The following is a 54,638-nucleotide window of genomic DNA, read 5'->3' on the forward strand; positions in this document are numbered from 1 at the left end:
GGGGCCTCCTGGTCCGAGGCGCGCGCGTCGCGGAGTTCGGATCCGGCCCGGTGCTTGCCCTCGTCGCGTGGGGCGGACCTGGCCTTGTGCTCGCCCGCGTCACGAGGGGTGGACCCGGCCGCGTGCTCGCTCCCGGGGTGGCGGCCGAGCCCGGCCTCACCCTTGTCCTCGTCGTGGTGTGTGTCCCCGGCTTCCCGCTTGCCCTCGTCGCGGTCGGCGATCCCGGCCTCGTGCTCGACCTCGTGGCGGCGGGCGAGCCCGGCCTCACCCTTGTCCTCGTCATGGCGGGCAAGCCCGGCCCCGCGCTTGTCCGTGGCACGTCGGGTCGGCCGGACCTCGTGTTCGCCCCCGGGGTGCCGGGCGGTGCTCACGCCGTCCTCCCCCCTCCGTCGCGCCGGGCGCGGGCCGCCGCCGGTTCGTGCCGGTGGTCCACGGCGTCCGGACGGTCGGCCTCCAGCAGTCCGTGCACGGAGTTCATGAGGGTCGTCCGTGAGCGGTTGCCGACGGCGGCTGCTCAGGTACTCCCAGAAGCTCAACGGTGCTCCAGGTCGGCTAGGTCCCTTCCCGACTGTCCTCGGCGGCCTGCTCCACCAGCGGGATGATCCGCAGCGGAACGGGGTTCTCCATGACGATCGCCGTGGAGGCCCGGACGATGCCATCAAAACCGATGACCCGGTCGATCACCCGCTGAAGATCGGCGTTCGAGCGGGCCACCAAGCGGCACAGCATGTCCCCGCTGCCGGTGGTGGTGAGCAGCTCCAGCACCTCCGGCACGGTTGCCAAGTGCGCACGGACATCTGGCCCTTGACCCTGCCGGATCTGCAGCGTGGCGAACGCGGTGACCGGGTAGCCGAGGGCCGCCGGGTCCACCTGGGGCCCGAACCCGCGGATCACTCCATTCGACTGAAGCCGGTCCAGCCGCGCCTGCACCGTCCCCCGGGCGACCCCGAGCCGCCGGGACATCTCCAGCACGCCGATGCGCGGCTCCCGGGCCAGCAGCACGATGATCCGGCCGTCCAGATGATCGATCGCCACGGCGCCTCCCGGGGTGGTCATCCTGTACAGAAGGACCGCAGAAACGGTCACACCGCTGGGCAGATTGCCCAGTGAACAAAGAAACTATTGCGCACCTTGCAGGTCGGGGCCACCCTTCCGGCATGACGCAGACCACACACCACACTCCCGACACCGCCCGGCAGGCCGACCCCTTCCCGGTCAAGGGAATGGACGCGGTCGTCTTCGCCGTGGGCAACGCCAAGCAGGCGGCGCACTACTACTCCACCGCCTTCGGCATGAAGCTGGTCGCCTACTCCGGACCGGAGAACGGCAGCCGCGAGACCGCGAGTTACGTGCTCGAGAACGGCTCCGCCCGCTTCGTGTTCACCTCGGTGATCAAGGCGAGCACCGCCTGGGGCGAGTTCCTCGCCCGGCACGTGGCCGAGCACGGCGACGGCGTCATCGACCTGGCCATCGAGGTCCCGGACGCCCGCCGTGCCTACGCCTACGCGATCGAGCACGGCGCCCGCTCGGTCGCCGAGCCGTACGAGCTGAAGGACGAGCACGGCACCGTCGTCCTCGCCGCGATCGCCACCTACGGCGAGACCCGCCACACCCTCGTCGACCGCTCCGGCTACGACGGCCCGTACCTGCCCGGGTTCGCGGCCGCCGCGCCGATCGTCCAGCCGCCCGCCCAGCGCACCTTCCAGGCCATCGACCACTGCGTCGGCAACGTCGAACTCGGCCGCATGAACGAGTGGGTCGGCTTCTACAACAAGGTCATGGGCTTCACGAACATGAAGGAGTTCGTGGGCGACGACATCGCCACCGAGTACAGCGCGCTGATGTCGAAGGTCGTCGCGGACGGCACCCTCAAGGTGAAGTTCCCGATCAACGAGCCCGCGATCGCCAAGAAGAAGTCCCAGATCGACGAGTACCTGGAGTTCTACGGCGGCGCCGGCGTCCAGCACATCGCGCTGAACACCAACGACATCGTCGCGACCGTCCGCACCATGCGCGCGGCCGGAGTCCAGTTCCTCGACACCCCGGACTCGTACTACGACACGCTCGGCGAGTGGGTGGGCGACACCCGCGTGCCGATCGAGACCCTGCGCGAACTGAAGATCCTCGCCGACCGCGACGAGGACGGCTACCTGCTGCAGATCTTCACCAAGCCGGTCCAGGACAAGCCGACCGTCTTCTTCGAGCTCATCGAACGGCACGGCTCGATGGGCTTCGGCAAGGGCAACTTCAAGGCCCTGTTCGAGGCGATCGAGCGCGAGCAGGCGAAGCGCGGCAACCTGTGACGCGGCATCCCTAGGACAGATCGGCCGGCAGGGGCTCCTCCGGCAGCTCATCGAGCCCCTGCAACGCCGCCTGTGCCACAGGGACCCGCAGCGGCGAGAAGTACGGGTTGATCCGCAGCGCCTCCTCGAGGTGCCGCCGGGCCGGCCCGTACTGCTCCAGCTCGAGCTCGATCATGCCCCGGTGGTACGTGTACAGCGCGCTGCGCACCCCGCCGCCCTTCGTCTTGTCCGTCGCCGTCGTGGCGTAGTCCAGCGCCTCCTCGTCGTCGCCGGCCCGGTGCAGCGCCCAGCCGAGGGCGTCGGCCACCTCGATCCCGGGCTGGCGCTGCCACTCCTCCTCCAGGCGCACCGCCGCGTCCTCCGGGTCCCCGTGGTCGGACTCGAACTGCCCGATCAGCAGTTCCTCGTCGACCCCGCCCGCGACCGCCTGCCCTACCCACTGGTGCAGCAGCCCGTACTGCTCCTCGGCCTGTCCGGACCGCCCCAGCGACTCGTACAACTCGCCGAGTTCCAGCGCGACCTGCGGGTCCGCCCGCTTGGCCAGGGCCGTCCGGTACGCGGTGAGCGCCTCGTCGGTGCGGCCCAGCGCGGCCAGCGCCCGCCCCTGTCCGGCGAGCGCCGCCCGCTGGTCCGGGTCCAGGCGCACGGCCGCCCGGAAGTGCCGCAGCGCGTCCTCACGGTCGCCCCGCTCCCAGGCCAGCTGCCCGACCCCGGTCAGATAGGCGGCCTGCTCGGCGGGGGTACGGGCGGCCGACGCGGCGTCCGTCAGCTGGGCCACGGCGTCCTCGCGCCAGCCCCGGTCCCGGTAGACCGCCGAGGCCCGCGCCATCACGGCGGGCCGCTCGGCCGCGCCGGTGCGCAGCCCCATCAGCTTGTCCAGGGCGCTGCGGGCCGCCTTGTAGTCGCCGAGCCCGTTGTAGGCCTCGATCAGCGGTGCGTACGACGTCCACCGCTTCGGCGCGAGCTTCAGCGCCTGCTCGCCGTACCGTTTGGCCGCCGGGAAGTCCCGGCGCGCGTTCGCCAGTGCGGCCAGCCCGCCCAGCGCCTGGGCGTTGCCCGTGCCCTGCACCTCCATCGAGGTCTGCAGCGCCCGCTCGGCCTTCGGATAGTTCGCCGCGTCGGCGCTGTGCCGCCCCTGCTCCAGGTACGCGCTCCCCAGCACCGCCCACGCCCGGGCGTCCCGCGGCTGGGCCCGCACCCGGCTCTCCTGCTGTCCGATCAGCGCCGCCAGCTCCGGAAGCGCGGCCGGCATCCCGGAGGTGACCGCGGCCAGCGTCTGCGCCTGCACCCGGGCCTGGGCCCGCGGGCCCGGCGCGGCCGGTGCGGCCCGGTGGTGCGGCTCGGCCGGCAGCAGGATCAGGGCCGCGCCCGCGGCGACCCCGCAGACACACGCGGTGACCAGCATGCGCCGCAGCCACCTTCGGGGGCGGCGCGGGGGAGGCGGCTCGGGCACCTGGGACGTACCGGGGACGGAGTGGCCATACTGTCGGATCTCCATGCCGCTCACTGTGCGGCAGTACGCCGGACACGTCCGGGTGGCCCAAGGGGGGCACGGACGGGGTTCACACCGATGGCCCCGGGTGCGACGCTGTGATCATGAGCCGAATCGAAGCGCGTCGCGACGAGGACGCAGCACACACCGGTAACCTCACCGACCGGCTCCTGGCCGGCCTGCCCGCCGAGGCCGTCCTCACCGACCCCGACGTCACCGCCTCCTACGCCAACGACATGGCGAGCTTCTGCCCGGCCGGCGCCCCGGCCGTGGTCGTCCTGCCGCGCACTGTCGAGCAGGTCCAGCACGTCATGCGCACCGCCACCGAGCTGCGCGTCCCGGTCGTCCCGCAGGGCGCCCGCTCCGGTCTGTCCGGCGGCGCCAACGCCACGGACGGCTGCATCGTGCTGTCCCTCACCCGGATGGACCGCATCCTGGAGATCAGCCCCGTCGACCGGATCGCCGTCGTCGAACCGGGCGTCATCAACGCCACCCTCTCCCGCGCCGTCGAGGAACACGGCCTGTACTACCCGCCCGACCCCTCCAGCTGGGAGATGTGCACCATCGGCGGCAACATCGGCACGGGCTCGGGCGGCCTGTGCTGTGTGAAGTACGGCGTGACCGCCGAGTACGTCCTCGGCCTGGAGGTCGTCCTCGCCGACGGCCGCCTGATGTCCACCGGCCGGCGCACCGCGAAGGGCGTGGCGGGCTACGACCTCACCCGGCTCTTCGTCGGCTCCGAGGGCTCGCTCGGCATCGTCGTCCGCGCGGTCCTCGGGCTGCGGCCCAAGCCGCCCCAGCAGCTCGTGCTGGCCGCGGAGTTCGGCTCGGCGGCCGCCGCCTGCGAAGCCGTGTGCCGGATCATGGAGGGCGGGCACGTGCCCTCCCTCCTCGAACTGATGGACCGTACGACCGTCAAGGCGGTCAACGACCTCGCCCACATGGGTCTCCCGGAGACCACCGAGGCGCTGCTGCTGGCCGCCTTCGACACCCCGGACCCCACCGCCGACCTCGCCGCCGTCGGGGCGCTGTGCGAGGCCGCGGGCGCCGCCCAGGTCGTCCCGGCCGAGGACGCCGCCGAGTCCGAACTCCTCCTCCAGGCGCGGCGGCTCTCGCTGACCGCGCTGGAGGCGGTGAAGGGCACGACGATGATCGACGACGTGTGCGTGCCCCGCTCGAAGCTCGGCGCGATGCTCGCCGGCGTCGAACAGATCGCCGCCAAGTACGGGCTCACCATCGGGGTCTGCGCGCACGCAGGCGACGGCAACACGCACCCCACCGTCTGCTTCGACGCCCAGGACCCCGACGAGTCCCGGCGGGCCCGCGAGTCCTTCGACGAGATCATGGCCCTCGGCCTGGAACTCGGCGGCACCATCACCGGCGAACACGGGGTGGGCGTCCTGAAGAAGGAGTGGCTGGCGCGGGAGATCGGCCCGGTCGGCGTGGAGATGCAGCGGGCGGTGAAGCACGTCTTCGACCCGCTCGGCATCCTCAACCCCGGCAAGCTGTTCTGACCCTGCCTTCTCGGACCGTGCCCTCACCGGGCGAGCAGTTGGTCGAGCGCGTCGTCGATGCCCAGCTGCCCGCCCTCGGTCCCGGGGGGCACCACGCGCAGCGTCCGCTCCAGCCAGGCCGACACCTGGGCGGAGGGCGCCTCCAGCAGGGCGTCCCCGTCCGGCGAACTCAGCGCCATCAGCACGACGCTGCGCCCGTCGACCTTGGTCGGCCACACCCGCACGTCCCCGTGCCCGCACGGCCGGAACACCCCCTCCACGAGGAGTTCCCGGGCGAACGTCCAGCTGACGGGGTGCTCGGAGTTGATGTGGAAGGTGATGTGGATCGCGTAGGGGTCGTCGGGGCGGTAGCTGAGCCGGGCCGGGACCGGGATGCTCCGCTCGGGCGACAGGATGAGCCGCAACTCCAGCTCCCGCTCCACCGCGGTGTGATGCATGACCTGCTTCTCCTCTGTGCCGGGGCCCTTCGGACCGGGCCCTTACCAGGGAGAGGGGGCAGGGGCACGGGCATTACGCGGGTTCGGGAAACTTTTTCGGCCCAGGTGTGGGACCCGGGCACGGCGTTGCCCGGAAAGGGGTGGGTACGGCGGGAGTGGCGGTGTGGCGTGCCCCGGTCTGATAGATGTGGGGGACCCCATCCCACCTCCGAGCAGATACGGGACGACGGACATGAGCGCCCCAACCCCGGCCCCCGGTGAAGACAGGCCCCGCGAGGGCTACTACCCGGACCCGTCCATCCCCGGCTACGTCCGGTACTGGAACGGCGCCTCCTGGGTGCCGGGCACCAGCCGGCCGGCGCCGAAGGACGGCGAACCGCTCACCCCGCCGCCCGGTGCCCGCCCGGCGGCGCCGTCCGTCGAGGAGACGGGCCCGCACTTCTTCGACGAGGACCCGCAGCCGGACCCCTCCCGGCAGGACCGGCCGTCCGCCTGGGGCACCGACCCCCGCGTCCCCGCGGACAACCCCTCCCAGCCGTCCGGCCACGCCGCCCGCACCGACGGCACGGCGTCGATCCCGCCCGCGGACGACGGCGCTCCCGACCCAGGCGGCACCTTCATCTTCCGCCGCCCGGTCCCGGGCCCCGCGGCGGTCACGGACGACGGCACCATGACGTTCGGACCGGGCCAGGGCCGGCAGCCCGGCAGGCCCGACTCCTCCGGCACGCCCGGCTTCGGGGCACCGGCCTCCGGTCCGGCGGCTGCGGACGGTCCCGGTGCGGGCGGCTTCGGCGCGGGTCCGGCAGGGCCCGGTGCGGGCGGCTTCGGCGCGCCGGCCTCCGGTGCGGGGGCGGCGTCCGGTGGGCCCGGTACCGCGGGCCCTGCCGCGCAGGCGTCCGGCTCGGCGGCTGCCGGTGGCTTCGCGGCCCAGGGGCCGGTCGGGGCACCGCACGCGGGGCCCGGTGGCCCAAGTGGTGCTGCCGCGGGCGGACTCGGCGGACCCGCTGCGCAGGGTCCGATCGGGGCGCCCGGCGCACGGTCGGCGGCGCCCACCGGTCCCGGGTTCGGTGCCGGGAAGGCCGCCGCCGCTCGTGCCGCGGCCGCACAGACTCCTCAGGCGCCCCAGGCCTCCGCCCCCGTGGCCCCCTCGGTGCCGCAACAGGCCGGTTCCGGTACCCCGATGACCTCGGGGCAGGGCGGTGGGCAGGCTTCCTGGGCCCAGCAGGTGCACCAGCTGGCCGGGGGCGCGGACGAGCAGGTCGCTCCGTGGAAGCCGCCGGTGGAGGACATCTTCCAGGCGGCCGCCCGCCGGCAGGCCGCGGCCCGTCCGGCCGGCCTCGGCAGGCGGTTCGCCGCCCGCCTGCTCGACAGCCTGGTCGTCGGCGCCGTCACCGCCGCCGCTGCGGTCCCGTTCGCCGCACAGACGGTCGACCACGTCCAGCAGAAGATCGACGAGGCCAAGCTGTCCGGCCGTACCGTCACGGTCTGGCTGCTCGACGGCACCACCGGCACCGCCCTCGGTGTCGTCCTCGCCGTCCTCCTCCTCTTCGGTGTTCTGTACGAGGTGCTGCCCACCGCCAAGTGGGGCCGCACCCTCGGCAAGAAGCTGTGCGGCCTGGAGGTCCGGGACATCGAGGCGCACGAGCCCCCGACGTTCGGCGCGGCCCTGCGCCGCTGGCTGGTGTACAGCATTCCGGGCCTGCTCGGCATCGGGATCGTCGGCGTGCTGTGGTGCGTGTTCGACCGGCCCTGGCACCAGTGCTGGCACGACAAGGCGGCCCACACCTTCGTCGCGAGCTGACCCGACGGGCGGCTCCGTACCCCGTACGGCCGCCCGCCGGATGCGGAGCCGGGGCGTTCGCGGTCAACTCGGGCCATGAGCAGCGAACCGCCCCCCGGCTCCGGAGAGCAGCCCCCCGAGGACGACCCGTTCAGGAAGCGGCCCCCCGCGGACCAGGCGTCGGGCTCGCCGTACGACACCCCGTCCGGAGCCCAGCAGCCCCCACCGCCCGGCGGCCAGCCCCCGCCCACGGGCGGCGAGCAACCGCCGCCCGGAGGGCAGCAACCCCCGCCCTGGGGAGGCCAGCAACCCCCGCCCTACGGCGGCCAGCAGCCACCCTCCTACGGCGGTAGCGAGCCCTACGGTGGCGGCCCGTACGGCGGTCCCGGTGGTCCCGGCGGTCCGGGCTACCCGGCCGACCCGCTCGCCGGCATGCCGCCGCTCGCCGACAGCGCCAAGCGCACCATCGCGCGCATCATCGACATGATCCTGGTGGGCATCGTCGTCTGGCTGGTCACCTGGCCGCTCGGCGTCCACCAGTACTCCATGAACGGAGAGCGGGTCGAGGTCAGCCGGTCCCTGTGGCAGTCCTTCGTCGCCGCCGTCCTCTATGTCGCCTACGACACGATCATGATCGCCAGGACGGGGCAGACCCTCGGCAAGAAGTGGTTCAAGATGCGGGTGGCCAACCTGAACGACGGTGCCACGCCCTCGATGCAGACCTCGCTGATCCGCGCCCTGGTGCTGTGGCTGCCGTTCGCCTTCTGCTGCGCCTGCATCTGGACGGTGATCTGCGGTGGCTGGAGCTACTTCGACAAGCCCTACAAGCAGGGCCTGCACGACAAGGCCGCCAAGACCGTGGAGGTCAGCACCGAGTGAGCGCCGCCGTGTGAGCAGTGCGGTGTGAGCAGTGCGGTGTGAGCAGTGCGGTGTGAGACGCACGGCGCACACGAGAGCGGCGGGTCCGAGCTCCCACGGACCCGCCGCTCTCGTGTGCGCCGTGCGTGCGCGTCGTTCACAACGTGGTCGGGACCCGTTCGCTCTCGGGCGCGGTCTCGGCCGGCGGCGCGATCGTGCGCGGCCTGGGCAGTGGCACCGTCATCGCGACGAGCAGCCCCAGCGCGAGCGCGGCCAGGGCGATGACGGTGACCCCGAGGCCCGAACTCGTCTGGGACAGCAGCAGCATGGCGAGCGTCGAGAAGATCACGGTGCACGAACCGTAAGCGAGCTGTGCGGCGGTCGGACGAGGCATGGCAATCGTGTCCTCGGAAGAAAGGTGGGGGCGCCATTCGACTCTCATCGCGTGCATGCCCGAGCCGGACGCGTGGTAAGCGTGACCTAACCCACGGTACCGGTGCACGGGGGGCGCACGGAGTCATGGGGTCCGGGAAGTGGACGGGCGCACGCGCCCGTTGACCGACAGGTAAGCGTGTTCGTAAAGCGAACGCCCGCTCCGCATAGTGCACTTGTCCTGCTCAAGTCAAGGTCTGTCTTTTCTTCTAAACCTCTAGTCAAATGTCGTCACTTGATTACACGCGTTGATCATGCGCGCACGGACCCTTCCCATGACCGAGGACCCCCCTGTCCGTGTGTGCGGCGCGGGGGAGGAACTCAAGTGACCAGCAGACCCTGGACGTTCAGAGCTGCCGCCATCGGCGTGGCGCTCGCCGCGGCCTCCGCCACCTTCGCGACGTTCGCCGTCGCCGAGGCGAGCACCACGGCCGGCTCGGCTGCCGCGAACCGGCACGACCCGGCCCCGGTGAAGCAGCAGTCGCACGACCTCGACGGCCCCATGAGCAAGACGCAGAAGGCCCAGCGTCAGGAGGCCCTGAACCAGCTCATATCGGGCAAGGTCAAGGCCGAGGACCGCAACGGCTCGAAGGTCGTCCAGCTCAAGAGCAAGAAGGGCGACAGCAAGTACGTCGAGCTGAGCCGGGAGAAGACCGACAAGATCTTCACCATCCTGGTGGAGTTCGGGGACCAGAAGGACCCCAAGTTCGGCGGTACCCCCGGCCCGCTGCACAACACGATCGCCGCGCCGGACCGTAAGAAGGACAACTCGACGGCCTGGCAGAAGGACTACAACCAGAAGCACTACCAGGACCTCTACTTCGGCACCGGCAAGAAGACCGAGTCGCTGAAGAAGTACTACGAGAAGCAGTCCTCGGGCCGCTACTCGGTCGACGGTGAGGTCTCCGACTGGGTCAAGGTCCCCTACAACGAGGCCCGCTACGGCAACAACGCCTGCGGCTCCAAGAACTGCCCGAGCGTGTGGAACGTCGTCAGCGACGGCCTGAACTCCTGGGTGGCCCAGCAGAAGGCGGCCGGCAAGTCCGACGCCGACATCAAGACGGACCTGGCCAAGTACGACCAGTGGGACCGCTACGACTACGACGGCGACGGCAACTTCAACGAGCCCGACGGCTACGTCGACCACTTCCAGATCGTGCACGCGGGTGAGGACGAGTCCGCGGGCGGCGGCGCCCAGGGCGAGGACGCGATCTGGGCCCACCGCTGGTACGCCTTCGGCACCGACGCCGGCGCCACCGGCCCGGCGAACAACAAGCTCGGCGGCGCGCAGGTCGGCGACACCGGTGTCTGGGTCGGCGACTACACCATCCAGCCGGAGAACGGCGGCCTCGGTGTCTTCGCCCACGAGTACGGCCACGACCTCGGCCTGCCGGACGAGTACGACACCAGCGGTGGCGACAACTCCACCGGCTTCTGGACGCTGATGTCCTCCGGCTCCTGGCTGGGCACCGGCAAGGAGTCCATCGGCAACCTGCCCGGCGACATGAACGCCTGGGACAAGCTGCAGCTGGGCTGGCTGAACTACGACACCGCCAAGGCCGGCATCTCCTCCTGGCACAAGCTGGGCGTCGCCGAGTACAACACCAAGTACCGCCAGGCGCTGGTCGTCACGCTGCCCACCAAGGCGGTCAAGACCGAGATCGTCACCCCGGCGCAGGGCGCGACCCAGTGGTGGAGCGGCAGCGGTGACAACCTCAAGAACACGCTGACCCGTTCGGTGGACCTCACCGGTAAGACGTCGGCCGCGCTCACCCTCGACGGCTGGTACGACATCGAGAACGGCTACGACTACCTCTACACCGAGGTGTCGACCGACGGTGGCGCCAACTGGACCGCGCTGGACGGCACGGTGGACGGCCAGGCCATCCCGCGCGACGCCTCCGGCAAGCCCGCCCTGACCGGCACGGTCGACGGCTACAAGAAGCTGTCGTACTCGCTGGACGCCTACGCGGGCAAGAAGATCGACGTCCGCTTCCGCTACCTGACGGACGGCGGTGTGTCGCAGAAGGGCTTCACGGCCGACGAGATCGCGGTGACCGCGGACGGCACGGCGCTGTTCTCCGACAACGCCGAGACGGCGGACGCCGGTTGGACCGCGGCCGGGTTCTCCCGCATCGGCGCGTCCTTCACCAAGGACTACAAGCAGTACTACCTCGCCGAGAACCGCCAGTACGTGTCGTACGACAAGACCCTGAAGGTCGGCCCGTACAACTTCGGCTTCACGTCGCGTCCGGACTGGGTGGAGCACTACCCGTACCAGAACGGTCTGTTGATCTGGAAGTGGGACACCTCGCAGGCGGACAACAACACCAACGCCAGTGAGCACCCGGGCACCGGTCTGATCCTGCCGGTCGACGCGCACTGGAAGGCGCTGAAGTACTCCGACGGCACGCTGCTGCGCAACCGCATCCAGGCCTTCGACTCGCCGTTCAGCCTCGACGCGACGGACGCCTTCACGCTGCACAAGGCGGACAAGGCGACCAAGATCAAGTCGCAGAAGGGGGTGTCGGTCTTCAACGACCACACGAGCACCTACTACGACAAGTCGAACCCGACCGGTGGCGTCAAGATCACTGACACCAACACCGAGATCAAGATCACGAAGCAGGCCAAGGGTGGCTCGACGATCGAGCTGGAAGTCGGCCCCGCGGTGAAGTAGCGGATATTTCCGCAGGTCAGAAGCGTATCGGCGGTGACCCCCTGGCGGGTCGCCGCCGATCGTGTTTAGGTGCGTCCTGTGGCTCGCTTATTGACACCGACCGAAACGGGGATGTGACCGCATGGCCGCAGGAGGCTTCTGCAAGCTGCCGAACGGCATGGTGGTGGTGGCGCTGAATCTGCCCAGCCCCGGGCCTGCCGGCGGCTCGGCCGGGGTGCGCGTACTGGTCCACGCCCAGAACCGTGCCCGGGCTCTGACCCGCCTGCGCAACCTGGGTCTGCGCGCGATCTACCTGCGGGGCAACGCGGCGCCGCCGACCCCGGACGAGATCACGGCGGTGCTGCACCATCCCGATGGCCTGATATGGCGGACCGCACCCGACAACGGTGTCACGGTGACTGAGCTCTGGCATCCGATCCGGGCCCTGCTGCGGCAGCCGGTGACCCAGGCGTGACCGAGCGGCCCGCGCCCCAGGGGTGCGGGCCGCTCGGTGCGGGCCGGGTGACCGCCGTTACTTCGCGGTCTTGCGCGAGGTGCGGTGCTGCTTGGCGGCGGCCACCTCGGCGGCCTTCTTCAGGCCGTCCACGGTCGTGTGGAGCCGCTCGGGCCGGGACGCCCCGGAGCTCGCGCGCAGCTTCTTCTGCGCCTCGGTGTCCGTGAGGGCGACGATGTTGGCCGAGGCCGGCGTGACGCTGCCCTTGGCGAGGGCGAAGATGCCCTGGTTGCCGCCCACGGGGATCCAGAACTGCGGCACGCTGGTGATGCCCGGGTGGTCGCCCGCGGCCAGCTGTGTCAGGTACAGCGCGTACTGCTTGCCGACGGTCAGCGGCGAGGTGCCCTCCATGGACACCGCGTCGGTGTCGATGTTCCCGACGACGATCTCGTCGCCGTCGTTGACCCCGAAACCGCGCTTCATCATGCCCGCGACCCGGACCTTCAGGAACACCATGGGCATGCAGTTCTCGCCGCCCGGCCCGTCACCGGCGATGCCGGACGGGGTGGACGTCGGGTCGGGCGAGCTGACGGCCGAGGGGTCGGGGCTCGGGTCGGTGCTGTCCGGGGCCGTCGGGTCGATGGCGGGCTCGGTCGAGGTCTCGCCGCCCTCGTCGCACTCCCGGGTCTGGACGCTCAGGATCGGTCCCGTGATGGCGATGTCGGCCGCCGTGGTGACGTCCTCGGCACTGGCGTACTGGGCGTAGTCCGCCTCGACGTGCATCCTGCCGTCGCCCTGGGTGGACGAGCCGGGGCCCGAGCAGGCCGTCAGGCAGGCCAGGGCCACACCCGCGGCCACGGGGAAACGCATGCTCTTCATCACTGTTCTCCTCCGCACCGCTCAGTACTTGGCCTTGACGCCCTGGACGTCGTCGTACCAGGGCCCGTCACCGCCACAGCCGAACTTGCCCTCGCCCTGACGCATGACAGCCGGTCCGGGGTTCGCGCAGGTGTAGTACTCGTGGTCGAGGCCGTAGGCGTGGCCCAGCTCGTGCTCGGCGACGATCTTCTTCTCGCGTGCGCTCAGGCCGCCCATGGTGCGGGTGTTGAAGGCCATGTAGACCTCGTCGTAGCTCCAGTAGCCGAACGTGCAGCCCTGCCACGAGGTCTGCGCCCAGGAGCTCCAGCTGTACGACTTGTCGCGGACCTCGATCTCGGGGTCGCCGTTGGTCTTCTCGTACCGGAAGAAGCCGGTCGCGCTGGTGGCGTCCCAGCGGCCCTGGGCGCCGTTGAAGGCGTTGTAGTAGGTGCTGGTGATGTCGTAGTAGCGGTAGGAGATGGGGTCGTTGCCGCTGACCCCGTAGAACTTCCCGCACAGATGGTGGTAGGCCTGGGCCGGGGTGGCGGTGCTGAAGTGGATCGCGACGAACGAGGCGCACAACAGGAACACCTGGAGCACCCGGCCGAGGGCCTGCGGTCTGCGCCTGCGCAGCGGTTCCGACATTGACGTGACTCCCTGAAACGAAGGATTCCGTTACCCGGGAGCGGTGCCGTCGTGCGGGCACACCGAAAAGAGCCGCCACGCGGCTGACCATCCCTTTACCGCCCCCTGGCGTGGACATTACATAGGTGAGCCACGGGGCGTAAGGGGAAAGATCAAATTCGGTTGGATCTTGAGGGCGGAGGCGGCCGGCGGCCTGCTCAGGAGGAGACGACCGGCTTGCCCGACAGCTCCACGCCGGCCTGGCGCAGCTCCTCCAGCGCCCGTTCCGTCGTCTCGGACGCGACCCCGGCGGTGAGGTCGAGGAGCACCTGGGTGCGGAAGCCCTCGCGCACCGCGTCCAGGGCCGTGGCGCGTACGCAGTGGTCCGTCGCTATGCCGACCACGTCGACCTCGTCGATGTGGCGGTCCCGGAGCCACTCGGCGAGGCGGACTCCGTTCTCGTCGGTGCCCTCGAAGCCGCTGTAGGCCGCCGAGTACGCGCCCTTCTCGAAGACCGCGTCCACCGCCCCGGAGGCGACCGCCGGGGCGAAGTTCGGGTGGAAGCCCACCCCCTCCGTGCCCGCGACACAGTGCGCGGGCCAGGAGCGGACGAAGTCGGGGTTGTCCGCGAAGTGGCCGCCGGGCGCGATGTGGTGGTCCCGGGTGGCGACCACGTGGCGGTAGCCGGTACCCGCAGCCTGGCCGATCAGCTCGGTGATCGCGGCGGCCACGTCGGCGCCCCCGGAGACGGCGAGGCTGCCCCCTTCGCAGAAGTCGTTCTGCACATCTACGACGATCAACGCGCGACGCATGATGGGTGTCCTTCGACCGAGGGTTAAGTAACTGAGCCTAGAGACTTTGCAGCCAGTTCGGGAGGGGGCGTTGACAGGGGGCGGACGGCGGTCTCGCTCTAGCTACCCGAGCGCCCCTGGACGTACTCCGTCGGAATGACGGGTTCCCCACGGGAGAGCTGCGTAGCGGACAGCGGCAGGTTGGCCCGCGCCGCGACGTGCCGCGCGCGTGGCACGTCGAGCGGCTCGCGGGCGACGACCTCGCCGCCCTTGACCAGCTGCACCAGCAGCTGCCGATCGGCCAGCTCGGCCGGCACCGGTCCGGTGCCGATCACCTCGGCCTCGGCCACCCCCTCGTCGTCCAGACGCCGCGCCGCCCACTTGCGTCCGCCGACGGAGGTCTTGCCCCCGGTGGACTTCTTCGCGACCGGCACCAGCGGCGCCGCCGGGTCGACGGACTCGGCGCGGGCGACCAGCTTGTAGACCATCGAGCAGGTCGGATGCCCGGAGCCGGTCACCAGCTGGGTGCCGACGCCGTACGCGTCCACCGGCGCCGCGGCCAGGGAGGCGATGGCGTACTCGTCCAGGTCGGAGGTCACGACGATCTTCGTGGCGGTCGCCCCCAGCTCGTCCAGCTGATGACGGACCCGGTGGGCCACCAGGAGCAGGTCGCCGGAGTCGATGCGCACCGCGCCCAGCCCGGGCCCGGCCACCTCCACCGCCGTACGGACCGCCTCGGCGACGTCGTAGGTGTCGACCAGCAGGGTGGTGCCCCGGCCGAGGGCGGCCACCTGGGCCTGGAAGGCGTCCCGCTCCTGGTCGTGCAGGAGGGTGAAGGCGTGCGCGGAGGTGCCGACGGTCGGGATGCCGTACCGGAAGCCGGCCGCGAGGTCGGAGGTGGTGGCGAAGCCGCCGACGTACGCCGCCCGGGCCGCGGCCACCGCCGCCAGCTCGTGGGTGCGGCGCGCGCCCATCTCGATCAGCGGGCGGTCGCCCGCGGCGGAGGCCATCCGGGAGGCCGCGGCCGCGATCGCCGAGTCGTGGTTGAGGATGGAGAGGATCACGGTCTCCAGCAGCACGCACTCGGCGAAAGTGCCCTCGACCCGGACGATCGGCGAGCCGGGGAAGTACACCTCGCCCTCGGGGTAGCCCCAGATGTCACCGCTGAAGCGGTAGCCGGCGAGCCACTCCAGGGTCTCCTCGTCCACGATGTTCCGCTCCCGCAGGAAGCCGAGGACACCCTCGTCGAAGCGGAAGTTCTCGACCGCGTCCAGGACACGCCCGGTGCCCGCCACCACGCCGTAGCGGCGCCCGTCCGGCAGCCGCCGGGTGAAGACCTCGAACACGCTGCGCCGTTCGGCCGTACCGCCCCGCAGCGCGGCCTGCAGCATCGTCAGCTCGTACTGGTCCGTGAAGAGCGCCGTCGAGGGAACGTCCACCGGCAGCCCAAGGTCCGCCACGTTCACCAAAACCTCCGTCAGCTCGTGTGTCGCCGGGTGCCCCAGGCCAGGCCGGGGGTCCGGGGGTTGTCCCCCGGTGTATGCGGCATGGCAATGGATCGTACCCCCATTTCGTCAGTGTGACGATTTGTAAGGCGCGTGGCAGCATGGGGTGTGTGACGTCACCCGCGCCCGTAGAGATCGAACGCACCGAGTCGGCGGAGGAGGTCTTCGCCGTACCCGAGCCCGACGTCCCCTGGGTCACGATCGTCCACAACGACCCGGTCAACCTCATGAGCTATGTGACGTACGTCTTCCAGACGTACTTCGGCTATCCGAAGGACAAGGCCACCAAGCTCATGCTCGACGTCCACCACAAGGGCCGGGCGGTCGTCTCCAGCGGCAGTCGCGAGGAGATGGAGCGCGACGTGCAGGCGATGCACGGCTACGGACTGTGGGCCACCCTCCAGCAGGACCGGAAGTAGCGAATCCTCTTCATGTCCGGACACTTCGAACACATCCCCGGCGGCGGCGCGGCTGTCGCACTCGACGACGTCGAGATCTCCATCATCCGGTCGCTGGCCGTCCAGCTCCTGGAGCTCATCGGGCCGGGACCCGCCGCGGACGCCCCCGCCGACCCCCTGGCCGAGCTGTTCGCCGAGGGTCCCAGCGAGCCGCCCAGCGACCCCGTCCTGCGCAGGCTCTTCCCGGACGCCTACAGCGACCCGGAGCGGGCGCCCGACTCCCCGGCCGAGGCCGAGGAGTCCCTGGCGCACTCGGCCGAGTTCCGCCGCTACACCGAGAACGACCTCAGGGCCGGCAAGCGGGAGAACGCCCTCGCGGTGATCCGCAGCCTGGATGCGCTGTCCCCGGTGGGCGAGGGCGGGGCCGTCCTCAAGCTGTCCCCGGAGGAGTCGAGGTACTGGCTCGGCGCCCTCAACGACCTTCGCCTGGCGATCGGCGCCCGGCTGGAGATCACCGACGAGGACGACACCGATCTGCTCTACCGGCTCCCGGACGAGGACCCGCGCAAGCCGATGGTGATGGCGTATCTGTGGCTCGGCGGCCTCCAGGAGACGCTCGTCACCACTCTTATGCCGTAACTTGTCCTGATTTCTAGTGCACTTGGTGTTCGCTCAGAGGACGCTCAAATCCGGATAACGATCATGTCACCGTTGCGGCCTGGTTTGCCGCTTTAGGGCGTTCTTTGTCCGCTTCTCCCTGTGCGGTGCGTCACATCGTGCTTCTGTGATCAATATTGCGGCCGTGATAAATCTTCACGACCGCCCGGCCGACACCACCCATGTCCGGCCGGGTGCGCCACCGAGCCGGCGACCGTCGGCCAGGCACGAGCGGGCTCGCGAAACCCGCTCAGCTCCATCAATCCGGGGGGATCGAAACCCGATCCGAGGCCGACGAAAGGCCCGGGTCGGCATGGAGAAAGGCGCACCACGACATGACCTCTGAGAGGGTCACCGAAGCCCCTGAGGAGGGCTACGAGCGCGGGCTCGGCAGCCGCCAGGTCCAGATGATCGCGATCGGCGGCGCCATCGGCGTCGGTCTGTTCCTCAAGGCCGGGGCCAACATCGAGAAGGCGGGCCCCAGCCTCATCCTGATGTACGCCCTCGCAGGCGTGATCATCTTCTTCATCATGCGAGCCCTGGGCGAGCTGCTGCTCTACCGCCCGGTCTCCGGCTCCTTCGCGGACTACTCCCGCGAGTTCCTCGGCCCGTTCTTCGGCTATTTCACGGCCTGGACGTACTGGCTGATGTGGGTGGTCACCGGCATGGCCGAGCTGACGGCCGCCGCGATCTACATCAACTACTGGTTCCCGTCCGTCCCGCAGTGGGTGACGGCGCTCGTCTTCCTGGTGGTCCTCTTCGGGGTGAACCTGATCTCCGTGAAGCTCTTCGGCGAGCTGGAGTTCTGGTTCTCGATGGTCAAGGTCACCGCCCTGATCGGCATGATCGTGATCGGTCTCGGTGTGCTCACCTTCGGCTTCAGCGCCGCCGGTGACACCGCGTCGGTCTCCAACCTGTGGCAGTTCGACGGCTTCTTCCCCAAGGGCATCGGCTCCTCGCTGATGACCCTGCAGGGCGTGATGTTCGCCTACCTCGCCGTCGAGCTGGTCGGCGTCACCGCGGGCGAGTCCGAGAACCCGGAGAAGACCCTCCCGAAGGCCATCAACACGCTGCCCTGGCGCATCGGCCTGTTCTACGTCGGTGCCCTCACCGTCATCCTGTGCGTGGTCAAGTGGACCGAGTTCACCGAGGGCGTCAGCCCCTTCGTGAAGGCCTTCGCCATGATCGGCATCCCGGCCGGCGCCGGCATCGTCAACTTCGTGGTGCTCACCGCGGCCCTGTCGTCCTGCAACTCGGGCATGTACTCCACCGGCCGCATGCTGCGCACCCTGGCCGACAACGGCGAGGCCCCGCGGGCCTTCTCGAAGCTGTCGGCGTCCAAGACCCCGGCGCTCGGCATCACCGTCTCGGTGCTGTTCATGGGCATCGGCGTGGTCCTGAACTACGTCGTCCCGGAGAAGGCGTTCGGCTACGTCACCTCCGTCGCCACCGCGGCCGGCATCTGGACCTGGCTGATGATCCTGGTCAGCCACGTCCTGTACCGCCGCGCGGTCGACGCGGGCCGGCTGCCCGCCTCCTCCTTCCCGGCGCCGGGCGGTGCGGTGTGCTCGTACATCGCCATCGCGTTCCTGCTCTTCGTCACCGGCCTGATCGCCTACGACGCCGACTCCCGCGTCTGCCTGTACGTGATGGCGGTCTGGGCGGTCGCGCTCGGCATCGGCTGGCTGTTCCTGAAGAACCGCACGCCGGAGGTCGCCGACCGGCGCGAGCCGGAGCTGGAGCAGGTGGGCTGACCACCGGGGAGACCATCCCCAGGACGTCCGGCCGCCGGGAGTACTCGTGGCGCCCCCGGAGGCCGCCGCTCAGGACGTCCATCATGCGGGCCGTCCCGTACCACGCCTCGGTACGGGACGGCCCCTCTGCTTATCCTGACCCCCATGCTGACCATCACCCAGGCCCTGTACGACCAGATCGTCGCCCACGCGCGCGAGGACCACCCCGACGAGGCGTGCGGCGTGGTCGCCGGCCCGGTGGGCACCGGCCGCCCCGAGCGCTTCATCCCGATGCTGAACGCGGCCCGCTCGCCCACCTTCTACGAGTTCGACTCGCAGGACCTGCTCAAGCTCTACCGCGAGATGGACGACCGCGACGAGGAGCCGGTGATCATCTACCACTCCCACACGGCCACCGAGGCCTACCCCTCCCGGACCGACATCGGCTACGCCAACGAGCCCGGCGCCCACTACGTCCTGGTCTCCACCGCCGACGCCGACGGCCTCGGCGAGTTCCAGTTCCGCTCCTTCCGGATCCTCGACGGCGAGGTCTCAGAGGAAGAGGTCGAGGTCGTGGCGGCGTACTGAGCCGCCCTGACCACAGTTCGGTCAGAATTCATCCAGCATGCGAGATCACATTCCGGGACCCGGACCGGGAATCGATACGATGAGCCCATGGTTCTGAACGACGTGAGCGAGAAGACGCCGGGCATCATGCTCGTCGCGCGGCTGCACGTCGACCTGTGCAGGCTGAGCAGCGCCATCTGTTGACGTTCCCCGCCGCCGTACGGCCGTGCCGGGGCGCTCACCCGGTGCCGAAAGCCTGGGGGACCCGGGCGCGCCCACACCGATTCGACGAACCAACCCTTTCCGACAGGAGCCCGCAACCATGGCCATCGAGGTCCGCATCCCGACCATCCTCCGCCAGTTCACCGACGGCCAGAAGGCGGTGGAGGGCAGCGGTGAGACCCTCGCCGACCTGTTCGCCGACCTCGAGACCCGGCACGCGGGCATCCAGGCCCGCATCGTGGACAACGGCCAGCTGCGCCGCTTCGTCAACGTGTACCTGAACGACGAGGACGTCCGCTTCGTCGACGGCATCGACACCAAGCTGTCCGACGGCGACACCGTGACGATCCTGCCGGCCGTGGCCGGCGGCATGGCCTGAGACCGGCATGCGCTACGACTCCCCGCTGGCCGCGGTGGGCAACACCCCCCTGGTGCGCCTGCCGCGGTTGTCGCCGTCCCCGGACGTCCGTATCTGGGCCAAGCTGGAGGACCGCAACCCGACCGGCTCGGTCAAGGACCGCCCGGCCCTGCACATGATCGAGCAGGCGGAGAAGGACGGCCGGCTCACCCCGGGCTGCACGATCCTGGAGCCGACCTCCGGCAACACGGGCATCTCCCTGGCCATGGCGGCGAAGCTCAAGGGCTACCGCATGGTGTGCGTGATGCCCGAGAACACCTCGCAGGAGCGCCGGGACCTGCTCGGCATGTGGGGTGCCGAGATCATCTCCTCGCCGGCCGCGGGGGGCTCCAACACCGCCGTGCGCGTGGCCAAGGAGCTGGCCGCCGAGCACCCCGACTGGGTGATGCTCTACCAGTACGGCAACCCGGACAACGCGGGCGCCCACTACGCGACGACAGGCCCGGAGATCCTCGCCGACCTCCCCTCCATCACCCACTTCGTCGCGGGCCTCGGCACCACCGGCACCCTCATGGGCGTCGGCCGCTACCTGCGCGAGCACAAGCCGGACGTGAAGATCGTCGCCGCCGAACCACGCTACGACGATCTGGTCTACGGCCTGCGCAACCTCGACGAGGGCTTCGTGCCGGAGCTGTACGACGCCTCCGTGCTCACGACCCGCTTCTCGGTCGGCTCCGCCGACGCGGTCACCCGCACCCGTGAACTCCTGCAGCAGGAGGGCATCTTCGCGGGCGTCTCCACCGGCGCCGCCCTGCACGCGGCGATCGGCGTCGGCAGGAAGGCGGTGCAGGCCGGCGAGAGCGCCGACATCGTCTTCATCGTGGCCGACGGGGGCTGGAAGTACCTCTCCACCGGCGTCTACACGGCGGCCACCACCGAGGAGGCCATCGAGACGCTCCAGGGCCAGCTCTGGGCATAGCCCGCCTCAAGCGCACGCCAGCCCCCTCCTATGAGGGGGCCAATCCCATCCTATGGAGGGGCAAAGAATTCCCTCCGGTACTGCCGGTGACTCTCGGGCCAGGGCTACGTTCCTCCCGCACCCTGTCATGTCACGCTCATTCGGCATGCGGGGCGTCTGAAGTGTCATGCTCATGACTGCGCGGTACTGCCGCCGCTACGCGCGTCACGGGCCTGCCCGACCAGTGCGAGAAACCCCACTTCCCCATGGAGGCAGTACCCATGCGTGAGTCACGCCCGAGCGGGCGGAGACGGAGTCTGCGAAGACTCGTCTCCGTCGCCCTCCCCACCCTCGCCCTGACCGTCGCCGGACTGGCCGCGGCACCGGTGGCCGGGGCCCAGGCCGCCGCCGCTCCCGCGCCCCACATCTCCCGGGCCGCGCAGAACGCCAAGGCTCTGACCGCCCCGGAGCACCAGATCTTCCACTCGACCGGCAAGGCCGGGCAGAAGGTCCCGACGACCCGTCTGTGCGCCACCGCCAAGCCGGGCCACGCGTCCTGCTTCGCCCAGCGCCGCACCGACATCAAGCAGCGGCTCGCCTCGGCGCTCGCCGCCGCCGCGCCCTCCGGCCTCTCCCCGGCCAACCTGCACAGCGCCTACAACCTGCCCTCGACGGGCGGTTCCGGCCTGACCGTTGCCATCGTCGACGCCTACAACGACCCCAACGCCGAGGCGGACCTGGCAACTTACCGCTCCACCTACGGCCTGTCCGCGTGCACCAAGGCCAACGGCTGCTTCAAGCAGGTCAGCCAGACCGGCTCCACCACCTCGCTGCCGACCAACGACACCGGCTGGGCCGGTGAAGAGGCGCTCGACCTCGACATGGTCAGCGCGGTCTGCCCGAACTGCAACATCGACCTGGTCGAGGCGAACTCGGCGAACGACACCGACCTCGGCATCGCCGAGAACGAGGCGGTCTCGCTCGGCGCCAAGGTCGTGTCCAACAGCTGGGGCGGCTCCGAGTCCTCCTCCCAGACCAGCGAGGACACCCAGTACTTCAAGCACCCGGGCGTCGCCATCACCGTCTCCTCCGGTGACTCCGCCTACGGCGCCGAGTACCCGGCGACCTCCCAGTACGTGACCGCCGTCGGCGGCACCGCGCTCACCACCGCCTCCAACTCCCGTGGCTGGAGCGAGTCGGTGTGGCACACCAGCTCCACCGAGGGCACCGGCTCCGGCTGCTCGGCGTACGACCCGAAGCCGAGCTGGCAGACCGACAGCGGCTGCTCCAAGCGCATGGAGGCCGACGTCTCCGCGGTCGCCGACCCGGCCACCGGTGTGGCGGTCTACGACACCTACGGCGGCTCCGGCTGGGCGGTCTACGGCGGCACCAGCGCCTCCGCCCCGATCGTCGCCGGCGTCTACGCCCTCGCGGGCACGCCGGGCTCCAGCGACTACCCGGCGAAGTACCCGTACTCCCACACGAGCAACCTGTACGACGTGACCAGCGGCAGCAACGGCTCCTGCTCCACCTCGTACTTCTGCACCGCGGGCACCGGCTACGACGGCCCGACCGGCTGGGGCACCCCGAACGGCACCACCGCCTTCACCGCCGGCACCAGCACCGGCAACACGGTGACCGTCACCAACCCGGGCAGCCAGTCGACCACCACCGGCGGCTCGGCCAGCCTGCAGATCCACGCCACCGACAGCGCGGGCGCGACCCTGACCTACAGCGCCTCCGGCCTGCCGGCCGGCCTGTCCATCAACAGCTCCTCCGGCCTGATCTCCGGTACGGCGTCCACCGCGGGCACCTACCAGGTCACGGTCACCGCGACCGACTCCACCGGCGCCTCCGGCTCGACCTCCTTCACCTGGACGGTCGGCTCCTCCGGCGGCACCTGCACCTCGGCCCAGCTGCTCGGCAACCCGGGCTTCGAGTCGGGCAACACCACCTGGACCGCGAGCAGCGGCGTCATCACCAACGACTCCGGTGAGGCCGCCCACGGCGGTTCCTACAAGGCCTGGCTCGACGGCTACGGCTCCTCGCACACCGACACGCTGTCCCAGTCGGTGACCGTCCCGTCCGGCTGCAAGGCCAGCTTCACCTTCTACCTGCACGTCGACACCGCCGAGACCACCAGCAGCACCGCGTACGACAAGCTGACGGTGACCGCCGGTTCGACGACCCTGGCGACGTACTCGAACCTCAACGCCGCCTCCGGGTACGCGCAGAAGACCTTCGACCTGTCCTCGTTCGCGGGTCAGACGGTCACCCTGAAGTTCAGCGGGGTGGAGGACTCCTCCCTCCAGACCAGCTTCGTCGTGGACGACACCGCCCTGACGACCAGCTGAGCCGTACGGCAATCGGATCCCGTACCCGGAAGAAAGCATTCCGGGTGCGGGATCCGTCCGTCCCGGTGGTACGTCTCATCTGCACCAGGAGACCGGCAGGCCGGCCGGCCACGGCAGAAAGGCGGACCCCATGCGCCGTACGACGACCGTCGCCCTCGCGGCGGCAGCGCTGCTGCTCGCGGGCTGCGGCTCCCAGAGCGGCGGGGACAACGGCAGCGGCAGCGGAGACAACGGCAAGGTGTCGCCCTCGGCGTCCGCCCCGTCGTCCGGCAGCGGCTGTGTCACCCACGTGGAGCTGACCGCCGCCGACAACGGCCGTACCGTCTGCCTGGCCAAGGGCGGCGAGCTGCGGCTCACCCTCGACGGGACCAGGAGCCGCCCCTGGAAGCCGGTCGCGGCGAGCGGTACCGCCCTGAAGGCGATCAACGCGGGCTTCGTCCTCCAGCCGGGCGACGCGAGCGCCGCCTACCAGGCGGTGGCGGCCGGAAAGACCGAGCTGACGTCGTCCCGTCCCCTGTGCCCCGAGCCCACGGCCCCCGGCCAGGTCTCCTGCAAGGGCATCGAGGAATGGAGGGTCACCGTGACGGTGAGCTAGTGCCGCATCAGGCAACGTTTGCTTCCCTGGATGCACTGGCGGGATGTGTGTCCGGGTGGCGTGTGCCTGGGCGAGGCCGTTTCTTACAGATCAGAGGGTGGCCAGGTGCCGTGCGAAGAATCCGCGAACCGCGTGGCGGACCTTCGGCACCGAGACGGTCGGGGCGACGGTGCCGATCAGCCTGTTCCGCCCTGCTGCCGTCATCAACCCGGCCGTCTGGAGCTGAGGGAGCATCGCGGCGTAGTCAGTGAAGATCCAGTGGTTGGCGTCGGCGATGCGCATGGTACGGACCCACGGACCCGAGAGAGCGGCCATGGCCGACCAGGAACGGTCCAGTTCCTGCCGGCGGTTGAACCCCTCGGTGCCCAGCAGGAGCAGCGGCCGGTCCACCCCTTCGGCCGCGACCGGGAACGGCTCGGCGGCGCCACCTGGCAGGGTGGGCGGATAGTCCAGGTAGCCCTCCAGATTGATCCCGGCGCGGACCCGCTGGTTCTCGTACATCACCTCGGTGACGGTGCTCCCTCCCGCCGAGTGCCCGTACACACCGAGACGGCGGAGGTCGAGTGTGTCGGCGAGTCCGCGCGGCAGCGGCAGGTCGGCCGCATGCTCGAGTTGGCCGAGAACGAAGTGCAGGTCGGCAATCCGGGTGTCGATCAGTGCGCGGAAGAGGGGCGGCTGGTCCCGCGGGTCGCCGCGCAGGATCGTTGTCCGCACCGGATCGTTCCGGAACGGCGTGGTGCCCGGGAATTCGACCGCGGCGGCGTCCCCGGGGTGGTCGACCGAGACGACGACGGCGCCGTGGCTTGCCAGGTCCTCGGCCAGGGAAGTCCCCAGGCCCCGCGGGTCGCCACCGCCAGGGCTGTACACCAGCACCGGCCACCGGCCCGGCAGCGCCGCGGCACCCGTGACAGAGTGGGAAAGGGTGGCACCCCAGTCCACGCCTGTGCCGGGGAGCTGTAGCGGGGTGAACGGAGCGATCTCTCCGAACCGGCTCGCGGCCTGCGACGGCAGCTGCGGGGCTGGAGCGAGGCCGGTGATGTTCCGGGCCGGGTAGAAGAGCGTCAGCATCAGCTCCCGCACGGGAATCCCGGGCTCCCACGGGTCGGGTCGGGAGTGGTCGACGAGGTGCACCGACTGGCACCCCACGGGGTGGCGGCCGGTAGGCGCGGGCAGAGTGAGTACGGCACCGCTCGATGCCGGGGCCGCAGCGGCGGCCCGGGAGTTGGCGTAGGCGCGGTTGCCTGCGCCGAGCAACAGCGCGGCGGAGCCCAGCAATGCGGACCTGGTGACGGCTCGTCGGCTGAGCGGGAAGTCGTTGGTCATACGGCTCATGCTGTCCCGCCGGCCCGGCACGGGCGATCGTTTAGGTTTGGGGCTCAAGGATGGCGCCCTGGATGCTGCCAGTGCCGACACGTAGGGGGTGCCGTGCTTCGGATCCACTTCACGCCGGACGACTTCGCCCGGATCAATCTCGCGCCTCGGCCGGCGCCGCTCCAGGAGCTCAACACGGCGCTGATGATGATGTGCCGTCAGGATGGCGACCTGCTCCACGGCTCCTGGCGACGCAGGGTTCTGCGTGCCCTGCCGAAGGCGGTCGACCCGCTCGCGGACCTGGTCCCGGCCGGGCGGGCGCCGAGCTTCCTGGACGTGTTCGCGGATTCCCTCCCAGAGGCACTGGAACAAGTCCGCTCGGTCCCGGCCGAGGTGGTTGGCGCCGAACTGGAGCGCATCTACGTGCCCGCGAGGATGCCCGCACCGGCATGGATCCACGACCTGCGCCGGGGTGACGCTGAGGCCTGGCGACTGATCCACCGCGCGCAGCACGCGGCGTTCGAGGCACTGCTCGCCCCGGTCTGGGCTCAGGTGCAGGACCTTCACCACGCCGAGTTCGTGCACCGGGCCGTGCAGATCGCCGAAGGCGGAATCGGCTCGGTGCTGGCCGGGCTGCTGCCCGGCGCCCGGCTGCACGACGGGGTCTGGGAACTCCCGGGAAGGCCGCGGGAGGTCCACCTCGGCGGGCGTGGGCTGCTTCTCCTGCCGAGCTTCCATTGGTCCGGCGGGCCGCTGCTGTCCGATCTCCCGGGCCGCGCGGTCGCGGTCACCTATCCGGCCGGTTCCGGCTTCCCGCCGCAGCCCGACGGCTCCGTCGGCCCTGAAGCGCTGGCAAAGGTGATCGGGAGCACCCGCGCGGAGCTTCTGGACCTGCTGGGCGAAGAGCGCACCACGACCGAGCTCGCCCGACGGCTCTGCGTCAGCGCCGCGACGGTCTCCGCCCACACAGCGGCCCTTCGCGGTGCCGGGCTGATCTCCACGAACCGCTCCGGCAAGTCGGTCCTGCACCGGCGCACCGCCCTCGGCAGCCTGCTGCTGTCCCAGGGGAAATAGTGCCGGATCAGGGGAGGCCGGCCTTTGTTCTACCGTGATGTGACGTGCCGTTCGGTGGTGTTCCGGCGGTGCTCGTCCGCCAGGCCGTGCTGGTGGCAGAACGAGTGCGGGTACGCGAGATCGATGACGACGAAGGTAAGCGGCTGTTGCGGATCATCCGCAGGGGCACCGGGTCGGTGGTGACCTGGCGGCGGGCCCAGGTGGTGCTGCTGTCCGCCCAGGGCATGCCCGTGGTGAGGATCGACCTTCACTTTGCCCGAGCGCCGGGAGATCAAGAAGATCGCCAAGTCCAGGCCGGCTGGGCGCGGCCTGCCGTTCTCGACCTGGAGCCTGGCCAAGCCGGTCAAGGCATAAAGACCTGGAAGACTTCCCGCGACCCCGACTATGCGGCCAAGAAGGCCCGCGTCGAGCACCTGTATGCGATCAACGACGGCGAAGTGATACCCGAGGAGGGCGAGCCCGATGTGGTGTTCTGTCTGGACGAGTTCGGGCCGCTCAACCTCCAGCCTCACCCCGGGCGGCAGGGGGCCGAGCGCGGCGGGAAGCACAAGGGCCCCGACCGGTAACCCAGGCCCCGCAGGCGGGCGACCTACACCCGGCCGCACGGGGTCAGACACCTGATCGCCGCCTACGACCTCGGCGAGGACAAGCTCTACGGGCACATCAAGCCGAAGAAGAACCGGACGAGATTCCTGGAGTTCTGCCGTTACCTGCGCAGCCTCTACCCGCCGAAGATCCGGATCGCGATCGTGCTCGACAACTTCTCCCCTCACTTGACCACGAAGAGGGACAGCCGGGTCGGCGACTGGGCTGCGGCCAACAACGTAGAACTCGCCTGCACCCCGACCAACAGCTCATGGCTGAACCGCATCGAGGCCCAGTTCACCGCCCTGCGCTACTTCACCCTCGACGGCACCGACCACGCCAGCCACAAGGAGCAGGGCAGCATGATCCGCCGCTTGATCATCTGGCGAAACCGCCACGCTGACGATCAACGGCTACGAGCCGTGGTCGACAGGGCGAACGTTGCCTGATGCGGCACTGGTGCCCCGGCACCGGCGCCCGGCTAGCCGGCGAGGTGTCGGACCTGGTCCCACAGGACCGGGTCGACCACGCCCACCCGGCGGCGGAAGTCCCACACCGGGACTTCCCGCAGCTCGTCCGTCTGCAGGAAGCTGGGCCGGCCGTGGGCGTCGCCGACCGAGCCGGGCGGCAGCGGGATCACCCCGGCGCGCTCGTCGTGGTACTTGCTGGTGATCTTCGCGACCGTGGCCCGGTTGCCGCGCACGGACAGCACCAGACACGGCCGGTCCTTCACCTCTGCGTGGTCCTCGTAGGGCACGTTCGCCCACCAGATGTCCCCCGGATGCGGACGTGTCGTCACCCGGGCCCGGCCGCCGGGACGCCCTGGCGGCCGCAGCCGGCGCCCGCCGGGCCGGCGGCCCCGGCCCCAGCCGTCGACGAGCGTGGCGACCAACGCGAGCAGTACCACCGCCGCGAGCGCCAGCCACCATGACGTGTCCATACGGACGACGTTACCGGCGTGCGCACGGCGGCGCGCGCCCTCTTGTGAGCTACCTGCGCCCCCGGTCCAGCCGAACCGGTGACACCACAGGTGAGTTCGCCCACAACGGCCCCTGGCGGAGGAGCGACCGGCCCTTTTGCGCCTTACGCTCAACAAACCGCACGACCCCCGTCTGCCCCCCTTCCCGACCCCTCTCCCCGCATCCCGCCCATCGGTTTCCGCCAACGGAGGTTTCTGCTTCATGAAGCTCACCGTCGTCGGCTGCTCGGGGTCGTTCCCGTCCGCGGAATCGGCCTGCTCGAGCTACCTCGTCGAGGCCGACGGCTTCCGGCTGCTCCTCGACATGGGCAACGGCGCCCTGGGCGAGTTGCAGCGCCACTGCGGTCTCTACGACCTCGACGCCATCTTCCTGAGCCATCTGCACGCCGATCACTGCATCGACATGTGCGCGTACTTCGTCGCGCGTTACTACCGTCACGACGGCGGCCGCTGCGACCCGATCCCGGTCTACGGCCCCGAGGGCACCGAACACCGTCTGACCACGGCGTACGCCGACACCCCCTCCGCCTCCTCCATGAGCGAGGTCTTCGACTTCCACACGGTCAAGCCGTCCACGTTCGAGATCGGCCCGTTCACCGTGCACACCGAGCGGGTCCGTCACCCCGTGGAGGCGTACGCCATCCGCATCGAGCACGGCGGAAAGTCCCTGACGTACTCCGGCGACACGGGCGTCAGCGCGGCGCTGGACGAGCTGGCCCGGGACACCGACCTGTTCCTGTGCGAGGCAGCGTTCACGCACGGCAAGGAGAACATCCCCGACCTGCACCTCAACGGCCGTGAGGCGGGTGAGACGGCGGCCCGCGCGGGCGCCCGCCGCCTGGTCCTCACCCACATCCCGCCGTGGACGGACCCGCAGGTCAACCTCGCGGACGCGCGCGAGGTCTTCGCGGGGCCGGTGGAGCTGGCCACGCCGCGGGCCACGTACGAGATCTGACCCCGCCCCCGGGCACGAGAAGGCCCCCGGAGCCGTACTGGCTCCGGGGGCCTTCGGGGTGTGCGGGGCCGGCCTACTTGGCCTCGGCCTTCTGCAGTTCGGCGAGTTCCTCGTCGGACTCGCGGCCAGGCGTGGGCAGGTTGAACTTGATGATCGCGAAGCGGAAGACCGCGTAGTAGACCACCGCGAAGCACAGGCCGACCACGACCAGCCCCAGCGGGTTGCTCGCGATGCCGAAGTTCAGACCGAAGTCGACCGCGCCGGCCGAGAAGCCGAAGCCGTCCCGCATGCCCAGCGACCAGGTCAGCGCCATGGAGACGCCGGTGAGGACCGCGTGGATGGCGTACAGGACCGGCGCGATGAACATGAAGGTGAACTCGATCGGCTCGGTGACGCCGGTGACGAAGCTGGTCAGCGCGAGCGAGAACATCATGCCGCCGACCACCTTGCGGCGCTCCGGGCGGGCGCAGTGCACGATGGCGAGGCAGGCGGCCGGGAGGCCGAACATCATGATCGGGAAGAAGCCGGTCATGAACTGGCCCGCGTGCGGGTCACCGGCCAGGAAGCGCGCGATGTCGCCGCTCTTGCCGTGGTACTCGCCCGCCTGGAACCAGGGGAAGGAGTTCAGCAGGTGGTGCATGCCGATCGGGATCAGCGCGCGGTTGGCGACACCGAAGATGCCCGCGCCGACGGCGCCCGAGCCCACCAGCCACTCGCCGAAGCTGTGCAGACCGGTGCCGAGGACCGGCCAGATGTAGCCGAAGACGATGCCGATGAGCAGGCCCGCGAAGGCGGACAGGATCGGGACGAGGCGGCGGCCGCCGAAGAAGCCCGCCCAGTCGGGCAGCTTGGTGCGGTAGAAGCGCTGGTACAGCAGGGCCACGACGATGCCCATCACCACGCCGCCGAGGACCTTGGCATCGACCGGGGCGTTCACCATCTGGACCTTGCCATCGACGACCGTCGCGATCTTCGGCAGGTTCTTGTCGGTGAACGTGGCGAGCACGTTCTTGAAGACCAGGTAGCCGACCACCGCGGAGAGCGCCGTCGAGCCGTCCGACTTCTTCGCGAAGCCGATCGCGATGCCCACGGCGAACAGCAGCGCCATGTTGTCGAGGATCGCGTTGCCGCCGGCCGCCATGAAGGAGGCGATCTTCGTGAGGAACGCCGGGTAGGTCGGGTCGCCCAGCATGTCCGTGTTGCCCAGACGCACCAGGAGGGCGGCGGCGGGCAGCACCGCCACCGGCAGCATCAGGGAGCGGCCGATGCGCTGCAGCACAGCCATCGCCCCGGCACCCTTCTTCTTCTCCGCCGCGGGAGCGGCGCTGGCCGTGGTCACAAGTTCCTCCAGGAGGGCAAGGCGCCGCCCGGGAACCATGGAAGGGGACGGCAGCGTCTCTGGTCTACACCACTTAGTGGTGTAGACCTGTTGTACACGATGAAGACGGTATAAGGAACCCGTGAATCCGCTGTCGTGGGGTTACACGCTGTGCTGGTCACAGGGCCCGTCGGCGGGCACGCCGAAAGGCCCCCGGACCGGCTGTTCCGGGGGCCCGACTCGGGCGGGGCGTCAGACCTTCGTGACGTCCTCGACCTGGTCCTCGGGTTCGCGGCCGGGTGTTCTGAGATCGAACTTCGTGATGGCGAACCGGAAGATGGCGTAGTAGACGGCCGCGAAGCACAGGCCGATCGGGATGATCAGCCACGGTTTGGTGGCCAGGTTCCAGTTGATGACGTAGTCGATGAGACCGGCCGAGAAGCTGAAGCCGTCGTGCACCCCGAGCCCCCAGGTCACCGCCATCGACACCCCGGTGAGCACCGCGTGGACCACGTACAGCAGGGGTGCGATGAACATGAACGAGTACTCGATCGGCTCGGTGATGCCGGTCACGAACGAGGTCAGCGCCACCGAGAGCATCAGACCGCCCACCTCCTTGCGGCGGTGCGGCCGCGCGCAGTGGGTCATCGCCAGCGCGGCCGCCGGCAGCGCGAACATCATGATCGGGAAGAAGCCCGAGGTGAACTGGCCCGCGTTCGGGTCGCCCGCCAGGAACATGTTGATGTCGCCGTGCACGACCCTGCCGTCGGGCGTCGTGTAGCTGCCGAACTGGAACCAGATGGGCACGTTCAGGAACTGGTGCAGGCCGATGACGAGCAGCCCCCGGTTCGCGACGCCGAAGATGCCCGCGCCCCACGACCCCGCGTCGCGCAGCCAGTGACTGAAGCTCTCCAGGGCGTCGCCGATCGGCGGCCAGACCCACAGGCACACCGCCGCGAAGACGATGGCGACGAACGACATGATGATCGGGACCAGGCGGCGGCCGTTGAAGAAGCCCAGCCAGTCCACCAGCTTGGTGCGGTGGAAGCGGGCCCAGAAGAACGCGGCCAGCAGACCCATGACGATGCCGCCGAAGACACCCGGGTTCTGGAACGTGAAGGTGGTCACCGTCCCTGCCTGGACCTGGCAGCCGACGTCCGGGATCGTCTTCGAGCCGGCCGGGCACTGTTCCGGGAACTGGTGCAGCACGCCGTAGTAGACGAGGAAGCCCGCCACCGCCGCGAGGGCCGTCGAGCCGTCCGACTTGCGGGCCATGCCGATCGCGACGCCCACGCAGAACAGCAGCGGAAGGCCGATCGAGCCGTCGAGCAGCGCGCCGCCCGCCCCCTTCATCACCTTCGAGACGTCCGTCCAGCCCAGGCCGTCGGCCCCGAACACGTCCGGCTGCCCCAGTCGGTTCAGGATGCCTGCCGCCGGCAGCACCGCGATCGGCAGCTGGAGACTGCGGCCCATCTTCTGCAGGCCCTGGAAGAGGGTGTTCCAGCGGACGCGCGCGGGGCTGACCGTGCTGTCGGCGCTCATGGACCTCCTCCCGGGCCGCTCGACTCGGACGCGGTTTGGCGACCGTACCGGCTGTGGTGTAGACCAGTTGGCGGACGGTTCCGCTGTCGTGATCGCCATCATTCGGCACGCACGGCATGACCGCTCGCAAAGATGGGCCAACTGTGGGTTACTGCGACAAAGCGGTTCGGATCAGGGAGAAGTGACATGGCCAGCAAGGCTGAGAAGATCGTCGCCGGCCTCGGCGGAATCGACAACATCGAGGAGATCGAGGGCTGCATCACCCGGCTGCGCACCGAGGTCTCGGACCCCTCGCTGGTCGACGAGGCCGCCCTGAAGGCCGCCGGCGCCCACGGCGTCGTCAAGATGGGCACCGCCATCCAGGTCGTCATCGGCACCGACGCCGACCCGATCGCCGCGGAGATCGAAGACATGATGTGAGACCCCGTTCGAGCCGGGGTCACCTGTAAGGGGCTCTTCCCACCGTGGGGGGAGCCCCTTCCGTCACTCCGGATAGGCTCGTGGCCATGTCTCGAATCGACGGCCGCACCCCCGAACAGCTCCGCCCGGTCACCATCCAACGCGGCTGGAGCAAGCACGCCGAGGGCTCCGTCCTCGTCTCCTTCGGCGACACCAAGGTCTTCTGCACCGCCTCGGTCACCGAAGGCGTCCCGCGCTGGCGCAAGGGCAGCGGCGAGGGCTGGGTCACCGCGGAGTACGCCATGCTGCCCCGCGCCACCAACACCCGCGGCGACCGAGAGTCCGTCAAGGGCAAGATCGGCGGCCGCACCCACGAGATCTCCCGGCTCATCGGCCGTTCCCTGCGCGCCGTCATCGACTACAAGGCGCTCGGCGAGAACACCATCGTCCTCGACTGCGACGTCCTCCAGGCCGACGGCGGCACGCGCACGGCGGCCATCACCGGCGCATACGTCGCCCTCGCCGACGCGATCTCCTGGGCCCAGGGCAAGAAGCTCATCAAGGCCGGCCGCCAGCCGCTGACCGGCACGGTGTCGGCGGTCTCGGTCGGCATCGTCGGCGGTGTGCCCCTCCTCGACCTCTGCTACGAGGAGGACGTGCGCGCCGAGACCGACATGAACGTCGTCTGCACCGGCGACGGCCGCTTCGTCGAGGTCCAGGGCACCGCCGAGGCCGAGCCCTTCGCCCGCGAGGAACTGAACGCCCTGCTCGACCTCGCCGTCACCGGCTGCACCGAGCTGACCGTCATTCAGAAGGCCGCGCTGGCCGCCACGCTGGAAAAGTAAAGGACGCACCAACACTCGGGGGTGCGGGAGGGCAACCCCCGCCCGCTCCCCGACGTCCGTATGGGTACGGGCGTACGGCCACCACCGTGCGCCCGGTCAGCCACACCAGGGGAGGGAACACCACCATGGCCGCCAGCCGACGCCGAGGCCGTCTCACCGCCGTCGCCGCCGTCATAGCGACCGCCGCGCTCACCGCCGGCCTCACCACCGGCTGCGACGCCGTGAACAAGGCTCTGGACTGCGTGCAGACCGCCGACTCCATCGCCGACAGCGTCACCGACCTCCAGCAGGCCGTGGAGAACGCCTCGAACGACCCGACGCAGCTCGACCAGTCCCTCGCCTCGATCGACAAGAACCTCGACAAGATCGGCGACAAGACCGACAACGCCGACGTCAACAAGGCGGTCGACAACCTGAACAAGGCCGTGGACAACGTCCGTACGGCCATCAAGAACGGCGACAACACGCCGGACGTCAGCCCCGTGACGGACGCGGCGGGCGAACTGACGAAGGTCTGCACCTCGTAGCCTTTTCAGCCGACCGAGTCGGGATGGGGGTCCCCCCGCGCGAGCGCAGCCGAGCGTGGGGGAGGGTGGGCACAGGCCGGGGTCTGGGGCGGAGCCCCAGGGACCTCGGCCCCCACCCACGGGGCGTATTACTTGCCGAGCCTGCGCCGCTGCTTGCGCTCCACGCCGACCCCGCCCCAGAAGGCGAAGCCGCCGATGACCACCCGCGGCGCGCCCGGCTCGGCCCGCTCGTCGCCCCTGGGGTGCTCGAAGCCCCCCATGACGCCGATCCCGCGGACGACGACCTCGACGCCCGGCGGCACGGTCACCTGCATTCCGCCCATGATCGCCACGCAGTTGATGTGGACCTCGCGGTCCGCGAAGTCCGCCTCCCGCAGATCGATCTCGCCGCCACCCCAGAAGGCGAAGGCGGTGAACTTCTTCGGCACCGTCCAGCGGCCCTTGCGCTGGAAGCCGGACAAGACGGCGACCGCCCCCGTGGACGACCCCTCACCCCCGACGATCCGGCCCGTCCAACTCCCGCTCTCCACCGGCTCCTTGGTGAAGGAGACCGGAGCGGGCGCCACGACCCCGCCGGTCGGCAGGTCACGGGTGATCGGCGTCAGCTCGGCGTACGTACGCGCCTTGTACGTCGCCTCCAGCCGCTCCTCGAACTCCTCCATGTCCAGCCGCCCCTCGGCGAGGGCGTCCCGCAGGACCTCGGCGACCCGCTCACGGTCGGCGTCGGAGGCACGGAGTTCCGGCACTGCGTCGTCGGTCATGGCAGAAGCCTACGAGAAGATGCCCGCGAAGAGATGCCCAAGAGATGCCCACGAGAAGACAGCTACGAGACCGCCTTCTCGGCGTACATCTTCGCGATGACGGCCTCGATGTCCGGCTCCCGCACCGACAGGTCCACCAGCGGATACTCGGCCGCGACGGCCGCCACCAGCGGGGCCGCCGACTGCCCCGCCGGGAACGCCAGCCACTGCCGCGGTCCCTCCACCCGCACCACCCGGCACGACGGCACCTCGATCGGCGGCAGCTCCCGCTCCAGGTCCACCACCAGCGTCCGCTCGCCCTCCCCGGCCTCGTGCAGCCCCGCCAGCGGACCGTCGTACATCAGCCGCCCGTGGTCGATCACCATCACCCGCGAGCACACCTGCTCGATGTCCTGCAGATCGTGCGTCGTCAGCAGCACCGTCGTCCCGCGCTCGGCGTTCAACTCCCGCAGGAAACCCCGCACCTTCGCCTTCGACACCACATCCAGACCGATCGTCGGCTCGTCCAGGTACAGCACCTCCGGATCGTGCAGCAGAGCCGCCGCGATGTCCCCGCGCATCCGCTGCCCCAGCGACAGCTGCCGCACCGGCACGTCCAACAGGGCTTCCAGCTCCAGCAGTTCCACGCAGCGATCCAGGTTCTGCCGGTAACGGGCGTCCGGGATGCGGTACATGCGGTGCGCCAGCCGGTAGGAGTCGATCAGCGGCAGGTCCCACCACAGCGTCGTCCGCTGCCCGAACACCACCCCGATCCGGTGCGCCAGCCGCGTGCGCTCCCGTGAGGGATCGATCCCCGCCACCCGCAGCCGGCCCGCGCTCGGCGTCAGGATGCCGGTCAGCATCTTGATCGTCGTCGACTTCCCGGCGCCGTTCGGGCCGATGTAGCCGACCATCTCACCGCGCGCCACGGTGAAGGAGATCGAGTCCACCGCCCGCACCTGCCGCCGCTCCCGCTTCAGGAACCCGGTCTTCCTGCGCACCTCGAAGACCTTCTCGACCCCGTCCACCTCGATGAACGCGTCCACCGCTAACTCCCTGTACTTCGATACGACCGAAGGCCCACCCGCCACGCCAGCCCCGCCGCCGCGCAGCACGCCACCGCCACCAGCGGCGGCGCGAAGGCCGCCCACTCCGGCACGCCGTCCAGCGGATACGGCTGCCCCAGCACGTAGGCCGCCGGCACCCAGTTGACGAAGGCGAGCGGGAGTATGAACGTCACCCCGCGCACCAACTCCTTGCCGAACACGGTCGGCGGGTACTGCAACAGCGTCTGGCCGCCGTACGTGAACGCGCTCTGCACCTCGGACGCGTCCTGCGCCACGAACTGGAAGGCCGCCCCCGCCACGAACACCGCCGAGAAGATCACCCCGCCGCAGACCAGCATCCCCGGCACCATCAGCACCTTGACCGGCGTCCAGCCGATGTCCGACGCGACCAGCGCGTAGCCCAGCACGAGCGCCCCCTGCATGATCCGGCTGATCCGGCGCAGCGCGAACCGGTCGGCGGCGACCTGCGCCAGCACCGGCGCGGGCCGCACCAGCAGGGTGTCGAGCGTGCCGTCGCGCACCCGGGTGCCCAGCCGGCCCGCCGAGCCGATCGCCAGGTCCGCGAACCCGAACGAGGTTGCCGACAACCCGTACAGGAACGCGACCTCGGGCAGCGACCAGCCGCCGAGGACGCCGACCCGGGAGAACATCAGCAGGATCGAGACGAAGTCGAGGCCGGTCACCAGCAGACCACCGACCACGGTCATCACGAAGGACACGCGGTAGGTCAGCGTGGAGCGGATCCACATCCCCGAGATCAGCCGGTAGGCGCGCAGCCCCTCGGCCAGGGCGTTGTACTCAGCCACCCTGCACCACCACCCGTCGCGCGGCCGCCGTCTGCACCAGCCGCCCGGCCGCCAGCAGCACCACCGCCCACGCCGCCTGGAAGACGAAGGCGGGCAGCGGGTCGGCCTCGCCCATCAGCACGTCCGCGGGCACCTGGAGCTGCGCCGCCCACGGCAGCACCCGTACGACCTCACCGAGCGTCCCCGGGAAGGCGTTCAGCGGCAGGGTCATCCCCGAACAGAAGATGCCGGTGACCATCAGCGCCTGCAGCGCCCCCGTGCCGTCCAGCAGCCAGAACCCGGTCAGCGCCACCAGGTAGCGGATCCCGAAACTGACGATCATCGCGAGCGCGACGGAGATCAGGAAGGCCAGCCACCTGCCCGGATCGTCCGGGAGTGCCGTCGGGAACACGAGCGCCCCGAAGGCGAACGGAATCACTCCACGCCCGAGCAGCTGGAACAGAGCCCGCCCCAAATCGTTCGCGAGCCACCACACTTGGAGATCCGCCGGCCGGTACAGATCGATCGCGACCTCACCCGTACGGATGCGTTCCATGAACTCGGTCTCGAAGCCGCCACCCTGGATCGCCAGAGTCGCGTACAGTGCCTGCCCCAGCCACACGAAGGTGACCGCCTGCGCCTGGTCATAGCCTCCGAGGTGCGGTTTCTCGTCCCACAGCGCCAGGTACGTGTAGACGAGAATCAGTCCGAAGACCGTGTTGGTGAACACCCCTGCCGCAGTGGCCGCCCGATACGTCGCGTACCGTCTGAATCCACCCGCCGCGACGGCCACGTACAACCGTCCCGCGCCCACGCCAGTCGACCTCCCTGGACCGCTCGACACCGAAGCGCAGGAGCCTAGTCCGGAGGCCCGGCGACCGGCCACGCATTTTCCGCCCCGGAAGCGTGCCGGAATCAGGGAACGGAACGCCAGGTGCGAGAGTCTTCAAACTGGGGGCGCAGAAGGCGTACGAGGCGTACGGGAAACGTACGACGCGAAACAGGAGTCCGTGCACGAGATGAGCGACGAGCCGCAGCCGCAGCAGCACACCAAGGGCGGGGCACCAGAAGGACCGCTGCCGGCTGATGGGCCCGCAGAGCCGGGCTCCACCACCCGGAGCCGCGAGGAGCGGACTCCGCAGACGCCCGACAGCGATACCGCCGCCGAGAAGGACGGGTCCGGGGACCGGAAGGGTCGGGACGGGGCGCGGGCCGATCAGGGCGCGGACCGGGAGCAGGGCGGTTCGCGGCAGGACCGTCCGGGTCCGGACGCCGGGTCGGCTCAGGGTGCCCGGGGCCGGGACGGTTCGGCGGCTTCGGGTGCCGGTGCCGACCAGGCCGCTCGGGCTCGTCGGGCGGCTCAGGCGAGCCGTGCGGGGAGGACGGAAGGCCGGGGAATCCAAGTGGGTACGGAGGCCGAGGAGTCCCACAAGCCTCAGAAGCCCGAGTCGTCCGTGGAGCCGCAGGGTTCTGCCGAGTCCCGTCAGTCCGAGAGGCCTCGGACGTCCGACAGGTCGCAGGCGTCCGGCAAGGCCCAGGGATCCCAGGCGCCGGTGGGGTCTCGGCTCCCCGGGCAGTCGCAGGGCCCGGCGAAGTCCGGCGAGTCCCAGAAGCAGGCCGACTCGGCCACGACGTCCCAGCGGGCCGGAGTGCCCCAGCAGTCCGGGCGGACCCAAACGGGCGACAGGTCGCACGAGTCCGAGCAGCCCAACGCGGCGGAGAGCACCCAGGTCCTCCGGCGTGTCAAGGCACCCCGGGCCTCCGAGGAGGGGAACCAGGCCGCCGCCTCCCCGGCTCCCGGCGAGGCTCCGGCTCCCGCCGAGACCACTCAGGTCCTCCGCCGGGTCAAGGCTCCTGGCCAGGCCGAGTCGACCCAGCAGAGCCAGTCGGCCCAGCCGAGGCAGCCGAACCGGCCCGGCAAGGCGGGCGCCGCCGGCCGGGCCGCCACGGCCGGCGGTGCTGCGGCGAGCGCCGCCGCCATGGCCGCCGGCGCCTCCGCCGCTGCCGCCCCGAAGTCCCAGGCCGCCTCCGCCTCCGCGGCCGCGGCCGGTGCTGCAGCTGCGGCCGGTGCCCGCGCCAACTCCACCACCCAGCCCCCCACCCCCCTCGCGGACAGCGGCGGCCCCGGCGGCCCTGGTGGTCCCGATGGCCCCGGTGGCCCCGGCGGTGGCAAGGGCAAGAAGCCCAAGCGGCCCAAGCGGACCGGGTGGCGGCGGATCATCCCCACCTGGCGGATGGTGCTCGGCACCTTCGTGATCGGCGTCCTGCTGGTCATCGGCCTGTTCTTCCTCGGCTACTCGCTCGTGAAGATCCCGCCGGCCAACGCCCTCGCCACCAAGCAGAGCAACGTCTACCTCTACGCCGACGGCTCCCAGCTCGCCCGCGACGGCAAGATCAACCGCGAGAACGTCAGCCTCGCCCAGGTCTCCAAGGACGCCCAGCACGCGGTCCTGGCCGCCGAGGACCGCGACTTCTACACCGAGTCCGCCATCGACCCCAAGGCCATGCTCCGCGCCGGCTGGAACACGGCCACCGGCAAGGGCAAGCAGTCCGGCTCGACGATCACCCAGCAGTACGTGAAGAACTACTACCTGGCCCAGGAACAGACGGTCACCCGTAAGGCCAAGGAGTTCTTCATCTCGATCAAGCTGGACCGCAACAAGTCCAAGGCCGAGATCCTCGAGGGCTACCTCAACACCAGCTACTTCGGCCGCAACGCCTACGGCATCCAGGCCGCCGCCCAGGCCTACTACGGCGTGGACGCCGTCGACCTCGACCCGGCCCGCGCCGCCTACCTCGCCGCACTCGTCAACGCACCGAGCGAGTACGACGTCGTGGCCCACCCCGAGAACAAGTCCTCCGCCCTCGCCCGCTGGAACTACGTCCTCGACGGCATGGTCAAGAAGGGCTGGCTCAGCGAGACCAAGCGCGCCGGCATGAAGTTCCCCATGCCGAAGGAACAGACCATCTCCACCGGCCTCTCCGGCCAGCGCGGCTACCTCGTCGAGGCGGTCAAGCACTACCTGACCACCAACAACATCATCGACCCCGACAAGCTGGCCCTGGGCGGCTACCGCATCACCACCACCATCCAGAAGAGCAGGCAGGACGCCTTCGTCAAGGCGGTCAACGACCAGCTGATGTCCAAGCTGGACAAGAAGAACAACAAGGTCGACAACGCCGTCCGGGCCGGCGGCGCCTCCGTCGACCCCAAGACCGGCAAGGTCGTCGCCATGTACGGCGGCATCGACTACGTGAAGCAGTACACCAACGGCGCCACCCGCGGTGACTTCCAGGTCGGCTCCACCTTCAAGCCGTTCGTGTTCACCTCCGCGGTCCAGAACGGCTCGACCACCCAGGACGGCCAGACCATCACCCCGAACACCTACTACGACGGCACCAACAAGCGGCCCGTCCAGGGCTGGAGCGGCGGCCCCTACGCCCCCGAGAACGAGGACTCCAAGTCCTACGGCGACATCACCGTCCGCAAGGCCACCGACCTGTCGGTGAACTCCGTGTACGCGCAGATGGCCGTCGACGTCGGCCCGTCCAAGGTCAAGCAGACCGCCGTGGCCCTCGGCGTCCCCGCCGACACCAAGGACCTCCAGCCCTACCCGTCCATCGCCCTCGGCACCGCCACCGCCAGCGTCCTGGACATGGCGGAGGCGTACGCGACCCTCGCCAACCACGGCAAGCACGGCACGTACACGATGATCGAGAAGATCACCAAGGAAGGCGCCGAGGTCAAGCTCCCCGACGAGCCCGTCAAGCAGGCCGTCAGCCGCGAGGCCGCCGACACCACCACCTCCGTCCTGCAGAGCGTGGTCCAGTCCGGCACCGCCACCGCCGCCCAGGCCGCCGGCCGCCCCGCCGCCGGCAAGACCGGCACCGCCGAGGAGGACACCGCCGCCTGGTTCGCGGGCTACACCCCCGACCTCGCCACCGTCGTCTCCGTCATGGGCCAGGACCCGGTCACCGCGGCCCACAAGCCGCTGTACGGCGCGATGGGCCTGCCCCGCATCAACGGCGGCGGCGCGCCCACCCAGATCTGGGCCCAGTTCACCAAGGACGCCCTCAAGGGCAAGCCGGTCACCGACTTCGACCTCCAGCTGCAGCAGGGCGCCGACGTCCAGGCACCCGGCACGCAGGCCCCGACCGACGGCGCCACCACCACCGGCGGCCAGGACAACGGCGGCGCCACCACCAACGGCGGCCAGGACAACGGCGGCCCGACCGGCACCCCGACCGACGGCACCACCACCACCGGCGGTCAGGACACCGGCGGCCAGGACACCGGCGGCACTCCCGGCGGCGGCACCACCACGGACGGCGGCGGTACGACCACCACCGGCGGCGACACCACCGGCGGCGACACGGCAGGCGGCACCACGGCCGGCGGCACGACCACCGGCGGAGGCACCCCCGCCGGAGGAACGACCACGGCCGGCGGCACCCCCGGTGGCACCACAGGCACCACCGGCGACGCCGGAGGCCAACCTTAGGAAGGGTCAGTGACCGCTGGTCGCCTTCAGCCCCACGACGGCGACCAGCAGCAGACAGACGAAGAAGATCCGGGCGGCGGTGACCGGCTCACCCAGCACCACCATGCCGAGCACCGCCGCCCCGGCCGCCCCGATCCCCACCCACACGCCGTAGGCGGTACCGATCGGCAGCGACCTGGCGGCGTACGACAGCAGCACCATGCTGGCCACGATCCCGGCACCGGTGAGCACACTGGGCACGACCCGCGTGAACCCGTCGGTGTACTTCATCCCGATCGACCAGCCGACCTCGAGCAGACCGGCCACGACAAGCAGCACCCAGGCCACGACAACACACCTCCGAGACGAACGGACGACTCTCTGCGGTGCGTCGTCTTTGCCTGCATCCCGGTACGGCGCGTCTCGTCGGGCTCCTTCGAACATAGCAAAGGAACGACAAAGGGGCTGGTGACAACGGTCACCAGCCCCTTCTCGGCTTCTGATCAGAGGTAGAGGCCCGTGGAGTCCTCGCCGCCCTCGAACCGGTCGGCGGCCACCGCGTGCAGATCACGCTCCCGCATGAGCACGTAGGCCACGCCCCGCACCTCGACCTCGGCCCGGTCCTCCGGGTCGTACAGGACCCGGTCACCCGGTTCCACGGTCCGTACGTTCTGCCCCACCGCGACGACCTCGGCCCAGGCCAGCCGCCGCCCGACCGCCGCGGTCGCGGGAATCAGGATGCCGCCGCCCGACCGCCGCTCGCCCTCACCGGCGTCCTGCCGCACGAGAACCCGGTCGTGCAGCATCCGGATGGGCAGCTTGTCGTGCTGAGGGTTGCTGTGCTCGTTTCTGTTGGCGCTCACGCCTCGAACCTACCTGCCTCGGACGGACTCGTACGACCCCGGGCCACCACTCGTCTCCGCCCTGGTCAGCGCTTACGCCGCCGCGAGCCCACCGCGAGCAGGCCCACGACCCCGACGACGGCCAGCGCGACGGGCACGACCCGCTCGAGCCGCGGCGCGCCGTCCTCGTCCACGAACTGCGCCCGCACCTCACTCACCACCCGGTTGACCTGGACATAGGCCCGTCCGACCGTGTGATCGATATTGGCGACGACCTTGGCCTTGGCGTCCGCGACGATCGTCTGCGGATGCACCCGCACCCCGATCTCGTCGAGCGTCTCGGCCAGCGCTTCGCGACGGAGCTTGATGTCCGCCTCGATCTGCGCCGGGGTTCTGGTGTCCGACGTGTCCGCCACCGTACGGCCTCCGAAGTCTCCTGATGCTGTCCTGGACAGTCTGTCAGCTCCTGCCGCCACCGCGCCGCAACGCCCCCCGTTACGCTGGACCGATGAGCGAGCGACTCCAGCCCGGGGACGTGGCCCCCGCCTTCACCCTGCCCGACGCCGACGGCAACGAGGTGTCCCTGTCGGACCACAAGGGCCGCAAGGTCATCGTCTACTTCTACCCCGCGGCCCTGACTCCCGGCTGCACCAAGCAGGCCTGCGACTTCACGGACAACCTCGAGGTCCTGGCCGGCGCCGGCTACGACGTCATCGGCATCTCCCCGGACAAGCCGGAGAAGCTGGCGAAGTTCCGCGAGAAGGAGTCCCTGAAGGTCACGCTGGTGGCCGACCCGGACAAGAAGGTCCTGGAGGCGTACGGCGCCTTCGGCGAGAAGAAGCTCTACGGCAAGACCGTCGTCGGAGTCATCCGCTCCACAGTGATCGTCGACGAAGAGGGCAAGGTCGAACGGGCCCTCTACAACGTCAAGGCCACCGGCCACGTAGCCAAGATCATCAAGGACCTGGCGATCTGAGCCCCAGTCGGCACACTTCTGCTGCCCAACGGCCCGCACCGGGATACCCCGGCGCGGGCCGTTGCGGAAAGGTGCCTGCGCCCCAACTGCCATTCTTTGAGGGAGACCTGGTGTCACGGGAAAGGGAAAGCCCCTCTCGCCGTGTGATGTGCCCTGCCCTTAGACTGAACGCTGCCGGTCGAGCGTGATGACCGTTTTTGAGCGGCCGTGATGGAATTTGGCAGTCATGCTGGGTTTAGGTCCCAGTGGGTTCACACCCGTGTGGGTTCGAGTCCCACCGGCCGCACGTACGTAGAGGGGCCGCCCGGACAGGCGGCCCCTCACCTGTATGTCAGCCCAACAACTCCCGCACAACCGGCACCAAGGCCCGAAACGCCTTCCCCCGATGGCTGATCGCGTTCTTCTCCTGCGGGCTCAGCTCGGCGCACGTCCGAGTCTCCCCGTCGGGCTGCAGGATCGGGTCGTAGCCGAAGCCGTTCGTGCCGGACGGGGCGTGTCGCAGTGCGCCTCGCAGTTGACCCTCGACGACCCGCTCCGTGCCGTCCGGCAGGGCAAGTGCCGCCGCGCAGGCGAAGTGGGCGCCCCGGTGTTCGTCCGCGATGTCGGAGAGCTGGGCCAGGAGCAGGTCCAGGTTGGCCTTGTCGTCGCCGTGGCGGCCTGCCCAGCGGGCGGAGAAGATGCCGGGGGCGCCGTTCAGGACGTCGACGCACAGGCCCGAGTCGTCGGCGACGGCGGGCAGGCCGGTGGCCTGGGCCAGGGCGTGGGCCTTGAGGAGGGCGTTCTCGGCGAAGGTGACGCCGGTCTCCTTGACGTCGGGGATGTCGGGGTAGGCGTCCGCGCCGACGAGCTCGTGGGGGAGTCCGGCTTCGGCGAGGATGGCCCTCAGCTCGGTGAGCTTTCCGGCGTTGCGGGTGGCGAGGATCAGGCGGGTCATGGGGGTCAGTATTCCTGGGCGGCCGGGCATCGGGAGGCGGGGGTCAGGCTCCGAGGCTCCGTGAGATCACGTAGATCAGCAGGCCCGCGAGTGAGCCGACCACCGTGCCGTTGATCCGGATGAACTGCAGGTCGCGGCCGATGTGGGCCTCGATCTTGCGGGTGGTGTGCTCGGCGTCCCAGCCGGCCACGGTGTCGGTGATCAGGGAGGTGATCTCCTTGCGGTAGGTCGTGACGATGTGCACGGCCACGCCCTCGACCCAGCTGTCGACTTTCTCCTGCACCTTCGGTTCGGCGGCCATCCGGGAGCCCAGGGACAGCAGTGCGGCCCGTACCCGCAGCCGCAGCTCGCTGCGTTCGTCCTCGGCCGCGACGACGATCATGGAGCGTACGGCCGTCCAGGCGGAGGCGATCAGGTCCTGCACCTCGCCGCGGCCCAGCACCTCGCCCTTGAGCCGCTCGACCCGCGCGCGGGTGTCCGTGTCGGACTGGAGGTCGGAGGCGAAGTCGGTGAGGAAGCGGTCGAGGGCGCCGCGTGCGGGGTGGGAGGGCATGTCGCGCATCTCGGTGACGAAGCGCAGCAGCTCCTTGTAGATGCGTTCGCCGACCTTCCGGTCCACGAACCGCGGGGTCCAGCCGGGCGCGCCGCCCTCCACGGCGACCATCACGTCGTCCCGGTGGATGACCAGCCAGTCGTGGGCGCGGGCGACCACCAGGTCGACCACCCGTTTGTGGCCGCCGTCGGCGACGATCTTCTCCAACATCTTGCCGATGCCGGGCGCGATCTCCTGGGCGTCGGCGCGCCGGGTGATCGCCTCTCCGACGACGGCCTGTACGTCGGAGTCGCGCAGCACGGTCAGGGCGCCTCTGACGGCGGTGGCCAGTTCCGCGGTGACCCGGTCGGCGTGGTCGGGCTCGGCGAGCCAGGCGCCGAGCCGGCTGCCGATGCCGACGGCGCGCAGTCGCTGTCGTACGACGTCCTCGGAGAGGAAGTTCTCGCCGACGAACTCGCCGAGCGAGACGCCGAGCTGGTCCTTCTTGGTCGGGATGATCGCGGTGTGCGGGATGGGCAGTCCGAGCGGGTGCCGGAAGAGGGCGGTGACCGCGAACCAGTCGGCCAGGGCGCCGACCATGCCGGCCTCGGCGGCGGCGGCCACATAGCCCGCCCAGGGGCCGGCGCCCTCGTGCGAGGCCCAGGTGGCCAGCACGTAGACGACCGCCACGAACAGCAGCAGGCCGGCCGCCGTCAGCTTCATGCGCCGTACCCCGCGCCGGCGCTCCTCGTCGGCCGGGGTGAAGGCGGTCATGGTCCGGTACGACGTGGTCCGGCTCGGTGTTTCCGTCTCCGTACGTTCCATCAGCTCCACCCGTTCGGTGATCCCGCACACAATTGTCCCTTCCTGACCGACTCCCGGAACGGAACAGGAGTTCCCGGCGTCTGTCTGGACGGGGGTTTTGGGCAGGGCCCTGTCAGCTCTCCCGGGCCCATGAGCGATCATGGGCTCTTCGGACCGGAGCCTGGGGCTCCCATTTCCCGGGGGAGAACGACACAAGCGTGACCAAGCGTCGTGGTTATGCGGTACTCAGCGCGCTCGTCGCGCTGGTCGTGGTCGTGTGCGCCGCCATCTACGTCACCGTGGCGACCGACGACGGCACCCCTCGCGGCACCTTCGCGGGCGGCCGCCCGCACCACGACTCGTCCGTCGCTCCTGCCTCGACCGGCACCTGGGTCGGTGCCTGGTCCACGGCGCCGATGGGCGGTGAGCCGGGCACGGAGACGGAGGGCCTGGCCGGCCGCTCGGTGCGGAACGTGGTGCACGCGAGCACCGGAGGGACGAGCGCCCGGATCACGCTGTCCAACCTGTACGGCCAGTCCCCGCTGACCATCACGCACGCCTCCCTCGCCCTCTCGGCAGGCGACGGCACCGCCGCGGCCGACGCGGAAACGATGCGGCGCCTCACCTTCAACGGCAGCACCGACGTCGTCATACCGCCCGGCGGGCAAGTGCTCAGCGACGCCGTGCGCCTGACCATCCCGCACGGCACGGACGTCCTGGTCACCACGTACTCGCCCACCCCGTCCGGCCCGGTGACGTACCACCCGCACGCGCGCCAGCTGTCGTACGTCGCCCAGGGGGACCGCACCGAGGACGCGACCGGCACCCCGTACACCGAACAGACCCCGTACTGGCGCTATCTGACGGCCCTCGACGTCCTGAGCAACGAGGCCACCGGCACGGTCGTCGTGTTCGGCGACTCCATCACCGACGGCATAACCTCCACCGTCGGCGCCAACCACCGCTGGACCGACGTTCTCTCCGGCCGCCTGCGCACGGCCGTCGAGAGCGGCGACGCGCTGCCCCGCTACGGCATCGTCAACGAGGGCATCAGCGGCAACCAGGTCCTCGCCGACGGTTTGGGCCGCCCGGCGGAGAACCAGAGCGGCCTCGGCCGCTTCGGCCGGGACGTGCTCTCCCGGACCAACGTCAAGGTCGTCGTCATCGACCTCGGCATCAACGACATCCTGCGCAACCCGCACCTCGCCGACCCGAACCGGATCGCCGACGGCCTGCGCACCCTGGTCCGCCAGGCCCACGCCCGCGGCCTGAAGGTGGTCGGCGCCACCCTCATGCCCTTCGAGGGCCACCAGGGCTGGACCCCGGCCCGGGAGGAGGTGCGCCGGCAGGTGAACGCCGAGATCCGGGCAGGCCGGGTGTACGACGCCGTCGTCGACTTCGACAAGTCGCTCCGGGACCCCTACGATCCCCGCCGCCTGCGCCCCGAGTACGACTCCGGGGACCATCTGCACCCCAGCGACCTGGGCTTCGGCAAGATGGGCGAGGTCTTCGACCTGAACGCGCTCAAGGGTGCGGGGCAGGCGGAGCTGTAGGCACTGCCGGCACTGTTCCGAGCGCCGGGCGGTCGTGACCCGCCGCCGACAACAGCGACTCAGGCTCCGGTCGTCGACCCCGGCCGCACGATCATCAGGATCGTCACGGCCGCCCACAGCAGGTTGAACACCCCCGTGAGCATGGCCAGTCGTACGGTCTTCTCGCGCGTCCCCGCACCCTCCACGAGCGCGGTCTGGGCGGGCAGTACCAGCGCGGCGAGCACGAGGGCGGCCAGCGCCGTGAGCGCTATGGACACGATCAGCCAGGCGCTGCCGAGCACGCCCATGGTGCTCGCGGTGGCGAACCCGAAGACCGGGACGACGACACCGGCGACGGCGTAGACCTTGCAGATCCGGTGCAGCAGCTGCAGCGTCTCCGCGGCCCGGACGTCGTCCGGTGCGGCCAGGGCCCGGCGAGCGGCGGGCGGGAACATGCTGGCGGCGACGGTGACGGGCCCGATGGCGACGATCGCGGCGAGGACGTGGACGGCGAGGAGGAACTTGGTCACGGGGGGAGGCTAGGCGGGCGGCGGATCTCGGGAAAAGTGGCGGTACTGCCACCGGACAACGGATTCTCGCCAGTTCTCTGTTCGCGGGTATCAGCAGAGAGCGGCCTGCCCGGCCAGGTTGGCGACAATCCGTCGTACGGCTAGTTTCCTGCCATGCACACCGTGGCCGTCCTGGCGCTGGACCAGGTGATCCCGTTCGACCTGTCCGTCCCGATCGACGCCTTCGGCTGGGCCCGGCTGCCGGACGGGCGGCCCGCCTACCGGGTGCGGGTCTGCTCCCCGGCGCCGGAGGTGAGCGCGGGCGCGGGGGTCTTCACGGTGCGGGCGCCGTACGGCCTGGAGGCACTGGCGGACGCGGACACGATCATGCTGCCCGGCGTCGCCGACCCGGCCGCGCCGCTGCCGCCGGGCGTCGCGCAGGCGGTGTGCGCGGCGGCGGCGAACGGGACGCGCGTCGCGTCGATCTGCGTGGGCGCGTTCGTGTTCGCGGCGACGGGGCTGCTGGACGGGTGGCGGGCGACGACGCACTGGAGGGCGGCCGGGGACCTCGCCGCGATGTACCCGAAGATCACCGTCGACCCGAACGTCCTCTACGTCGACAACGGCCAGTTCCTCACCTCGGCGGGCGCGGCCGCGGCCATGGACATGTGCCTGCACATGATCCGCAGGGACCACGGCTCGGCGGTCGCCGCGCATGCGGCACGGTCGGCCGTGATGCCGCTCGAACGGGAGGGCGGGCAGGCCCAGTTCATTGTCCACGACCTGCCTCCGGCCCCGGCCGGCGCGACCCTGGAGCCGCTCCTGACCTGGCTGGAGGACAACTGCGACCGCGACCTCACCCTGGACGAGATCGCGGCACAGGCCCGCATGAGCAGCCGCACCCTCAACCGCCGCTTCCGCGAGCAGACCGGTACGACACCGCTGCAGTGGCTGCACCGGGCGCGGGTGCGGCGGGCGCAGTACCTGCTGGAGACGACGCCGTACCCGGTGGAACGGATCGCGGCCCAGGCGGGCTTCGGGTCGCCGACGGCTTTCCGGGAACGGTTCCGCCGGGTGGTGGGGACGAGTCCGCAGGCTTATCGGCGGTCGTTCCGGTCGGCGAACGGGGTGGGGTGATCCAGCCCTGGCGGTCGGCGAACCGGGCGGGCTGATCGGCCCCGACGGTCGGCGAACGGGGTCGGTCGACTCGGCCCCGACGGTCGGCGAACGGGGTCGGCGGGCTCAGCCCCGACGGTCGGCGAACGACGTGGGGATGTGTCAGCCCCGACGGTCGGCGAACGACGTGGGGATGTGTCAGCCCCGACGGTCGGCGAACGACGTGGGGGTGTGTCAGCCCCGACGGTCGGCGACGGCCCAGGACGCCAGGGCCACGGCGCCCGCGACGCCGAAGACCGACGGCCAGGCGCCGACCTTCTTCGCCAGCGGGTGGGATCCGGCGAACGCGGCGACGTACGCGGCGGTCAGCGCACCGGCGGCCTTCCCGCCCGCCTGCTGGCGCCACTGCTGCGCGGCGGCGGCACCGGCGACGGCCAGGACAGCCCCGCCGAGCTGTCGCTTCTTGGTCCAGCGGGCGACGCCGTAACCACCGACGAGCCCGGTCGCGGCGATCACCGAGCTGGGAACCTTCGCCATGTCTGCCTCCCTTTGTCTGTGCTCCGAGGCTAACGCCGGGGTCACCGGACAAGCTGAACCTGAGTCGAGGCTTGTCAAGTTTCCGTCTGCTGCTCGACGGGCGAGTCCGGCGGCGGAAGACGGTACGTACGCTCGCGGTCGGCGGAAATATCGGCGAGTTCCTGATGAAGTCAGTCCCACTGCTCGGCGGCGAGGGAGCTGACCGGCTGCGGCTTGCCGATGACGGCCAGGGCGATGAAGAAGTTGATCTGACCGATCGCGATGGTGAGGGTGGCCAGCGCCTTCTTGTCGTAGTGCTTCGCGACCTCGGCGTACAGCTCGTCGGTGACGCGCTCCTGGCCGTGCGGGGCGGGCTGGAGGGTGGCCTCCACCAGGGCGAGGGCGGCGCGCTCGGCGTCGGTGAAGTACGGGGCGTCCTGCCAGGAGGAGACGGCCGTGATGCGCTCCTCGGACTCCCCGGCCTTGCGCAGGAAGCCGGTGTTCAGGACCGTCAGGTAGGTGTTGCCGACGATCTGCCCGGCGCGCAGGTGGACGAGGCTCATCGTGGCGCGCGGCACCGAGCGGTTGCCCGTGGCCCGGAAGAGGGCGGCGCTGATGTCGTTCAGCTCGGGGACGAACTCGGCCGGGTTCGGCATGCGGGAGATCGAGGTGTTCGTCATGGCTGCTCTCCTTGGTACTGGGCCTGGTTGGCGTCTTCACAGCACTGACGGACGGGTGCGCGGAGATGTGACAGGAATCGGGGAGAGATTCTTTCCGGCGCGCTTCGAGCCTGCTTCTGGCCTGGTGGCAGCCCTGCCCTGCCTCAACTTCGCTCGCACGACGCTCCGTTGATATCAGCAGCGCATGGTGCGACGACGGGGACGGCAGAGGGGCGGGAAGAGATTCGCGCACGTGTACGACAGTGGTGCGGCACCCTCATCGCGGCCTCGTTGGGCCCGACGGGTGTTCCGGGCCCTTCCCCGTCGAGGCGCATGACGGGCGTGGCTTTCGAGCCGTGGAAGGATCGGTGCCATGGGTGGCACCGAGAAGCGCTGGGTGTACCGGGTCGACGAGCCGCACGGTTCGGAGGGCTGGCGCCCTTACGGCGGCCACCCCGGGCGCCGGCGGGGGACCGTCACCACCGACGACCCGGCCCATGGTGCGAAGTACGTCGCCGCGCTCGTCGTCACCGACCTGGTGACCGAGTGGGACGTGCGCGGCATCGGGGAGAGGCATGTGCGCGTGATCGTCTGGGAGGACGAGGAAGGCGTCGGCCCCGAGGACGCGGTTTTCACCGTGGAGATCCAGCCCGACCTCGGCTCCTGAGCGGGCGCCTCTCGGACCTGGCGAAGGTTGGGCGCCAGACGTGCCCCTGACGGCGGTGGGCTGGGGGGTGCTCGCCCGACGACAGAATCCGCCGGCCGAGCACCCGAAGATACGGCGACGCCGTACTCCTCGCCCTGCCTCTTGCTCTACTTCGCGGCGCGGAGGGTGCCGAGGAGCCCGTTGTTCTCGTCGTTGATGCCCGCCGCGAACCAGACGCTGTCAGGGCCGCCCGACTTGTCGGTGCCGCGCTGGAGCCCCCACAGCCCCGGGATCACGATCGGGTGCCTGTTGCGGTCCCGAAGGGTTCCCTCGAAGTGGCCGGTCCGCAGGTCGAAGACGTTGATCCTGCCGTCTCCGAAGTTGCCGACGAGCAGGTCGCCGGAGAACTTCCCGAACTTCTTGGGCGCCGTCTCCAGACCCCAGGGCGAGTTGAGCGCGCCCCGGCTCGCGAAGCGCTTGAGCAGCTTGCCCTTGGTGCTGAACACGTCGATGAAGCCGTTGCCGGCACCGGGGACGTCGTCTTCCTTGTCGGCGTCCTGCTTGGCGTAGGTCACGAAGACCCGGTCGCCGATCAGCTTGACGTCGAAGGGCGCGAAGCCCTTCTTGATTTTCGGGTCCTCGAATCGGTGGTCCGGCGGCAGGAGGTGGAACTTCTTGTCGAAGCTGTCGATGCGGGCGTCACGGAAGTTCGCGACCAGCACGCGCGGGTCGTTGCACTTGCCGCCCTTCTTGCAGTCCTCCCCGTGCTTCTTGCCGTCCCCGTGCTCCTTCTTGCCCGGCACGATCGTCAGGCCCTTGAAGACGGCGTTCTCGCCGTCACTGTTCTCGTGCGCGACCCGGACGGCGCTCTTCGGGTTCACGTCCGAGCTGAAGGCGAAGAGGTCACCGTCCTCCCCGGCGAAGAGGAAGCGGGCGACCCCGGACTTCCCTGACGCGGGGTCGGTGAAGCGGAAGGCGTCGGTGTCGTTGCGCGCGACCCCGGTCGGGGCACCGCCCTCGGGGATCGACACGACCTGGGAGAAGTTGACCGGCTGGTTGTCCCGGGCACCCGAGTACTTCGTGGCCAAGTCCGAACCGTTGTCCGCGACGAAGATGTTGCCGGCGGGCGTGCTGGCCAGACCCCAGGGGTTGACCAGGTTCGGATCGGTCTTCTCCGCCCTGCCCGGGATGTCGGACACCAGGTCGCGCTCCCGGAACCCGTGATCGGCCCTGCGCGGCGAGTCCGCGGCCCCGGCCGGCGTCGCGGCGACGAGCGCGCCGAGCGTGCCGAGGGCGAGCGTGACCGTGGTCAGCCGCCGCAGACCGGGACCGGGTCTACGGGCGAGTGCCTGTGATGCCATGCGGATTACTCCTGTTCAAGTAAGGGCAAACCATTAGAAGTAATCTCATGCGACCCTAAACGCACACATAAGCGACACGCAGGACCAGTCATCGTTGGACGGAATTTGACGCTGCCGTCCACCGGCGACCGCGGCCGGCACCAGTGCGGGGCCATGGCATCCTTCCCGAGGACCGTCCCTGACCCGACTGGCGGTGAACCCCAGTGAACGAGCACGACCACGACCTGGACCTAGACCACGACCTGGACCTGGACCGGGACCTGGACCGGGCTCTGACGGTCGCGACCGACCTGGCGGCCTGGGCGTCAGAGGCGATCCGCCGCCCGCGTGACGGCGGGGTGCGGGAGAAGGCGAGCCCGGCAGACATCGTCACGCAGACGGACGAGACCATCGAGGCCCACGTCCGCTCGGTCCTACGGGCGGCCTTCCCGACCCACGGCATCGAGGGCGAGGAACACGGCACCGACAAGCCGACGACCCCGAACGCCCCGTACTGGGTGGTGGACCCGGTGGACGGCACGACAAACTACGCCCACGGCATCGGCTGGTGCTCCTTCTCCCTGGGCCTGGCGGCCCCCGACGGCACCCCGCTACTCGGCTTGGTGGCCGACCCTTGGCGAGGCGAGACCTTCACGGCGATCCGAGGTCGGGGCGCCTACTTGAACGGCACCCCGACCCGCGCAGCCACCCACACCACCCTCACAGGCCACCTCTTCCTGACGGAATGGGCAGCCCACGCCCACTGGCCGGGCCTCGACTCCCTCCTCACCGCCCTCTCCGCCCGCCACTGCACGGCAAGGGTGATGGGCTCGACGGCACTCTCCCTGGCCCAGGTGGCCGCAGGTCGGGCCACCGTCGCGGCCGTTGGCGAATTCCATGCGGTGGACGGGCTTCCGGCGTATCTGATCGCGCGGGAGGCGGGGGCGGTGGCGCTCCCTCAGGTGCCTGTGTATGACGAGCCGTTGCTGTTGATGGCGCCTGGTGTGGTGGGGGAGATGGCGGAGCTGTGGGGCACTATCCAGGCCGGAGAGGCATAGAAGGCCGCTGCTTACGGGGCGTCACCCCTTGGTCCAGAAGGCCAGGGCTTTGCTGATCAGACTGGTGGCGCCATCTCCGTAGCTGGCCGCGCTGCTCAAGGCATCGAATGCCTTTTCGTGGAGCGCGAGTTCGTCGGTGTCAGTGATGTCCACACCGGACGCCACGAGTTCGTAGTGGACCCGCCCGCCGCGGTACATGTTGAAGCCAGGCATCGGGATCACACCGACCTCGGCGGTGGCGGGCAGGACCCCGAGAGTGAGCGAGGGCAGATCGATGTCGCGGAGCAGCCGCTCCATCTGCTCGCGCATGACCTGCGGCCCACCGACATTGGTGTACAGGGCCTGCTCGCCAAGGATCACGTCGTAGTGATGCTCCCCGTCGTACAGGACCTGCTGACGTTCCATGCGCTTGGCCACACCAGCTGCCACGTCGTCCGGCACACCGAGAAACTCGACGACCTTGCGCAGGATCACGCTCGCGTAGGCCTCGGTCTGGAGCGTGCCCCAGACCATCTCGGGTACATACGCCTTGCCGTGACGCGTCTGTTGGTACCAGTGGATGACCTCGTCCTGGATGTCTTCCGTGCCGGTGGACAGCCGCTGCTGCCAGGGGATCAAGCTGGTCACACTGTCTCTCCTTACTCAACGGGACACGAAAGTTCAGGTTTCGAACGGTTCGGAGAACACGTCACCACGGCGAGCGACAGGTACGAGGGGAGCTCCAGGTAGAACCCGAGCGACACATCGCTCGCTGAACTCAGCCTCCCAACAGTGGAGTTGAGCAGCGACAGGGGATCGATGAAGTCACGCCCCCATTCGGAAGCAAACCGGGGCGCGTACTCGGCCACACGCGCCACGATCCAGGAGGCTGCGTCCTTCGCCTCATCCCACGTGCCACGGACCAATGGGCGCGGTTTGACGAGCCAGTAAGCCGTCTCCAGCGGAGGGAGGTCCACGGTCGTGAACTCCGCCGTCACCTCGCGATAGCGCTGGATCAGCTCGGGCCTGCTTCCTGCCGGTGGCGGCACGGGATGCGGAGGCCGCCGGAGGGCCTCCTGGTCGAAACGCTCTTTCGCCCCGACCCATAGATAGCCGTGGTAGTGCACCAGTCGTTCCTGCCGGGCGTTGAAGGTCGAGGAAGGACCGGTCCCGGTTCCACGCGGGAGCCGGGACCGGTCAAGGGGGAGATCAGACGGGCAGCCCGAACCTCGCCGGATCGATGCCGGCTGCGTCCAGCTCCTCCGTGGTGAACCGCAGCGGCTCCACATCCGGCCGCTTGCTGTCACCCAGTGCCCAGGCGTCGTTGCCGATCCGGGCCAGGGTCACGCACCCCTCAGTGCAGGGACCTCCGCAAGCCTTGGCGAAGGAGGCCCCGCTGATGTCGAGCCCGTACAGCTTGGTTCCGTCCAGCATCACTGCACCTTTCTGCTCAGCTAACGCGGACATGGCTGACCGCCGCCGCCCTTGGTGGGCGGGAGTTCGTGGAGGGGAAGCAGACTGCTCTCAGTGGTCGGCGGTCCAACCGAGTCGAGTACAGCGTGGGCAATCGCAAGGCGGCCATTCCGAGGTGACCAAGGGGGCCAGGCTGTCGCTCTCGAACACGGCTTGTTCGGGTCCCCAGGTCTGGCCGGAATCGTGAGAGACACGCAGAGTCATCAGGGCCCGATCGGTTACGAGGCCTGGCGCTGCTCTCGGCTCTGGATGCGGTTCCGCAAGTCCGTGCTCCTGGCTCTTCTGCGTTCCCGCCATCAATCCTCCCCGGCTTCGTGATGCATCCATGATTCACCGGGTGGACGGGGTGTCCGAGCACTATTCCTGTTGTCTATTAAAGATCAACGGAAGAGGCTCGCCCATTCTTGAAGAAGGGTCCTTGCCGCCTCTTCGAACAGGGCCTTTCGCGCGTACTCGTTGAAAATTTCAAGATGTTCGGCGATGTCGCGGGCGTCCCGGAAAACCGTGCGTCCGGTGAACGTCTCGACAGTGGCCAGCCTGTCGTCGTACACCGTGAAGGTATTCATCGGGCCGCGGCTTATTGCAGTGCCCATGGGGACGATCCCTATCCGCACATTGGGAAGGTGGGACAGGGAAGCCAGGCGATCGACCTGCACAGCCATGGCAGGTGGAGGGAGCACGGACCACCTGACCGCTTGCTCCGTGAGTAGAAAAGTGAAGCGCTTGGTGGTGTCGTAAAGCACTGCTTGCCGATCGAGCTTCCGCGCGACCGTCTTGGAGACATCTCCCGGTGAATATTCGAGGCTGGCGCGAATGTACTCGGGAGTGGCCAGCAAGCCTGTGATCATTGCAGGGAGGAAGTACCGAAGTTCCTTGGCTTCGAACTCCAGGCCGGCCAACTCTGCCTGACGCTTCTCCAGGCCGCGTCGCCACGATGAGCGGATGGGCTGCCACTCGGTGTTTGCCAGCCGCGCCAGAGCCGTGACTTCGGCCATCAACTGCTGAGGCGCGCCGAGCGCCCGCAGGATGAGTTCGACGTCGACCAGACTAGGCGTGATCTCAGCGGTCTCGATCTTGCTGATCTTGGATTGAGACACGTTGCAGCGCTGAGCGAGCCGGACTTGGGACAGTCCGGCTCGCTTGCGCAGCGTCCGTAGTGTCTCAGCCAGGTCAGCTTTCGATTGCCCCAGCTGCTCAGGTTCGAGCGTCAAGGCCCTTCACGTACTCCTCGAAGGGCACCGATTCCGCGAGGGCGATGCGCTGGTACTCCCGGAATGCCTCTGGATCGCCTTCGTACACCTCCCGGCTGATCTGAGTGCCGTCCGGCTCGTAGTGCATGAGTACGATCTGTGAGCGGTCGAACATCCAGAAGTCCTGGACACCATCGAGAGGGTTGGGGCGATCGGTCACGTCAAGGATGCGAATCGCTTCACCGGCTTCCACGTTGTGGCGGTAGTACTCGAACTCGAAGCGGAGGTAATCCGAGAGGGGCTGAGTGACTATGTGCACTCGCCCGACGCTGCGGCCGCTGGCCACGTACGCCCTGATCCGATCGAACCAAGGCT

General features: G+C 69.9%; 56 protein-coding genes, 1 tRNA gene, 2 pseudogenes and 1 riboswitch (2 of these 60 cut by a window edge). Of the genes and pseudogenes, 28 read left to right on the forward strand and 31 right to left on the reverse strand.

All coding sequences use genetic code 11. From position 1 onward, the window contains the following. Together ACIF83_RS00480 and ACIF83_RS00485 are read right to left on the reverse strand one after the other, a co-directional pair. On the reverse strand, positions 1-221 hold the 5' portion of the coding sequence (locus tag ACIF83_RS00480) for an ABC transporter permease (RefSeq protein ID WP_399723129.1). 790 nt of this gene lie to the left of the window's left edge; only the first 221 of its 1,011 coding nucleotides appear in the window; it begins with the start codon at positions 219-221; its stop codon lies beyond the left edge, outside the window. 331 nt (positions 222-552) lie between these two features. Next, the gene (locus ACIF83_RS00485; protein ID WP_393466876.1) at positions 553-1,035 is read right to left on the reverse strand and encodes an Lrp/AsnC family transcriptional regulator; all 483 of its coding nucleotides are present in this window, start codon (positions 1,033-1,035) and stop codon (positions 553-555) included. 122 nt (positions 1,036-1,157) lie between these two features. On the opposite strand from ACIF83_RS00485, the gene hppD reads away from it, so the two are divergent. Then, positions 1,158-2,303: a 4-hydroxyphenylpyruvate dioxygenase gene (hppD, locus tag ACIF83_RS00490; RefSeq protein WP_393463912.1), complete on the forward strand. Its 1,146-nt coding sequence runs from the start codon at positions 1,158-1,160 to the stop codon at positions 2,301-2,303. Positions 2,304-2,313: 10 nt separating this feature from the next. On the opposite strand, the gene ACIF83_RS00495 is transcribed toward hppD, so the two are convergent. After that, on the reverse strand, positions 2,314-3,801 hold the full coding sequence (locus ACIF83_RS00495) for a tetratricopeptide repeat protein (RefSeq protein WP_399722491.1): 1,488 nt from the start codon (positions 3,799-3,801) through the stop codon (positions 2,314-2,316). 92 nt (positions 3,802-3,893) lie between these two features. Between ACIF83_RS00495 and ACIF83_RS00500 the strand changes: the two genes are divergently transcribed. Beyond that, positions 3,894-5,309, forward strand: a complete 1,416-nt coding sequence (locus tag ACIF83_RS00500) for an FAD-binding oxidoreductase (RefSeq protein ID WP_393463918.1) — start codon at positions 3,894-3,896, stop codon at positions 5,307-5,309. Positions 5,310-5,332: 23 nt separating this feature from the next. Here the strand turns inward: ACIF83_RS00500 and ACIF83_RS00505 are convergent, their stop codons facing one another. Beyond that, the gene (locus ACIF83_RS00505; RefSeq protein ID WP_399722494.1) at positions 5,333-5,746 is read right to left on the reverse strand and encodes an SsgA family sporulation/cell division regulator; all 414 of its coding nucleotides are present in this window, start codon (positions 5,744-5,746) and stop codon (positions 5,333-5,335) included. 232 nt (positions 5,747-5,978) lie between these two features. Between ACIF83_RS00505 and ACIF83_RS00510 the strand changes: the two genes are divergently transcribed. Next, positions 5,979-7,547, forward strand: coding sequence for an RDD family protein (locus ACIF83_RS00510; RefSeq protein ID WP_399722497.1), 1,569 nt, complete (start codon positions 5,979-5,981; stop codon positions 7,545-7,547). Between the two features lie 75 nt (positions 7,548-7,622). After that, the gene (locus ACIF83_RS00515; protein WP_393463927.1) at positions 7,623-8,405 is read left to right on the forward strand and encodes an RDD family protein; all 783 of its coding nucleotides are present in this window, start codon (positions 7,623-7,625) and stop codon (positions 8,403-8,405) included. 136 nt (positions 8,406-8,541) lie between these two features. On the opposite strand, the gene ACIF83_RS00520 is transcribed toward ACIF83_RS00515, so the two are convergent. Beyond that, a complete protein-coding gene (locus ACIF83_RS00520; protein ID WP_145882537.1) occupies positions 8,542-8,778 on the reverse strand; it encodes a hypothetical protein in 237 nt (78 codons plus the stop codon). A gap of 363 nt (positions 8,779-9,141) precedes the next feature. Between ACIF83_RS00520 and ACIF83_RS00525 the strand changes: the two genes are divergently transcribed. Together ACIF83_RS00525 and ACIF83_RS00530 are read left to right on the forward strand one after the other, a co-directional pair. Next, positions 9,142-11,496, forward strand: a complete 2,355-nt coding sequence (locus ACIF83_RS00525; RefSeq protein WP_399722501.1) for an immune inhibitor A domain-containing protein — start codon at positions 9,142-9,144, stop codon at positions 11,494-11,496. A gap of 121 nt (positions 11,497-11,617) precedes the next feature. Next, positions 11,618-11,950, forward strand: coding sequence for a hypothetical protein (locus ACIF83_RS00530; protein WP_393463933.1), 333 nt, complete (start codon positions 11,618-11,620; stop codon positions 11,948-11,950). A gap of 57 nt (positions 11,951-12,007) precedes the next feature. Here the strand turns inward: ACIF83_RS00530 and ACIF83_RS00535 are convergent, their stop codons facing one another. The 4 genes from ACIF83_RS00535 to ACIF83_RS00550 form a co-directional block, all read right to left on the reverse strand. Further along, positions 12,008-12,808, reverse strand: a complete 801-nt coding sequence (locus ACIF83_RS00535) for a hypothetical protein (protein ID WP_399722504.1) — start codon at positions 12,806-12,808, stop codon at positions 12,008-12,010. A gap of 21 nt (positions 12,809-12,829) precedes the next feature. Further along, positions 12,830-13,432: a hypothetical protein gene (locus ACIF83_RS00540; protein ID WP_393463938.1), complete on the reverse strand. Its 603-nt coding sequence runs from the start codon at positions 13,430-13,432 to the stop codon at positions 12,830-12,832. A 197-nt stretch (positions 13,433-13,629) separates the two neighbouring features. Beyond that, a complete protein-coding gene (locus ACIF83_RS00545; protein ID WP_393463941.1) occupies positions 13,630-14,223 on the reverse strand; it encodes a nicotinamidase in 594 nt (197 codons plus the stop codon). 98 nt (positions 14,224-14,321) lie between these two features. Continuing rightward, entirely contained in the window at positions 14,322-15,668 is a 1,347-nt protein-coding gene (locus tag ACIF83_RS00550) for a nicotinate phosphoribosyltransferase (protein WP_398139013.1), read from the reverse strand. A gap of 140 nt (positions 15,669-15,808) precedes the next feature. On the opposite strand from ACIF83_RS00550, the gene clpS reads away from it, so the two are divergent. From clpS to ACIF83_RS00595, 9 genes are all read left to right on the forward strand, one after another. Continuing rightward, on the forward strand, positions 15,809-16,126 hold the full coding sequence (clpS, locus tag ACIF83_RS00555; RefSeq protein ID WP_360962866.1) for an ATP-dependent Clp protease adapter ClpS: 318 nt from the start codon (positions 15,809-15,811) through the stop codon (positions 16,124-16,126). Positions 16,127-16,138: 12 nt separating this feature from the next. Continuing rightward, a complete protein-coding gene (locus tag ACIF83_RS00560; RefSeq protein WP_393463947.1) occupies positions 16,139-16,744 on the forward strand; it encodes a DUF2017 domain-containing protein in 606 nt (201 codons plus the stop codon). Positions 16,745-17,097: 353 nt separating this feature from the next. After that, the gene (locus ACIF83_RS00565) at positions 17,098-18,516 is read left to right on the forward strand and encodes an amino acid permease (protein ID WP_393463950.1); all 1,419 of its coding nucleotides are present in this window, start codon (positions 17,098-17,100) and stop codon (positions 18,514-18,516) included. A gap of 144 nt (positions 18,517-18,660) precedes the next feature. Next, the gene (locus tag ACIF83_RS00570; protein ID WP_399722510.1) at positions 18,661-19,083 is read left to right on the forward strand and encodes a Mov34/MPN/PAD-1 family protein; all 423 of its coding nucleotides are present in this window, start codon (positions 18,661-18,663) and stop codon (positions 19,081-19,083) included. An 87-nt stretch (positions 19,084-19,170) separates the two neighbouring features. Beyond that, positions 19,171-19,266: a putative leader peptide gene (locus tag ACIF83_RS00575; RefSeq protein ID WP_393463956.1), complete on the forward strand. Its 96-nt coding sequence runs from the start codon at positions 19,171-19,173 to the stop codon at positions 19,264-19,266. A gap of 118 nt (positions 19,267-19,384) precedes the next feature. Then, the gene (locus tag ACIF83_RS00580) at positions 19,385-19,663 is read left to right on the forward strand and encodes a MoaD/ThiS family protein (protein WP_393463958.1); all 279 of its coding nucleotides are present in this window, start codon (positions 19,385-19,387) and stop codon (positions 19,661-19,663) included. Positions 19,664-19,670: 7 nt separating this feature from the next. Then, entirely contained in the window at positions 19,671-20,621 is a 951-nt protein-coding gene (locus ACIF83_RS00585; protein WP_145882526.1) for a PLP-dependent cysteine synthase family protein, read from the forward strand. 260 nt (positions 20,622-20,881) lie between these two features. Next, on the forward strand, positions 20,882-22,954 hold the full coding sequence (locus ACIF83_RS00590; RefSeq protein ID WP_399722515.1) for a putative Ig domain-containing protein: 2,073 nt from the start codon (positions 20,882-20,884) through the stop codon (positions 22,952-22,954). 130 nt (positions 22,955-23,084) lie between these two features. Next, positions 23,085-23,549: a hypothetical protein gene (locus ACIF83_RS00595; RefSeq protein ID WP_393463964.1), complete on the forward strand. Its 465-nt coding sequence runs from the start codon at positions 23,085-23,087 to the stop codon at positions 23,547-23,549. A gap of 90 nt (positions 23,550-23,639) precedes the next feature. Here ACIF83_RS00595 and ACIF83_RS00600 read toward each other — a convergent pair whose 3' ends face one another. After that, positions 23,640-24,872: an alpha/beta hydrolase family protein gene (locus tag ACIF83_RS00600; RefSeq protein WP_399722518.1), complete on the reverse strand. Its 1,233-nt coding sequence runs from the start codon at positions 24,870-24,872 to the stop codon at positions 23,640-23,642. A gap of 102 nt (positions 24,873-24,974) precedes the next feature. Between ACIF83_RS00600 and ACIF83_RS00605 the strand changes: the two genes are divergently transcribed. Then, a complete protein-coding gene (locus ACIF83_RS00605; protein WP_399722521.1) occupies positions 24,975-25,934 on the forward strand; it encodes an ArsR/SmtB family transcription factor in 960 nt (319 codons plus the stop codon). A gap of 92 nt (positions 25,935-26,026) precedes the next feature. Beyond that, a pseudogene (locus tag ACIF83_RS00610) lies at positions 26,027-26,968 on the forward strand (transposase). A 32-nt stretch (positions 26,969-27,000) separates the two neighbouring features. Here the strand turns inward: ACIF83_RS00610 and ACIF83_RS00615 are convergent. Next, entirely contained in the window at positions 27,001-27,459 is a 459-nt protein-coding gene (locus tag ACIF83_RS00615; protein WP_393463973.1) for a type II toxin-antitoxin system PemK/MazF family toxin, read from the reverse strand. Positions 27,460-27,700: 241 nt separating this feature from the next. On the opposite strand from ACIF83_RS00615, the gene ACIF83_RS00620 reads away from it, so the two are divergent. Next, positions 27,701-28,453 carry an MBL fold metallo-hydrolase gene (locus tag ACIF83_RS00620; protein WP_398139007.1) on the forward strand — a complete coding sequence of 251 codons (753 nt, stop codon included), beginning with the start codon at positions 27,701-27,703 and terminating at the stop codon, positions 28,451-28,453. Between the two features lie 73 nt (positions 28,454-28,526). Here ACIF83_RS00620 and ACIF83_RS00625 read toward each other — a convergent pair whose 3' ends face one another. Further along, positions 28,527-29,792 (reverse strand): PTS transporter subunit EIIC, encoded by a 1,266-nt coding sequence (locus ACIF83_RS00625; RefSeq protein ID WP_393463979.1) that lies wholly within the window; start codon positions 29,790-29,792, stop codon positions 28,527-28,529. A gap of 231 nt (positions 29,793-30,023) precedes the next feature. Further along, positions 30,024-31,313 (reverse strand): PTS transporter subunit EIIC, encoded by a 1,290-nt coding sequence (locus ACIF83_RS00630; protein ID WP_393463982.1) that lies wholly within the window; start codon positions 31,311-31,313, stop codon positions 30,024-30,026. A gap of 186 nt (positions 31,314-31,499) precedes the next feature. Here ACIF83_RS00630 and ACIF83_RS00635 point away from each other — a divergent pair, with 186 nt between their 5' ends. The 3 genes from ACIF83_RS00635 (at position 31,500) to ACIF83_RS00645 (ending at position 33,084) form a co-directional block, all read left to right on the forward strand. Beyond that, positions 31,500-31,733 carry a glucose PTS transporter subunit EIIB gene (locus ACIF83_RS00635; protein WP_030782705.1) on the forward strand — a complete coding sequence of 78 codons (234 nt, stop codon included), beginning with the start codon at positions 31,500-31,502 and terminating at the stop codon, positions 31,731-31,733. 86 nt (positions 31,734-31,819) lie between these two features. Beyond that, positions 31,820-32,557 (forward strand): ribonuclease PH, encoded by a 738-nt coding sequence (gene rph, locus ACIF83_RS00640; RefSeq protein WP_399722528.1) that lies wholly within the window; start codon positions 31,820-31,822, stop codon positions 32,555-32,557. 125 nt (positions 32,558-32,682) lie between these two features. Next, positions 32,683-33,084, forward strand: a complete 402-nt coding sequence (locus ACIF83_RS00645; protein ID WP_145882518.1) for a hypothetical protein — start codon at positions 32,683-32,685, stop codon at positions 33,082-33,084. A gap of 143 nt (positions 33,085-33,227) precedes the next feature. Here ACIF83_RS00645 and ACIF83_RS00650 read toward each other — a convergent pair. The 4 genes and pseudogenes from ACIF83_RS00650 to ACIF83_RS00665 all read right to left on the reverse strand — a co-directional run. Beyond that, positions 33,228-33,845, reverse strand: a pseudogene (locus ACIF83_RS00650) (DUF1707 domain-containing protein); the annotation flags it as partial. 62 nt (positions 33,846-33,907) lie between these two features. Further along, a complete protein-coding gene (locus tag ACIF83_RS00655; RefSeq protein WP_393463989.1) occupies positions 33,908-34,915 on the reverse strand; it encodes an ATP-binding cassette domain-containing protein in 1,008 nt (335 codons plus the stop codon). Further along, positions 34,873-35,640, reverse strand: a complete 768-nt coding sequence (locus ACIF83_RS00660; protein WP_393466879.1) for an ABC transporter permease — start codon at positions 35,638-35,640, stop codon at positions 34,873-34,875. The genes ACIF83_RS00655 and ACIF83_RS00660 overlap by 43 nt, the downstream gene beginning before the upstream one ends. 49 nt (positions 35,641-35,689) lie before the next feature. Continuing rightward, a complete protein-coding gene (locus ACIF83_RS00665; protein ID WP_399722532.1) occupies positions 35,690-36,490 on the reverse strand; it encodes an ABC transporter permease in 801 nt (266 codons plus the stop codon). A 739-nt stretch (positions 36,491-37,229) separates the two neighbouring features. Between ACIF83_RS00665 and ACIF83_RS00670 the strand changes: the two genes are divergently transcribed. Next, positions 37,230-40,178 carry a transglycosylase domain-containing protein gene (locus ACIF83_RS00670; protein WP_399722535.1) on the forward strand — a complete coding sequence of 983 codons (2,949 nt, stop codon included), beginning with the start codon at positions 37,230-37,232 and terminating at the stop codon, positions 40,176-40,178. 6 nt (positions 40,179-40,184) lie between these two features. Here the strand turns inward: ACIF83_RS00670 and ACIF83_RS00675 are convergent, their stop codons facing one another. From ACIF83_RS00675 to ACIF83_RS00685, 3 genes are all read right to left on the reverse strand, one after another. Further along, positions 40,185-40,505, reverse strand: a complete 321-nt coding sequence (locus ACIF83_RS00675) for a multidrug efflux SMR transporter (protein WP_336116338.1) — start codon at positions 40,503-40,505, stop codon at positions 40,185-40,187. A 37-nt stretch (positions 40,506-40,542) separates the two neighbouring features. Then, a riboswitch (guanidine-III (ykkC-III) riboswitch) is annotated at positions 40,543-40,614 on the reverse strand. 46 nt (positions 40,615-40,660) lie between these two features. Further along, on the reverse strand, positions 40,661-40,963 hold the full coding sequence (locus ACIF83_RS00680) for a co-chaperone GroES (protein WP_373560395.1): 303 nt from the start codon (positions 40,961-40,963) through the stop codon (positions 40,661-40,663). 122 nt (positions 40,964-41,085) lie between these two features. Then, positions 41,086-41,415 (reverse strand): DUF3618 domain-containing protein, encoded by a 330-nt coding sequence (locus ACIF83_RS00685; protein ID WP_399722538.1) that lies wholly within the window; start codon positions 41,413-41,415, stop codon positions 41,086-41,088. Between the two features lie 92 nt (positions 41,416-41,507). On the opposite strand from ACIF83_RS00685, the gene bcp reads away from it, so the two are divergent. Together bcp and ACIF83_RS00695 are read left to right on the forward strand one after the other, a co-directional pair. Continuing rightward, on the forward strand, positions 41,508-41,975 hold the full coding sequence (gene bcp / locus ACIF83_RS00690; protein ID WP_393464001.1) for a thioredoxin-dependent thiol peroxidase: 468 nt from the start codon (positions 41,508-41,510) through the stop codon (positions 41,973-41,975). A 201-nt stretch (positions 41,976-42,176) separates the two neighbouring features. Beyond that, positions 42,177-42,261: transfer RNA gene (locus ACIF83_RS00695), tRNA-Leu, on the forward strand. Positions 42,262-42,306: 45 nt separating this feature from the next. Here the strand turns inward: ACIF83_RS00695 and rdgB are convergent. Together rdgB and ACIF83_RS00705 are read right to left on the reverse strand one after the other, a co-directional pair. Next, positions 42,307-42,909, reverse strand: a complete 603-nt coding sequence (rdgB, locus tag ACIF83_RS00700) for an RdgB/HAM1 family non-canonical purine NTP pyrophosphatase (RefSeq protein WP_398139003.1) — start codon at positions 42,907-42,909, stop codon at positions 42,307-42,309. Positions 42,910-42,952: 43 nt separating this feature from the next. Beyond that, positions 42,953-44,266 carry a DUF445 domain-containing protein gene (locus tag ACIF83_RS00705; RefSeq protein WP_393464007.1) on the reverse strand — a complete coding sequence of 438 codons (1,314 nt, stop codon included), beginning with the start codon at positions 44,264-44,266 and terminating at the stop codon, positions 42,953-42,955. Positions 44,267-44,463: 197 nt separating this feature from the next. Between ACIF83_RS00705 and ACIF83_RS00710 the strand changes: the two genes are divergently transcribed. After that, positions 44,464-45,798 carry an SGNH/GDSL hydrolase family protein gene (locus ACIF83_RS00710; protein ID WP_398139002.1) on the forward strand — a complete coding sequence of 445 codons (1,335 nt, stop codon included), beginning with the start codon at positions 44,464-44,466 and terminating at the stop codon, positions 45,796-45,798. A 59-nt stretch (positions 45,799-45,857) separates the two neighbouring features. Here ACIF83_RS00710 and ACIF83_RS00715 read toward each other — a convergent pair whose 3' ends face one another. After that, a complete protein-coding gene (locus ACIF83_RS00715; RefSeq protein ID WP_393464012.1) occupies positions 45,858-46,307 on the reverse strand; it encodes a hypothetical protein in 450 nt (149 codons plus the stop codon). Positions 46,308-46,460: 153 nt separating this feature from the next. Here ACIF83_RS00715 and ACIF83_RS00720 point away from each other — a divergent pair, with 153 nt between their 5' ends. After that, positions 46,461-47,423 carry a GlxA family transcriptional regulator gene (locus ACIF83_RS00720; protein ID WP_393464015.1) on the forward strand — a complete coding sequence of 321 codons (963 nt, stop codon included), beginning with the start codon at positions 46,461-46,463 and terminating at the stop codon, positions 47,421-47,423. A 213-nt stretch (positions 47,424-47,636) separates the two neighbouring features. On the opposite strand, the gene ACIF83_RS00725 is transcribed toward ACIF83_RS00720, so the two are convergent. Together ACIF83_RS00725 and ACIF83_RS00730 are read right to left on the reverse strand one after the other, a co-directional pair. Continuing rightward, the gene (locus ACIF83_RS00725) at positions 47,637-47,939 is read right to left on the reverse strand and encodes a hypothetical protein (protein ID WP_386581761.1); all 303 of its coding nucleotides are present in this window, start codon (positions 47,937-47,939) and stop codon (positions 47,637-47,639) included. A 170-nt stretch (positions 47,940-48,109) separates the two neighbouring features. Beyond that, the gene (locus ACIF83_RS00730; RefSeq protein ID WP_393464017.1) at positions 48,110-48,598 is read right to left on the reverse strand and encodes a carboxymuconolactone decarboxylase family protein; all 489 of its coding nucleotides are present in this window, start codon (positions 48,596-48,598) and stop codon (positions 48,110-48,112) included. 352 nt (positions 48,599-48,950) lie between these two features. On the opposite strand from ACIF83_RS00730, the gene ACIF83_RS00735 reads away from it, so the two are divergent. Next, positions 48,951-49,244 (forward strand): hypothetical protein, encoded by a 294-nt coding sequence (locus ACIF83_RS00735; protein WP_393464020.1) that lies wholly within the window; start codon positions 48,951-48,953, stop codon positions 49,242-49,244. A 146-nt stretch (positions 49,245-49,390) separates the two neighbouring features. Here the strand turns inward: ACIF83_RS00735 and ACIF83_RS00740 are convergent, their stop codons facing one another. Then, the gene (locus ACIF83_RS00740) at positions 49,391-50,584 is read right to left on the reverse strand and encodes a TIGR03118 family protein (protein WP_398139001.1); all 1,194 of its coding nucleotides are present in this window, start codon (positions 50,582-50,584) and stop codon (positions 49,391-49,393) included. 203 nt (positions 50,585-50,787) lie between these two features. Between ACIF83_RS00740 and ACIF83_RS00745 the strand changes: the two genes are divergently transcribed. Further along, complete coding sequence (locus ACIF83_RS00745; RefSeq protein ID WP_399722543.1) at positions 50,788-51,621, forward strand: inositol monophosphatase family protein; 834 nt, start codon at positions 50,788-50,790, stop codon at positions 51,619-51,621. A gap of 21 nt (positions 51,622-51,642) precedes the next feature. Here ACIF83_RS00745 and ACIF83_RS00750 read toward each other — a convergent pair whose 3' ends face one another. The 5 genes from ACIF83_RS00750 to ACIF83_RS00770 form a co-directional block, all read right to left on the reverse strand. Then, positions 51,643-52,248 carry a DUF5753 domain-containing protein gene (locus tag ACIF83_RS00750; protein ID WP_399722545.1) on the reverse strand — a complete coding sequence of 202 codons (606 nt, stop codon included), beginning with the start codon at positions 52,246-52,248 and terminating at the stop codon, positions 51,643-51,645. An 11-nt stretch (positions 52,249-52,259) separates the two neighbouring features. Then, the gene (locus tag ACIF83_RS00755; RefSeq protein ID WP_399722547.1) at positions 52,260-52,727 is read right to left on the reverse strand and encodes a hypothetical protein; all 468 of its coding nucleotides are present in this window, start codon (positions 52,725-52,727) and stop codon (positions 52,260-52,262) included. An 82-nt stretch (positions 52,728-52,809) separates the two neighbouring features. After that, positions 52,810-53,034: a DUF397 domain-containing protein gene (locus tag ACIF83_RS00760; RefSeq protein WP_399722549.1), complete on the reverse strand. Its 225-nt coding sequence runs from the start codon at positions 53,032-53,034 to the stop codon at positions 52,810-52,812. Positions 53,035-53,453: 419 nt separating this feature from the next. Beyond that, positions 53,454-54,284: a helix-turn-helix domain-containing protein gene (locus ACIF83_RS00765; RefSeq protein ID WP_399722551.1), complete on the reverse strand. Its 831-nt coding sequence runs from the start codon at positions 54,282-54,284 to the stop codon at positions 53,454-53,456. Continuing rightward, positions 54,268-54,638, reverse strand: the 3' portion of a protein-coding gene (locus tag ACIF83_RS00770) for a DUF6879 family protein (RefSeq protein WP_399722553.1). It continues 154 nt past the right edge of the window; the window shows 371 of its 525 coding nt (coding positions 155-525); its start codon lies beyond the right edge, outside the window; the stop codon is at positions 54,268-54,270. The genes ACIF83_RS00765 and ACIF83_RS00770 overlap by 17 nt, the downstream gene beginning before the upstream one ends.

It is taken from the genome of Streptomyces sp. NPDC085866 (assembly GCF_044541035.1).
GTDB lineage: Bacteria > Actinomycetota > Actinomycetes > Streptomycetales > Streptomycetaceae > Streptomyces.

What these genes read in the sequence shown, in the direction of transcription:
- hppD (WP_393463912.1), top strand. Translation starts at nt 1,158, where the DNA reads ATGACGCAGACCACACACCACACTCCCGACACCGCCCGGCAGGCCGAC.
- ACIF83_RS00495 (WP_399722491.1), bottom strand. Translation starts at nt 3,801, where the DNA reads ATGGAGATCCGACAGTATGGCCACTCCGTCCCCGGTACGTCCCAGGTG.
- ACIF83_RS00505 (WP_399722494.1), bottom strand. Translation starts at nt 5,746, where the DNA reads ATGCATCACACCGCGGTGGAGCGGGAGCTGGAGTTGCGGCTCATCCTG.
- ACIF83_RS00510 (WP_399722497.1), top strand. Translation starts at nt 5,979, where the DNA reads ATGAGCGCCCCAACCCCGGCCCCCGGTGAAGACAGGCCCCGCGAGGGC.
- ACIF83_RS00515 (WP_393463927.1), top strand. Translation starts at nt 7,623, where the DNA reads ATGAGCAGCGAACCGCCCCCCGGCTCCGGAGAGCAGCCCCCCGAGGAC.
- ACIF83_RS00520 (WP_145882537.1), bottom strand. Translation starts at nt 8,778, where the DNA reads ATGCCTCGTCCGACCGCCGCACAGCTCGCTTACGGTTCGTGCACCGTG.
- ACIF83_RS00530 (WP_393463933.1), top strand. Translation starts at nt 11,618, where the DNA reads ATGGCCGCAGGAGGCTTCTGCAAGCTGCCGAACGGCATGGTGGTGGTG.
- ACIF83_RS00535 (WP_399722504.1), bottom strand. Translation starts at nt 12,808, where the DNA reads ATGAAGAGCATGCGTTTCCCCGTGGCCGCGGGTGTGGCCCTGGCCTGC.
- ACIF83_RS00540 (WP_393463938.1), bottom strand. Translation starts at nt 13,432, where the DNA reads ATGTCGGAACCGCTGCGCAGGCGCAGACCGCAGGCCCTCGGCCGGGTG.
- ACIF83_RS00545 (WP_393463941.1), bottom strand. Translation starts at nt 14,223, where the DNA reads ATGCGTCGCGCGTTGATCGTCGTAGATGTGCAGAACGACTTCTGCGAA.
- clpS (WP_360962866.1), top strand. Translation starts at nt 15,809, where the DNA reads ATGGGGTGTGTGACGTCACCCGCGCCCGTAGAGATCGAACGCACCGAG.
- ACIF83_RS00560 (WP_393463947.1), top strand. Translation starts at nt 16,139, where the DNA reads ATGTCCGGACACTTCGAACACATCCCCGGCGGCGGCGCGGCTGTCGCA.
- ACIF83_RS00565 (WP_393463950.1), top strand. Translation starts at nt 17,098, where the DNA reads ATGACCTCTGAGAGGGTCACCGAAGCCCCTGAGGAGGGCTACGAGCGC.
- ACIF83_RS00570 (WP_399722510.1), top strand. Translation starts at nt 18,661, where the DNA reads ATGCTGACCATCACCCAGGCCCTGTACGACCAGATCGTCGCCCACGCG.
- ACIF83_RS00575 (WP_393463956.1), top strand. Translation starts at nt 19,171, where the DNA reads ATGGTTCTGAACGACGTGAGCGAGAAGACGCCGGGCATCATGCTCGTC.
- ACIF83_RS00580 (WP_393463958.1), top strand. Translation starts at nt 19,385, where the DNA reads ATGGCCATCGAGGTCCGCATCCCGACCATCCTCCGCCAGTTCACCGAC.
- ACIF83_RS00585 (WP_145882526.1), top strand. Translation starts at nt 19,671, where the DNA reads ATGCGCTACGACTCCCCGCTGGCCGCGGTGGGCAACACCCCCCTGGTG.
- ACIF83_RS00590 (WP_399722515.1), top strand. Translation starts at nt 20,882, where the DNA reads ATGCGTGAGTCACGCCCGAGCGGGCGGAGACGGAGTCTGCGAAGACTC.
- ACIF83_RS00595 (WP_393463964.1), top strand. Translation starts at nt 23,085, where the DNA reads ATGCGCCGTACGACGACCGTCGCCCTCGCGGCGGCAGCGCTGCTGCTC.
- ACIF83_RS00600 (WP_399722518.1), bottom strand. Translation starts at nt 24,872, where the DNA reads ATGACCAACGACTTCCCGCTCAGCCGACGAGCCGTCACCAGGTCCGCA.
- ACIF83_RS00615 (WP_393463973.1), bottom strand. Translation starts at nt 27,459, where the DNA reads ATGGACACGTCATGGTGGCTGGCGCTCGCGGCGGTGGTACTGCTCGCG.
- ACIF83_RS00620 (WP_398139007.1), top strand. Translation starts at nt 27,701, where the DNA reads ATGAAGCTCACCGTCGTCGGCTGCTCGGGGTCGTTCCCGTCCGCGGAA.
- ACIF83_RS00630 (WP_393463982.1), bottom strand. Translation starts at nt 31,313, where the DNA reads ATGAGCGCCGACAGCACGGTCAGCCCCGCGCGCGTCCGCTGGAACACC.
- ACIF83_RS00635 (WP_030782705.1), top strand. Translation starts at nt 31,500, where the DNA reads ATGGCCAGCAAGGCTGAGAAGATCGTCGCCGGCCTCGGCGGAATCGAC.
- rph (WP_399722528.1), top strand. Translation starts at nt 31,820, where the DNA reads ATGTCTCGAATCGACGGCCGCACCCCCGAACAGCTCCGCCCGGTCACC.
- ACIF83_RS00645 (WP_145882518.1), top strand. Translation starts at nt 32,683, where the DNA reads ATGGCCGCCAGCCGACGCCGAGGCCGTCTCACCGCCGTCGCCGCCGTC.
- ACIF83_RS00660 (WP_393466879.1), bottom strand. Translation starts at nt 35,640, where the DNA reads ATGTGGATCCGCTCCACGCTGACCTACCGCGTGTCCTTCGTGATGACC.
- ACIF83_RS00680 (WP_373560395.1), bottom strand. Translation starts at nt 40,963, where the DNA reads ATGCTGCACGACCGGGTTCTCGTGCGGCAGGACGCCGGTGAGGGCGAG.
- bcp (WP_393464001.1), top strand. Translation starts at nt 41,508, where the DNA reads ATGAGCGAGCGACTCCAGCCCGGGGACGTGGCCCCCGCCTTCACCCTG.
- rdgB (WP_398139003.1), bottom strand. Translation starts at nt 42,909, where the DNA reads ATGACCCGCCTGATCCTCGCCACCCGCAACGCCGGAAAGCTCACCGAG.
- ACIF83_RS00705 (WP_393464007.1), bottom strand. Translation starts at nt 44,266, where the DNA reads ATGGAACGTACGGAGACGGAAACACCGAGCCGGACCACGTCGTACCGG.
- ACIF83_RS00720 (WP_393464015.1), top strand. Translation starts at nt 46,461, where the DNA reads ATGCACACCGTGGCCGTCCTGGCGCTGGACCAGGTGATCCCGTTCGAC.
- ACIF83_RS00725 (WP_386581761.1), bottom strand. Translation starts at nt 47,939, where the DNA reads ATGGCGAAGGTTCCCAGCTCGGTGATCGCCGCGACCGGGCTCGTCGGT.
- ACIF83_RS00730 (WP_393464017.1), bottom strand. Translation starts at nt 48,598, where the DNA reads ATGACGAACACCTCGATCTCCCGCATGCCGAACCCGGCCGAGTTCGTC.
- ACIF83_RS00735 (WP_393464020.1), top strand. Translation starts at nt 48,951, where the DNA reads ATGGGTGGCACCGAGAAGCGCTGGGTGTACCGGGTCGACGAGCCGCAC.
- ACIF83_RS00740 (WP_398139001.1), bottom strand. Translation starts at nt 50,584, where the DNA reads ATGGCATCACAGGCACTCGCCCGTAGACCCGGTCCCGGTCTGCGGCGG.
- ACIF83_RS00760 (WP_399722549.1), bottom strand. Translation starts at nt 53,034, where the DNA reads ATGCTGGACGGAACCAAGCTGTACGGGCTCGACATCAGCGGGGCCTCC.